51 protein-coding genes, 7 tRNA genes and 1 other RNA gene (2 of these 59 cut by a window edge) are annotated in these 55,835 nt (G+C 71.1%); 32 read left to right on the forward strand and 27 right to left on the reverse strand.

Annotated elements, in window-relative coordinates; all coding sequences use genetic code 11:
- The 3 genes in view from purL to purS are tightly spaced (each overlapping or abutting the next) and all read right to left on the reverse strand, a layout consistent with a single transcriptional unit that may run on beyond the window.
- Positions 1–582, reverse strand: partial view of a phosphoribosylformylglycinamidine synthase subunit PurL gene (gene purL / locus ACZ4EG_RS17245; RefSeq protein ID WP_453556676.1) — the beginning only. It extends 1,677 nt beyond the left edge of the window; 582 of the gene's 2,259 nt are visible here — the first part of the coding sequence; its start codon is at positions 580–582; its stop codon lies beyond the left edge, outside the window.
- Complete coding sequence (gene purQ / locus ACZ4EG_RS17250) at positions 579–1,259, reverse strand: phosphoribosylformylglycinamidine synthase subunit PurQ (protein WP_390712307.1); 681 nt, start codon at positions 1,257–1,259, stop codon at positions 579–581. Before purQ ends, purL begins: the two co-directional genes overlap by 4 nt.
- Complete coding sequence (purS, locus tag ACZ4EG_RS17255; protein WP_363299597.1) at positions 1,256–1,519, reverse strand: phosphoribosylformylglycinamidine synthase subunit PurS; 264 nt, start codon at positions 1,517–1,519, stop codon at positions 1,256–1,258. The genes purQ and purS overlap by 4 nt, the downstream gene beginning before the upstream one ends.
- Positions 1,520–1,861: 342 nt before the next feature.
- Between purS and ACZ4EG_RS17260 the strand changes: the two genes are divergently transcribed.
- The 8 genes from ACZ4EG_RS17260 (at position 1,862) to ACZ4EG_RS17295 (ending at position 6,522) form a co-directional block, all read left to right on the forward strand.
- Entirely contained in the window at positions 1,862–2,179 is a 318-nt protein-coding gene (locus ACZ4EG_RS17260) for a histone-like nucleoid-structuring protein Lsr2 (protein WP_263210394.1), read from the forward strand.
- A gap of 137 nt (positions 2,180–2,316) precedes the next feature.
- A tRNA-Gly gene (locus ACZ4EG_RS17265) sits at positions 2,317–2,388 on the forward strand.
- Between the two features lie 84 nt (positions 2,389–2,472).
- A tRNA-Gly gene (locus tag ACZ4EG_RS17270) sits at positions 2,473–2,548 on the forward strand.
- A gap of 119 nt (positions 2,549–2,667) precedes the next feature.
- Positions 2,668–3,780, forward strand: coding sequence for an ABC transporter ATP-binding protein (locus ACZ4EG_RS17275; RefSeq protein WP_467791154.1), 1,113 nt, complete (start codon positions 2,668–2,670; stop codon positions 3,778–3,780).
- Positions 3,777–4,556, forward strand: a complete 780-nt coding sequence (locus tag ACZ4EG_RS17280) for an ABC transporter permease (protein ID WP_467791155.1) — start codon at positions 3,777–3,779, stop codon at positions 4,554–4,556. Before ACZ4EG_RS17275 ends, ACZ4EG_RS17280 begins: the two co-directional genes overlap by 4 nt.
- A gap of 14 nt (positions 4,557–4,570) precedes the next feature.
- Positions 4,571–5,812 (forward strand): sensor histidine kinase, encoded by a 1,242-nt coding sequence (locus tag ACZ4EG_RS17285; protein WP_467791156.1) that lies wholly within the window; start codon positions 4,571–4,573, stop codon positions 5,810–5,812.
- Positions 5,809–6,423: a response regulator gene (locus tag ACZ4EG_RS17290; protein WP_453556667.1), complete on the forward strand. Its 615-nt coding sequence runs from the start codon at positions 5,809–5,811 to the stop codon at positions 6,421–6,423. The genes ACZ4EG_RS17285 and ACZ4EG_RS17290 overlap by 4 nt, the downstream gene beginning before the upstream one ends.
- Before the next feature lie 23 nt (positions 6,424–6,446).
- Positions 6,447–6,522 (forward strand) — tRNA-Gly (locus ACZ4EG_RS17295).
- Between the two features lie 47 nt (positions 6,523–6,569).
- Here the strand turns inward: ACZ4EG_RS17295 and ACZ4EG_RS17300 are convergent.
- The 6 genes from ACZ4EG_RS17300 to ffs all read right to left on the reverse strand — a co-directional run bounded on the left by ACZ4EG_RS17300 (position 6,570) and on the right by ffs (position 15,203).
- The gene (locus tag ACZ4EG_RS17300) at positions 6,570–7,469 is read right to left on the reverse strand and encodes a phosphoribosylaminoimidazolesuccinocarboxamide synthase (protein WP_453556665.1); all 900 of its coding nucleotides are present in this window, start codon (positions 7,467–7,469) and stop codon (positions 6,570–6,572) included.
- Between the two features lie 70 nt (positions 7,470–7,539).
- On the reverse strand, positions 7,540–9,042 hold the full coding sequence (locus ACZ4EG_RS17305) for a N,N-dimethylformamidase beta subunit family domain-containing protein (protein WP_467791157.1): 1,503 nt from the start codon (positions 9,040–9,042) through the stop codon (positions 7,540–7,542).
- Positions 9,043–9,225: 183 nt separating this feature from the next.
- Positions 9,226–11,088 (reverse strand): hypothetical protein, encoded by a 1,863-nt coding sequence (locus ACZ4EG_RS17310; protein WP_467791369.1) that lies wholly within the window; start codon positions 11,086–11,088, stop codon positions 9,226–9,228.
- 326 nt (positions 11,089–11,414) lie between these two features.
- Positions 11,415–12,668 (reverse strand): phosphoribosylamine--glycine ligase, encoded by a 1,254-nt coding sequence (purD, locus tag ACZ4EG_RS17315; protein ID WP_467791158.1) that lies wholly within the window; start codon positions 12,666–12,668, stop codon positions 11,415–11,417.
- Positions 12,669–12,822: 154 nt separating this feature from the next.
- Positions 12,823–15,060 (reverse strand): DNA polymerase III subunit gamma and tau, encoded by a 2,238-nt coding sequence (locus ACZ4EG_RS17320; protein WP_467791159.1) that lies wholly within the window; start codon positions 15,058–15,060, stop codon positions 12,823–12,825.
- 48 nt (positions 15,061–15,108) lie between these two features.
- Positions 15,109–15,203: signal recognition particle sRNA small type (gene ffs / locus ACZ4EG_RS17325), an RNA gene on the reverse strand.
- Positions 15,204–15,276: 73 nt separating this feature from the next.
- Here ffs and ACZ4EG_RS17330 point away from each other — a divergent pair.
- A tRNA-Ser gene (locus tag ACZ4EG_RS17330) sits at positions 15,277–15,361 on the forward strand.
- A gap of 484 nt (positions 15,362–15,845) precedes the next feature.
- Here ACZ4EG_RS17330 and ACZ4EG_RS17335 read toward each other — a convergent pair.
- From ACZ4EG_RS17335 to ACZ4EG_RS17345, 3 genes are all read right to left on the reverse strand, one after another.
- The gene (locus ACZ4EG_RS17335) at positions 15,846–17,609 is read right to left on the reverse strand and encodes a copper resistance CopC/CopD family protein (RefSeq protein ID WP_467791370.1); all 1,764 of its coding nucleotides are present in this window, start codon (positions 17,607–17,609) and stop codon (positions 15,846–15,848) included.
- A gap of 180 nt (positions 17,610–17,789) precedes the next feature.
- Positions 17,790–18,410 (reverse strand): GNAT family N-acetyltransferase, encoded by a 621-nt coding sequence (locus ACZ4EG_RS17340; RefSeq protein WP_467791160.1) that lies wholly within the window; start codon positions 18,408–18,410, stop codon positions 17,790–17,792.
- The gene (locus tag ACZ4EG_RS17345; protein WP_467791161.1) at positions 18,403–20,511 is read right to left on the reverse strand and encodes a penicillin acylase family protein; all 2,109 of its coding nucleotides are present in this window, start codon (positions 20,509–20,511) and stop codon (positions 18,403–18,405) included. The genes ACZ4EG_RS17340 and ACZ4EG_RS17345 overlap by 8 nt, the downstream gene beginning before the upstream one ends.
- A gap of 96 nt (positions 20,512–20,607) precedes the next feature.
- On the opposite strand from ACZ4EG_RS17345, the gene ACZ4EG_RS17350 reads away from it, so the two are divergent.
- From ACZ4EG_RS17350 to ACZ4EG_RS17365, 4 genes are all read left to right on the forward strand, one after another.
- Positions 20,608–21,219 (forward strand): HhH-GPD-type base excision DNA repair protein, encoded by a 612-nt coding sequence (locus ACZ4EG_RS17350; RefSeq protein WP_453556641.1) that lies wholly within the window; start codon positions 20,608–20,610, stop codon positions 21,217–21,219.
- 76 nt (positions 21,220–21,295) lie between these two features.
- Positions 21,296–21,976 carry an HdeD family acid-resistance protein gene (locus ACZ4EG_RS17355; protein ID WP_467791162.1) on the forward strand — a complete coding sequence of 227 codons (681 nt, stop codon included), beginning with the start codon at positions 21,296–21,298 and terminating at the stop codon, positions 21,974–21,976.
- A gap of 79 nt (positions 21,977–22,055) precedes the next feature.
- Positions 22,056–22,364, forward strand: a complete 309-nt coding sequence (locus tag ACZ4EG_RS17360; protein WP_467791163.1) for a hypothetical protein — start codon at positions 22,056–22,058, stop codon at positions 22,362–22,364.
- Between the two features lie 51 nt (positions 22,365–22,415).
- Positions 22,416–22,538, forward strand: a complete 123-nt coding sequence (locus tag ACZ4EG_RS17365) for a hypothetical protein (protein WP_263210422.1) — start codon at positions 22,416–22,418, stop codon at positions 22,536–22,538.
- A 19-nt stretch (positions 22,539–22,557) separates the two neighbouring features.
- On the opposite strand, the gene ACZ4EG_RS17370 is transcribed toward ACZ4EG_RS17365, so the two are convergent.
- Entirely contained in the window at positions 22,558–24,228 is a 1,671-nt protein-coding gene (locus ACZ4EG_RS17370; RefSeq protein ID WP_467791164.1) for a helicase HerA-like domain-containing protein, read from the reverse strand.
- A gap of 105 nt (positions 24,229–24,333) precedes the next feature.
- On the opposite strand from ACZ4EG_RS17370, the gene ACZ4EG_RS17375 reads away from it, so the two are divergent.
- Positions 24,334–24,630 carry a type II toxin-antitoxin system VapB family antitoxin gene (locus ACZ4EG_RS17375; protein WP_003999914.1) on the forward strand — a complete coding sequence of 99 codons (297 nt, stop codon included), beginning with the start codon at positions 24,334–24,336 and terminating at the stop codon, positions 24,628–24,630.
- Between the two features lie 147 nt (positions 24,631–24,777).
- Complete coding sequence (locus tag ACZ4EG_RS17380) at positions 24,778–25,419, forward strand: LytR C-terminal domain-containing protein (protein WP_467791165.1); 642 nt, start codon at positions 24,778–24,780, stop codon at positions 25,417–25,419.
- A 141-nt stretch (positions 25,420–25,560) separates the two neighbouring features.
- On the opposite strand, the gene upp is transcribed toward ACZ4EG_RS17380, so the two are convergent.
- Complete coding sequence (gene upp / locus ACZ4EG_RS17385; RefSeq protein ID WP_316756794.1) at positions 25,561–26,196, reverse strand: uracil phosphoribosyltransferase; 636 nt, start codon at positions 26,194–26,196, stop codon at positions 25,561–25,563.
- Between the two features lie 95 nt (positions 26,197–26,291).
- On the opposite strand from upp, the gene ACZ4EG_RS17390 reads away from it, so the two are divergent.
- The 9 genes from ACZ4EG_RS17390 (at position 26,292) to ACZ4EG_RS17430 (ending at position 31,726) form a co-directional block, all read left to right on the forward strand.
- Entirely contained in the window at positions 26,292–26,504 is a 213-nt protein-coding gene (locus ACZ4EG_RS17390) for a hypothetical protein (RefSeq protein WP_453556630.1), read from the forward strand.
- A 313-nt stretch (positions 26,505–26,817) separates the two neighbouring features.
- A complete protein-coding gene (locus tag ACZ4EG_RS17395; RefSeq protein ID WP_363299697.1) occupies positions 26,818–27,348 on the forward strand; it encodes a tRNA adenosine deaminase-associated protein in 531 nt (176 codons plus the stop codon).
- Between the two features lie 56 nt (positions 27,349–27,404).
- Positions 27,405–27,836 carry a tRNA adenosine(34) deaminase TadA gene (tadA, locus tag ACZ4EG_RS17400; RefSeq protein ID WP_390712324.1) on the forward strand — a complete coding sequence of 144 codons (432 nt, stop codon included), beginning with the start codon at positions 27,405–27,407 and terminating at the stop codon, positions 27,834–27,836.
- A 67-nt stretch (positions 27,837–27,903) separates the two neighbouring features.
- Positions 27,904–27,988 (forward strand) — tRNA-Ser (locus tag ACZ4EG_RS17405).
- 130 nt (positions 27,989–28,118) lie between these two features.
- The gene (locus tag ACZ4EG_RS17410; protein ID WP_263210427.1) at positions 28,119–28,298 is read left to right on the forward strand and encodes a hypothetical protein; all 180 of its coding nucleotides are present in this window, start codon (positions 28,119–28,121) and stop codon (positions 28,296–28,298) included.
- Between the two features lie 36 nt (positions 28,299–28,334).
- Positions 28,335–28,628 (forward strand): Dabb family protein, encoded by a 294-nt coding sequence (locus ACZ4EG_RS17415; protein ID WP_390712325.1) that lies wholly within the window; start codon positions 28,335–28,337, stop codon positions 28,626–28,628.
- Between the two features lie 170 nt (positions 28,629–28,798).
- Positions 28,799–29,695 (forward strand): RNA polymerase sigma factor SigF, encoded by an 897-nt coding sequence (locus ACZ4EG_RS17420; protein WP_453556626.1) that lies wholly within the window; start codon positions 28,799–28,801, stop codon positions 29,693–29,695.
- A gap of 266 nt (positions 29,696–29,961) precedes the next feature.
- Positions 29,962–30,900 carry an RNA polymerase sigma factor SigF gene (locus ACZ4EG_RS17425; RefSeq protein WP_467791166.1) on the forward strand — a complete coding sequence of 313 codons (939 nt, stop codon included), beginning with the start codon at positions 29,962–29,964 and terminating at the stop codon, positions 30,898–30,900.
- A gap of 583 nt (positions 30,901–31,483) precedes the next feature.
- Positions 31,484–31,726, forward strand: a complete 243-nt coding sequence (locus tag ACZ4EG_RS17430) for a hypothetical protein (protein ID WP_453556622.1) — start codon at positions 31,484–31,486, stop codon at positions 31,724–31,726.
- A 3-nt stretch (positions 31,727–31,729) separates the two neighbouring features.
- Here the strand turns inward: ACZ4EG_RS17430 and ACZ4EG_RS17435 are convergent, their stop codons facing one another.
- Positions 31,730–31,927, reverse strand: a complete 198-nt coding sequence (locus tag ACZ4EG_RS17435; RefSeq protein WP_363299561.1) for a hypothetical protein — start codon at positions 31,925–31,927, stop codon at positions 31,730–31,732.
- Between the two features lie 205 nt (positions 31,928–32,132).
- Here ACZ4EG_RS17435 and ACZ4EG_RS17440 point away from each other — a divergent pair, with 205 nt between their 5' ends.
- From ACZ4EG_RS17440 to ACZ4EG_RS17455, 4 genes are all read left to right on the forward strand, one after another.
- Positions 32,133–32,627, forward strand: a complete 495-nt coding sequence (locus ACZ4EG_RS17440) for a MarR family winged helix-turn-helix transcriptional regulator (RefSeq protein ID WP_467791167.1) — start codon at positions 32,133–32,135, stop codon at positions 32,625–32,627.
- 96 nt (positions 32,628–32,723) lie between these two features.
- Positions 32,724–35,186 carry an MFS transporter gene (locus tag ACZ4EG_RS17445; protein WP_467791371.1) on the forward strand — a complete coding sequence of 821 codons (2,463 nt, stop codon included), beginning with the start codon at positions 32,724–32,726 and terminating at the stop codon, positions 35,184–35,186.
- 100 nt (positions 35,187–35,286) lie between these two features.
- A complete protein-coding gene (locus ACZ4EG_RS17450) occupies positions 35,287–36,108 on the forward strand; it encodes a YceI family protein (protein ID WP_467791168.1) in 822 nt (273 codons plus the stop codon).
- A gap of 49 nt (positions 36,109–36,157) precedes the next feature.
- Positions 36,158–36,628 carry a PPOX class F420-dependent oxidoreductase gene (locus ACZ4EG_RS17455; protein WP_467791169.1) on the forward strand — a complete coding sequence of 157 codons (471 nt, stop codon included), beginning with the start codon at positions 36,158–36,160 and terminating at the stop codon, positions 36,626–36,628.
- Between the two features lie 592 nt (positions 36,629–37,220).
- Here the strand turns inward: ACZ4EG_RS17455 and ACZ4EG_RS17460 are convergent.
- From ACZ4EG_RS17460 to ACZ4EG_RS17495, 8 genes are all read right to left on the reverse strand, one after another.
- A complete protein-coding gene (locus ACZ4EG_RS17460) occupies positions 37,221–37,979 on the reverse strand; it encodes a TetR/AcrR family transcriptional regulator (protein ID WP_467791170.1) in 759 nt (252 codons plus the stop codon).
- 177 nt (positions 37,980–38,156) lie between these two features.
- Entirely contained in the window at positions 38,157–40,406 is a 2,250-nt protein-coding gene (locus ACZ4EG_RS17465; RefSeq protein WP_467791171.1) for an ArnT family glycosyltransferase, read from the reverse strand.
- Positions 40,403–41,878 (reverse strand): bifunctional glycosyltransferase family 2/GtrA family protein, encoded by a 1,476-nt coding sequence (locus tag ACZ4EG_RS17470; RefSeq protein ID WP_467791172.1) that lies wholly within the window; start codon positions 41,876–41,878, stop codon positions 40,403–40,405. Before ACZ4EG_RS17470 ends, ACZ4EG_RS17465 begins: the two co-directional genes overlap by 4 nt.
- Positions 41,879–41,892: 14 nt before the next feature.
- Complete coding sequence (locus ACZ4EG_RS17475; protein ID WP_467791173.1) at positions 41,893–43,581, reverse strand: sensor histidine kinase; 1,689 nt, start codon at positions 43,579–43,581, stop codon at positions 41,893–41,895.
- Positions 43,578–44,318: a response regulator transcription factor gene (locus ACZ4EG_RS17480; RefSeq protein ID WP_467791174.1), complete on the reverse strand. Its 741-nt coding sequence runs from the start codon at positions 44,316–44,318 to the stop codon at positions 43,578–43,580. The genes ACZ4EG_RS17475 and ACZ4EG_RS17480 overlap by 4 nt, the downstream gene beginning before the upstream one ends.
- 128 nt (positions 44,319–44,446) lie before the next feature.
- A complete protein-coding gene (locus tag ACZ4EG_RS17485; RefSeq protein ID WP_467791175.1) occupies positions 44,447–45,328 on the reverse strand; it encodes a DUF2797 domain-containing protein in 882 nt (293 codons plus the stop codon).
- Positions 45,329–45,447: 119 nt separating this feature from the next.
- Positions 45,448–46,461 carry a BRO-N domain-containing protein gene (locus tag ACZ4EG_RS17490; RefSeq protein ID WP_467791176.1) on the reverse strand — a complete coding sequence of 338 codons (1,014 nt, stop codon included), beginning with the start codon at positions 46,459–46,461 and terminating at the stop codon, positions 45,448–45,450.
- Positions 46,462–46,593: 132 nt separating this feature from the next.
- Positions 46,594–46,968, reverse strand: a complete 375-nt coding sequence (locus tag ACZ4EG_RS17495) for an HGxxPAAW family protein (RefSeq protein WP_467791177.1) — start codon at positions 46,966–46,968, stop codon at positions 46,594–46,596.
- A gap of 98 nt (positions 46,969–47,066) precedes the next feature.
- Between ACZ4EG_RS17495 and ACZ4EG_RS17500 the strand changes: the two genes are divergently transcribed.
- Complete coding sequence (locus ACZ4EG_RS17500; RefSeq protein WP_453556598.1) at positions 47,067–47,558, forward strand: MarR family transcriptional regulator; 492 nt, start codon at positions 47,067–47,069, stop codon at positions 47,556–47,558.
- Here the strand turns inward: ACZ4EG_RS17500 and ACZ4EG_RS17505 are convergent.
- Both ACZ4EG_RS17505 and ACZ4EG_RS17510 read right to left on the reverse strand, forming a co-directional pair.
- The gene (locus ACZ4EG_RS17505; protein ID WP_467791178.1) at positions 47,543–50,191 is read right to left on the reverse strand and encodes an amino acid permease; all 2,649 of its coding nucleotides are present in this window, start codon (positions 50,189–50,191) and stop codon (positions 47,543–47,545) included. The two genes, ACZ4EG_RS17500 and ACZ4EG_RS17505, sit on opposite strands and share 16 nt — an antisense overlap.
- Positions 50,192–50,527: 336 nt before the next feature.
- Positions 50,528–50,749 carry a hypothetical protein gene (locus ACZ4EG_RS17510; protein ID WP_467791179.1) on the reverse strand — a complete coding sequence of 74 codons (222 nt, stop codon included), beginning with the start codon at positions 50,747–50,749 and terminating at the stop codon, positions 50,528–50,530.
- 217 nt (positions 50,750–50,966) lie between these two features.
- On the opposite strand from ACZ4EG_RS17510, the gene ACZ4EG_RS17515 reads away from it, so the two are divergent.
- Positions 50,967–51,983, forward strand: a complete 1,017-nt coding sequence (locus tag ACZ4EG_RS17515) for a DNA-directed RNA polymerase subunit alpha (protein ID WP_390712341.1) — start codon at positions 50,967–50,969, stop codon at positions 51,981–51,983.
- A 166-nt stretch (positions 51,984–52,149) separates the two neighbouring features.
- Here ACZ4EG_RS17515 and ACZ4EG_RS17520 read toward each other — a convergent pair.
- Together ACZ4EG_RS17520 and ACZ4EG_RS17525 are read right to left on the reverse strand one after the other, a co-directional pair.
- A tRNA-Arg gene (locus tag ACZ4EG_RS17520) sits at positions 52,150–52,222 on the reverse strand.
- 218 nt (positions 52,223–52,440) lie between these two features.
- Positions 52,441–52,531, reverse strand: a tRNA-Ser gene (locus ACZ4EG_RS17525).
- Positions 52,532–52,747: 216 nt separating this feature from the next.
- Here ACZ4EG_RS17525 and ACZ4EG_RS17530 point away from each other — a divergent pair.
- Together ACZ4EG_RS17530 and ACZ4EG_RS17535 are read left to right on the forward strand one after the other, a co-directional pair.
- Entirely contained in the window at positions 52,748–53,176 is a 429-nt protein-coding gene (locus tag ACZ4EG_RS17530) for an SSI family serine proteinase inhibitor (protein WP_453556592.1), read from the forward strand.
- A gap of 252 nt (positions 53,177–53,428) precedes the next feature.
- Positions 53,429–55,835 carry the 5' portion of a hybrid sensor histidine kinase/response regulator gene (locus tag ACZ4EG_RS17535; protein ID WP_467791180.1) on the forward strand. Its footprint extends 1,634 nt past the window's final position, so the window shows 2,407 of its 4,041 coding nt (coding positions 1–2,407); its start codon is at positions 53,429–53,431; the stop codon falls past the right edge of the window.

Here is a 55,835-nt window from a genome sequence, read left to right on the forward strand (position 1 = left end):
GTTGACCAACGGGTTGCCCTGGTAGCAGGCGTCGAAGACGACCTCGCCGCCGATGTTGGGCAGGCCCAGGCAGTTGCCGTAGCCGCCGATGCCGGCGACCACGCCCGGCAGGACGCGCTTGGTGTCGGGGTGGTCGGCCGCGCCGAAGCGCAGCGGGTCGACCACCGCGACCGGGCGGGCGCCCATGGCGATGATGTCGCGGACGATACCGCCGACACCGGTGGCCGCGCCCTGGTAGGGCTCGACGTACGACGGGTGGTTGTGCGACTCGACCTTGAAGGTGACCGCGTAGCCCTGGCCGACGTCGACGACCCCCGCGTTCTCACCGATGCCCACCAGCATCGCGTCGCTCTGCGGGGCCTTCTCGCCGAACTGGCGCAGATGGACCTTGGAGGACTTGTACGAGCAGTGCTCGGACCACATGACCGAGTACATGGCGAGCTCGGCGCCGGTCGGGCGGCGGCCCAGGATCTCGACGACCCGCTCGTACTCGTCCTTCTTCAGACCGAGTTCGGCCCAGGGCAGCTCGACGTCGGGGGTCGCGGCCGCGTGCTCGACCGTGTCCAGAGGCGTCCGGCTCATGCGCCCACCAGCTTCTTGAGGATCGAGGTGAAGAACGGGAGGCCGTCGGTACGGCCCGTACCGATCAGCGGCTCGACGGCGTGCTCGGGGTGCGGCATCAGGCCGACGACGTTGCCGGCCTCGTTGGTGATGCCGGCGATGTCCCGCAGCGAGCCGTTGGGGTTGAAGTCCAGGTAGCGGAAGGCGACCCGGCCCTCGGCCTCCAGCTTGTCGAGCGTGTACTCGTCGGCGACGTACCGGCCGTCCATGTTCTTCAGCGGGATGTGGATCTCCTGGCCGGCGCTGTAGTCGCTCGTCCAGGCGGTCTCCGCGTTCTCCACCCGCAGCTTCTGGTCGCGGCAGATGAAGTGGAGGTGGTTGTTGCCGAGCATCCCGCCCGGGAGAAGGTGGGCTTCCGTGAGGATCTGGAAGCCGTTGCAGATACCGAGGACGGGAAGTCCCGCCTTCGCCTGCTCGATGACGGACTCCATCACCGGCGAGAAGCGGGAGATGGCTCCGGCCCGCAGATAGTCGCCGTAGGAGAAACCGCCGGGCAGCACCACGGCATCGACCTGCTTGAGGTCCTTGTCCTTGTGCCAGAGGGCGACCGGTTCGGCACCCGCGTGGCGGATCGCGCGCCGGGTGTCGCGGTCGTCGAGACTTCCCGGGAAAGTGACGACGCCAATACGAGCGGTCACTTCGCGGCCTCCGCGACTTCCTCCACCTTGACGGTGAAGTCCTCGATCACGGTGTTGGCGAGGAAGGATTCCGCAAGATCGTGGATGCGGGCGAGCGCGGCCTCGTCGACCGGGCCGTCAACTTGAAGTTCGAATCGCTTTCCCTGACGTACGTCGGAGATGCCTTCGAAACCCAGCCGCGGCAGTGCGCGCTGCACCGCCTGGCCCTGGGGGTCGAGGATCTCCGGCTTGAGCATGACGTCGACTACGACGCGTGCCACTGGCACTCCCGGTGTGTGGTGCTGAGCAGGTTCCTTCAGACTACCCGCACAAAATTTCTACGCGAGTAGAGTTGTAGGAAACTACGTGACGGGCATCACGATCAGGTGTCGAACGGGTGCCCTCACCAAAAAATCTGGGAAAGTTCGGCGGTCCACCCGTGGCAGCTATTGCGCTCGGACACGCGGGCGGATTTAGTCGGGCTTCACTTTGCATTGCCGGGCACTGTACAAATGAATTGGCAATAGCCGATACTTTCCCCGTCAACAGGCGGACAGTCGACATCTCCCGGGCGTCTTGGCACGTCACCGCAGAGGGGGTGTCGCACGAAGGGACCGATATTCGTGGCGCAGAAGGTCGTGGTCACTCTCTTTGACGACATCGACGGCTCGGAAGCGGCGGAAACGATCGCCTTCGGACTCGACGGCAAGTCGTACGAGATCGACCTCAATCAAGCCAATGCCAAGAAACTGCGTAAGGCTCTTGAGCCGTACGTGGCGGCCGGCCGCAAGAGGGCGAAGTCGGGCAAGACCTACCGGCAGACCGAGGTCGCTCCCGATCCCGCGGCCGTCCGCGCCTGGGCCCAGGCGAACAAGATGGACGTGCCCGCGCGCGGCCGGATCCCCAAGAAGGTCTACGAGGCGTTCAGCGCCGCCCAGTGACGCCCGCGAGGGGTGAGTCCTCAGGGTCCGTCACCGGGCCCTGAGGACAGCCGACTTGCGCTACCCCCCTGCTGATCAGCTAATGTCTGGAGCACGCCGAGGGGCGAGGCCGAAAGGCCGGATCCCACGGACTACATGCGGGTGTAGTTCAGTAGTAGAACATCCCCCTTCCAGGGGGAAGGCGCAGTGTGCGATTCCTGTCACCCGCTCTGGCACCACCACCGTCACAAGCATGCTTGTGGATCGGGTAGGCTGGTGCTCGCACCGATCGGTGGGAGCCGGTCGGGAGCAGTGCGGACGTAGCTCAGTTGGTAGAGCGCAACCTTGCCAAGGTTGAGGTCGCGAGTTCGAGCCTCGTCGTCCGCTCCAGAGAAGCCCCGGTCTTCATGACCGGGGTTTTTTTTATGTGCCGTCCGTCTGACATTTGTCATGCCGAGTGATGACACCGCGCACTGCTGCCCGGCCCCGCCCGCCGGGACGCTGAGGTCATGGACATCAACGAGCACGAGCACGTGATCGAGGTCACCGACCTCCGGCGTGTCTACGGGGGCGGTTTCGAGGCGGTGCGCGGAATCGATTTCTCCGTGAACCGCGGCGAGATCTTCGCGCTGCTGGGAACCAACGGCGCGGGCAAGACATCGACGGTCGAGCTGCTGGAGGGCCTCACGGCACCAGCGGGCGGGCAGGTGCGGGTCCTCGGCCACGACCCCTACCTGGAGCGGGCCGCCGTACGGTCGCGCACCGGTGTGATGCTCCAGGAGGGCGGCTTCCCGTCCGAGCTGACCGTCGCCGAGACCGCGCGGATGTGGGCCGGCTGCACCAGCGGGGCCCGGCCGCTCGCGAGTGAGCCGAAGGGGCGCGCCGGTGTCGAGGGTGCATGGGGGTCCCCCCTGTTCGAGCGAAGCCGAGAGCTTGGGGGAGCGCGGAGGCCCGAAGGGATGCGCACGGTCGCGGCCTCGACACCGGCTGAAGCGCCCCGGAGGCGAACGAGCCATGAGGGGGCCGAGGCACTGGCGCTGGTCGGGCTGGCCGGGAAGGCCGGTGTGCGGGTGAAGCAGCTGTCGGGAGGTGAGCGGCGCCGCCTGGATCTGGCGCTCGCGCTGCTCGGCGAGCCCGAGGTGCTGTTCCTCGACGAGCCGACGGCCGGCCTCGACGTCGAAGGGCGCCGGGACACCTGGGAGTTGGTGCGGGCGCTGCGCGACACCGGCACCACCGTGCTGCTCACCACGCACTACCTGGAGGAGGCGGAGGGTCTCGCCGACCGGCTCGCGATCCTGCACGAGGGCCGCATCGCCGCCTCCGGCACGCCCGCCGAGGTGACCGCGGGCCGGCCCTCCCGCATCTCCTTCGAACTGCCCCAGGGGTACTTCCTCGGCGACCTGCCGCCGCTCGCCGAGCTGGCGGTGTGCGGGCACGAGGTGGCGGGCAGGACCGTACGGCTGCGGACCCGGGAACTCCAGCGGACGGCCACCGGGCTGCTGGTGTGGGCCGAGCGGGCCGGGGTCGAACTGCGCGGCCTCGACATGCGGTCGGCGTCGCTGGAGGAGGCGTTCCTCGGGATCGCGCGGGAGCAGGAGCCCACGGCAGGAGCAGCGGCATGAGCACCCTCGCACACGCACCGGTGGCCCGGCGGCTGCGCGCCCTGGCCCGCGCCGAACTCACCCTGCTCGGCCGCAACCGCAGTGCCGTCCTCACGGCGCTGCTCGTACCGCTCGCGCTGCCGTTCACCGTGCGGCCCGCGGTCGAGCAGATCGACCTCAAGGCCGAGGGACTGACCGTCGGCACGGTGATGCTGACGGCCTCGATCGGCTTCTCCTTCCTCTTCTGCGTGTACACCGCGCTGGTGGGCTCCTTCGTCACCCGCCGCGAGGAACTCGTCCTCAAGCGGCTGCGCACCGGCGAACTCCGGGACATGGAGATCCTCGTCGGCACGGCCCTGCCCGCGGTCTGTGTCGGACTCGCCCAGGCGCTGGTGCTGTCCGTGGGCTGCGCGGTGCTCCTCGACGCGGGGGCGCCCAGGGCACCGCAGCTGGCCGTCCTCGGCGTCCTGTCGGGCCTGGTGCTGAGCGCCGCGTTCGCCGCCCTCACCTCGGCCTTCACCAGGACCACCGAGAGCGCCCAGGTCACCGCACTGCCCCTGGTGCTCGTGTCGATGATCGGCTCGGGCATCGCGATCCCCACCGAGGTGCTGCCCGACCGGCTCGCCTCCGTCTGCGACCTCCTCCCGCTCTCCCCCGCCGTCCGGCTGGTCCGCGCGGGCTGGACCGGCCATCTCGGCGCGTACGAGGTGCTGGGCTCCGTACTGACCACGCTGGCCTGGACCGTTCTGGCGGTGTTTGCTGTACGGCGGTGGTTCCGGTGGGAGCCGCGGCGCTGAGTACCGGGGAGCACATGGTGGGGCGGATACGGCGGTTGCATCAGCGTCACTGGCGGGAGCGCAGCAAGGCGGAGCGCGTCGAGCTGCAGAGCGTGGTCACCTGGCACGCCACCATCTGGGTGCTTCCGCTCAGCTGGCTGATGCTGCCGCTGGTGGGCGGGCTCGACCGGCGGCCCGTGCCGATGGTGCTCGGCGGGCTGCTGGTCGCCGTCGACCTGCTGCAGTGCGCGGCCGCGAGCCGGCTCGTCCGGCCCGCGCTCGACCACTACCTGGGGCGCGCCGAACTGCCGCCCCGCTCCCAGCGCGCCGCCGCCGTCCTGCTCGGCCTGGCGCTCGCCCTGATCATGGCGCTCGCCGCGGTCGACGGGACCGATCCGCTCACGGCCCGGCTGACGATCGCGGCGGTGCTCGTGCCGTTCGGGCTGCCCTACGCGCTCACCGTGTCCGTCCCGGTGTTCCTGCGCCGATCCGCGGTCCTCACGGCGCTGATCGTGGGCGCCCTCTCGATCGTGCGCCTGGACGGTCTCGGTGTCCTCGCCACGACGGTGGTGTGCGGCTTCGCCACCGGCTTCGCCCTGACGGCCGCGCGCTGCGGCGCCTGGACCCTGTCCGTGCTCTGGGAGGCGGAACGCGCCCGCGAGATCGAGGCCCGGCTCGCCGTCGCCGAGGAGCGGCTGCGGTTCGGACGGGATCTGCACGACGTCCTGGGGCGGAACCTGTCCGTGATCGCCCTCAAGAGCGAGCTGGCCGTGCAACTGGCCCGGCGGGAGCGGCCGGAGGCCGTGGAGCAGATGATCGAGGTACAGCGCATCGCACAGGAGTCGCAGCGGGAGGTGCGCGATGTCGTACGGGGCTATCGGGAGGCCGACCTCGATGTCGAACTCGTCGGCGCGCAGGGCGTGTTGACGGCGGCCGGGGTCGAATGCGACATCACCGGTGCCGCCGACGGGCTGCCCGCCGACGTGCAGTCCGCGCTCGGCTGGGTCGTGCGGGAGGCCACCACCAACGTGCTGCGGCACGGGGACGCCATGCGATGTGCCGTGAGTCTGCGGGTGCTGGAGGGGCGTGTGGTGCTGACGGTGGAGAACGACGGAGCGTCCGCGGCCCCCGACGGGGGAGGGGGTTCCGGGCTCGCGGGGCTGCGGGAGCGGCTGGCCGTGGTGGACGGGACCCTGACGGCGGGCGCCGTCGGGGAGGACGGGTTCAGGCTGGTGGCCGAGGTGCCCGTGGCGAGTGTGAGTGGAGTTGCGTCATGAGTTCCCCGGTACGGCTGTTGCTCGCCGACGACGAGCATCTGATCCGCGGGGCGCTGGCCGCGCTGCTCTCCCTGGAGGACGACCTCGTCGTGGTCGCCGAGGCGGCGACCGGACCCGAGGCACTCGCCATGGCGCGGGCCCATGAACCGGACGTGGCGGTCCTGGATCTTCAGATGCCGGGCGCCGACGGTGTGAAGGTCGCCACATCCCTGCGGGCCGAACTGCCCGGCTGCCAGGTGCTGATCGTCACCGGTCACGGGCGGCCCGGCCATCTGAAACGGGCCCTTGCGGCAGGTGTGCGCGGGTTCGTCCCGAAGACCGTCAGCGCCCAGCGGCTCGCGGAGATCATCCGTACCGTGCACGCCGGAAACCGCTACGTCGACCCGGAGTTGGCCGCCGACGCGATCTCCGCCGGGGACTCGCCGCTGACCGCGCGCGAGGCCGAGGTCCTGGAGCTGGCCGCCGACGGGGCACCGGTCGCGGAGATCGCCGAGCGGGCCGTGCTGTCGCCGGGGACCGTGCGGAACTACCTCTCCTCGGCCGTGACGAAACTCGGGGCCGAGAACCGCCATGCGGCGGTCCGTCTCGCACGGGAGCGAGGTTGGGTATAGTTGCTCTCGCGCAGCAGCGCAATGCGGACGTAGCTCAGTTGGTAGAGCGCAACCTTGCCAAGGTTGAGGTCGCGAGTTCGAGCCTCGTCGTCCGCTCCAGCAAGGCCCCCGGTTTCCCGGGGGCCTTTTGCGTTACGCCCATTGCGTTACGCCCAGCTCAGGCCCGTCAGGCGCTCGTACGCCTCGACGTACTTCGCCCGGGTGGCGTCCACGACCTGCTGGGGCAGCGGCGGCGGGGGCTGCTCGCTCTTGCGGTCCCAGCCGGACTCGGCGGAGGTCAGCCAGTCGCGCACGAACTGCTTGTCGTACGACGGCTGCGCGCGGCCCGGCTGCCACTGGTCGGCCGGCCAGAAGCGGGAGGAGTCCGGGGTGAGGACCTCGTCGGCGAGGACGAGGGTGTCTGACTCGAAGCCGAACTCGAACTTGGTGTCCGCGAGGATGATCCCGCGGTCACGGGCGATGTCCCGGGCCCGGTTGTAGACGGCGAGGGTGGTCTGGCGCAGCTGGGCGGCGGTGTCCGCGCCGACCTGCCGGGCGACCTCCTCGTACGACACGTTCTCGTCGTGCTCGCCGACCTCGGCCTTGGTGGCCGGGGTGAAGATCGGGGCGGGCAGCTCGGAGCCGTCGACGAGGCCCTCGGGCAGGGCGAGGCCGCAGACCGTACGGGACTCCTGGTACTCGGCGAGGCCCGAGCCGGTGAGATAGCCACGGGCCACGGCCTCGACCGGGATCATCCGCAGGGACTTGCAGACCAGGGTGCGGCCCGCCCAGTCGGCGGGTGCGCCCGCGGGCAGCTCGGTGCTCAGGACGTGGTTGGGGACCAGGTCGGCGAGCTGGTCGAACCACCACAGGGAGAGCTGGGTGAGGACGCGGCCCTTGTCGGGGATCTCGGTCGGCAGCACCCAGTCGTAGGCGGACATGCGGTCGCTGGCGACCATCACGAGGTCGCCCGCCTCGTTCTGGTACAGCTCGCGCACCTTGCCGGTGTGCAGATGCACCAGACCCGAAACCTGGATCGGCTCGGGCTTTTCGACGAATCCGGACACGGTTCCTCCCCGTGGTTCTGTCCAAGTGGCTCGATTGTCCCGTATGGGGTGGCCGGTCATGGACAGCGGGTCAGTCGCGCTTGCAGATTCGGTCCAACAGGTTGGCGGTGGCCCGCTGGATACGGGGGTCCACGTGTCCCGGCCGGTCCAGGGCCGGTGACCAGGCGAAGGTCCCCGACGCGAAGACCAGGGCGCCGGAGGGCGCGCGGTACAGGGAGGTCTCCTGGTGGCGCTGGACGCCGTCGTTGTCGGTGTAGGGGGAGTGGGCGAGGAGGATGCGCTCCTCGTGGTCGGGGAGCGGGGTGCGCGGGAAGTAGCGGTCGGCCTCGCCGGCCACCAGGCCCGCCAGCTCGTCGCCCTCGGCGGCGCCGGTCGCCTCCCACAGCCAGTGGCCGGCGTTGCGGACGACCAGCGGATGGGGCTCGGGGACCCGGCCCGCGTACTGGATGCCAACCAGCTGTTGTTCGGGTCGGTCGATCTCGCGCCAGAGCACCGGCCGACCCGGCCCCTTGCGCTTGCGGCAGGTGAGCAGGCGGTCCGGCACGCCGGAGGGGGCGGGGCCCAGCTCCACCTGCCAGTACATGGTGTTGGCGGAGAGGAAGACGAGCGAGGTGCCGCTCTCGCGGGCGATCTCCACCGTGCGGCGCATCTGGGTCGACCAGTACTCGTCGTGGCCGGGGAAGACCAGGCCCCGGTAACGGGTGGGGTCGACGCGTCCGGCGTGCAGATCGCGGGCGTCGGCGTAGGCGAGGTCGTAGCCGTACCGTTCCGCCCAGCGGATGAAGTCGTAGGCGTGGCCGACGTGCAGGGGCAGGCCCGCGCCCGCGTACGGGCGGTCGAAGGAGACCGTGGTCGCGGCGTCGGCCTCGCCGAGCAGCCGGCCCTTCTCGTCCCAGGCGTGGTAGAGGCTGGCGCCGGTGTGGCCGTCCTCCGGGTAGAGGTTGTAGGCCTGCCAGGTGATGTCGGGGAGCAGCAGGAGCAGATCCGCGGGGTGGTTGTCGCGGACCGTGAACGGCACGTGGGAGCGGTAGCCGTCGGCGGTGGTGAGGACGGCCACGTAGGCGCCGTTGCTCCAGTACGACGGGATCTGCAGCCGCCAGGACAGCCACCAGTGGTGGCAGGAGACCGTGCGGTCGGCGGTCAGCGGCGGGGGCTGGACGATGCCGGAGAGCCGGGGGCTGGTGGTGATCTTGGCGGCGCCGTCGCCGCCATAGTGGCCGATGCGGTAGATGTCGACGCCGAACTGCTGGGGCGGGTCGACGGTGATGTGGAAGTCGACCGCCTCGCCGGGCGCGACCGCGCCGGTGGAGGTGAAGCCCTTGATCTGGCGGTGGACGTCGTCCGCCGAGCGGGGGCCGCCGGAGGGGCGCGGAGCCGGCACTCGCGGCCTGCCGGTGCCCGTCGGGGGCGCGTGCTGCTGGGTCGCGTCCACGTACCAGGGGACGACATGGCCGGTGTCGTCGAAGTAGGTCTCGCTTCCGCGCAGCCAGGGAACCGGTCCCAGGCCGAAGGGGTCCGTGACGGCGTGTGCGAGTGCCCCCGACTCCCAGCGGCGGATCTGCTCGGATCCCATGATCGCTCCCCTCCCTCGGGCCCCCGTGCTGTGCGTGCGATGCGGCTGTCGTATGTCGTAAGCCCTTGCCATGTGCGCGATCGGTCCCAGCACATCACATAACGCACGCGCGCGGTCACTATTCGTTGCGAATTGACCTGAAATGGAAGAAGGCACTCCGCTACGACGGACCATCGTCCGAGGTCAGACGAGCCGTACCGGCTTCTCCGGGCGTATCCCCGACTCGATCAGCCAGGCTCGAAGCGGGTCCGGATCGCCTTCCTCGGTCAGGCTGAGCACCCGGGAGGCCAGATCCGCGGCCCGCTCGCCGTTGATGAGGAGGGACGGGCCGTCGAGCCAGTCCAGGCCCGGGACCGCGCCCGCCGTGTCCATCGCGGCGCAGCACACCATCGCCGTGACGTGGTCGGCGAGGAGCTCGCGGGCGGTGCGCGGGGGCTGGAGGGGGAACAGGGGCAGGGCGCCGTCTTCCCACAGGCCGGTGTCGGGGCCCTGGCCGGGGCGGGCCGAGCCGGTCGGCGGTGCGGAGGCGCAGGCGGAGGCCTCCTCACGGGCCAGCTCCGCGCTGAGCCGCGCGGCGAGGGCGGCACCGCGCTGGTTCTCGGAGTCGCCGTCGGGCTCGTCGTCGTATGCGGCGGTGTCGGGGAAGGGCCGGTCGTAGCCGCCGTCTTCGCCGCCTACGCCCTCGGGCGCCTTGTCCTCGTCCTCCGCGGCCATCGCGTCTCCCTCGCCGCACGCACCGGCCGGAGAGGGGCCGTCGTCGGCCTCGTCCGGGGGATCCGACAGGTGGTCGAGGACGCGGGAGAGGGTCGGGCCGCCGGGGGCCGGGGCGGTGGGGTCGGGGGTGGCGCGGACACCGAGGGAGTCCAGGACGCGGTGGAGACGGGCCGCGTCGGTGCGCCACTTCCGGTCCACGACCTCGTCCGGGTACTCCTGCCAGTCCACCGGGGACCAGTCCGGGCCCTGCTCCGCGGGGCCGCCGTGGAAGAGGCGGGCGGCGAGCAGGGAGGCGGCCTCGTCCACAAGGCCGGGCTCTTCCAGCAGATCACAGGCGGGACGCTCGCCGAGCCGGGAGGCGAAGCCCTCGGCCAGGCGATCCCGCCGGGACAGCTCGGTGAGCGCCGCCACCACGCCCGCGTCCAGCCGGGAGGGCCAGCGGCCCATCCGCCAGGCCGGCAGCGCGACCCGGGTCAGCAGCCGGTCCCAGCCCGCGTACGCCAGCCCCACCTGTTCCTGGGCGACGATCCGCAGGCCGTAATCCACAGCCTGTGCACGCTCGGCGGCCGCGGCGGCCACGCCCCTCTCCATCTCGGCCGCGTGCTCCCGGCAGCCGCGCAGCATCAGTCGCGCCACCCAGCCGACGCCCGCGAGCACGGAGCGGGCGAGCGGGCCGCGCCCGGGTGCGGAGGTCACGGCGACCGCCGCGTCCAGCCCCCGGACGAAACGGCGGGCGGCCGCTATGTCCGGGTGCGCCGAGGGGCCCGTACCGGCAACGACCGGAGCGAGCACCGCGCGCAGCTCGCCGACCCGCATCCACCACAGGAACGGGGAGCCGATGACGAGGACGGGCGCGGCCGCCGTACGGCGCTGGGCGCGCCGGCCAGGGTCCGCCAGCTCGTCGTGGTGCTCGGGCGGAGGCGGGCCGTGCGCGGGGTGGGTGCGGTCCTCCAGCCAGCTGTCGCAGTCCGGGGTGAGCGCTATGGCGGAGGGCGCGGGCACGTCGAGCCGGTCGGCGAGGTCACGCACCATCCGGTACAGGTCGGGGGCGGACTCCTCCAGGATCGCGACCGTCGGGCTCACGGCCGGGCGGGAGCGGGCCACGATCAGCGCGATGCCCGCGGCGGCCAGCAGCACCAGCAGGGCGACCCCGCTCATGGTCCAGCGGGCGAGGTCCCAGCCGCTGCCGGGCAGATGGCCCGTGGAACCGCCGGCCAGCAGGATCACGGCGACGGCCGCGGGCAGCAGGGCCACGGCCAGCGCCCGGCCGCGGATCCGCAGCACGGCGAGGGCCCGGGACCGCGCCGCCTGCGCGCCCGCCTCCACACCCATTCCGGTCACGACCGGAGGTCACCCCCTCGCTGATGCCACTGATGCCCTGGTGCTGTCCTGGCGTTGCTCACTCCCCCACTGTGGCACCCGCCGGAGACATCGCAATGCCGGTGGGCCAAGTGCCGGAACGCTTGCGCCGCACCCTAGTTGGGGCCTCGGCCCCCGTCAGCCGGATGGGGCATTGCTCACTCGATGGAATGGCTTTGGGCAGAGGTGTACGACAGACAGCAATGATCAGGCCCCGGATTTCTCCGGGGCCCGAGGCATGGCACGAGGACGGTGGTCGTCCAGCGTTTGTACGGCAGTGTTCGGCGTTTGTACGGGGGTTACGCGCCCGCCGCCGCCTTCGCGGCGATGTCCGTACGGTGCTGCGAACCGTCGAGGCTGATGCGCTCCACGGCCGCGTACGCCCGCTCGCGGGCCTTGGTGAGGTCCTTGCCGGTCGCCGTGACGGACAGGACGCGGCCACCGGCGCTGACGACCGCGTCGCCCTCGCGCCGGGTGCCCGCGTGCAGCACGTACGCGTGCGGGGCGTCCTCGGCGGCCACCCGGTCGAGGCCGGTGATCGGGTCGCCGGTGCGCGGGGTGCCGGGGTAGTTGTGCGAGGCGACGACGACGGTGACCGCCGCGTCCTCGCTCCAGCGCAGCGGGGCCAGGTCGTCGAGGGCGCCGTTCGCGGCGGCGAGCAGAACACCGGCCAGTGGGGTCTTCAGACGGGCCAGGACCACCTGGGTCTCCGGGTCGCCGAAGCGGGCGTTGAACTCGATGACCCGCACACCGCGCGAGGTGATCGCGAGACCGGCGTAGAGCAGCCCGGAGAACGGGGTGCCGCGCCGGCGCATCTCGTCGACCGTGGGCTGCAGAACCGTCTGCAGGACCTCTTCCACCAGCTTGGGCTCGGCCCAGGGAAGCGGGGAGTACGCGCCCATGCCGCCGGTGTTCGGGCCCTCGTCGTTGTCGAGGGCCCGCTTGAAGTCCTGCGCCGGCTGGAGCGGGACGACGGTCTCGCCGTCGGTGATCGCGAAGAGGGAGACCTCGGGGCCGTCGAGGAACTCCTCGATGACGACGCGCTCGCATTCCGCCGCGTGCGCCTTGGCGGCCTCGATGTCATGGGTGACGACCACGCCCTTGCCCGCGGCCAGCCCGTCGTCCTTGACGACGTAGGGGGCGCCGAAGGCGTCGAGGGCCGCGGCCACCTCCTCCGCGGTCGTGCAGACGTAGGACCGGGCGGTGGGTACGCCGGCGGCCGCCATCACGTCCTTGGCGAAGGCCTTGGACCCCTCGAGCTGCGCGGCCTCCTTGGAGGGGCCGAACACCGGGATGCCCGCCTCACGCACGGCGTCGGCGACCCCGGCGACCAGGGGGGCCTCCGGGCCGACGACCACGAGGTCGGCCTCGACCTCTGTGGCCAGCGTGGACACGGCCTTGCCGTCCAGGGCGTCCACCTGGTGCAGCTCGGCGACCTCGGCGATGCCGGCGTTGCCGGGGGCGCAGTGCAGCGCGGTGACGTCGGGGTCGAGGGACAGGGAGCGGCACAGGGCGTGTTCGCGGGCGCCGCTGCCGATGACGAGGACCTTCACGGGGTCAGCCTATCCGGCGCGGGCCGGGGTGTTTGTACGGGCTTCCGAAGGCCGGGAGCGGAGACCGCTGTACGTTCCTCCAAACGACGGGCTCCGCGCAGCCGGGCGCACCCCGCTCCTCCTATTCGTTCTATCCGCTCTACCCGTTTTCGTTCTATTCGTTCGAGAACTCCTCGACCACCGTCGCTCCCAGCTCCCGCATGATGAGGTCATGGCCGGAGAGGGCCGACTCGTCGAGGTCCGGGTCGTCGTCCTCCGGGATGTCGTCCTCGGGGGCCACCGGGGGCGGCTCTGGGGCGGCCGTCGGCCGGGGTGCCGGGGCCGGGGTGGGAGCAGCCTGGGCCGCGGGCTGAGCCTGGGGGGCCGGGGACGACTGGGGCGGGGCGGGGCGTTGCGCGGGGCCGCCCTGGTTGCCGTAGCCACCGGCGCCGCCTCCGCCTCCACCTCCGCCGTACCCCGGGGAGCCGCCGGACGGCGGGGGCGCCGAACCGCCCGACGGGTCGACGATCGCCTCGACCTTCCACTGCACGTTGAACTGCTCGGCCAGCGCCTGTCGCAGCACGTCCTCGCTGCCGCTGCTCGCGAAGTTGTCGCGGGCGCCGGCGTTGACGAAGCCGAGCTGGAGGGTGGTGCCGTCGAACCCGGCCACCTGGGCGTTCTGGCTGAGCAGGATCCAGGTGAAGCGACGACGGTTCTTGACCGCCTCCAGGATGTTCGGCCAGAGCATGCGGGGGTCGAGGCCGCCGGGGACGGGGGCCACGGGGGTGACGGGTGCCACGGGAGCGGCGGGCGCCGCCGGGGGCGCGGAGGCCGCGGGGCCGGGGGCGGCCGCAGTCTGGGACGACGGCCGGCCGCTGCCCGTCGGGGCAGCCGTGGGCCAGCCGCCGGGACGTCGGCCGGCGCCGGTGGGTGCGGCGGTGGGCCAGGCACCGGCAGCCGGGGCCTGGGCGGCGGGGACAGGGGCGGGAGCAGATGGTTGCGGAGCGGATGGCTGCGAGGCGGATGGCTGTGAGGCGGCTGCCGCCGGGGGAGCCTGCGCCGGAGCCGGGTGCGGGACGCCCAGTTCACCACCAGAGTCCGAATCGCCGCCGGTGGCTCGCACGGCCGCCTTGGCCGCCGCCATGCCACCCCCCGGCGGAACGGGCATCGCACCGGCGGCCGGTCCCGCACCCATGTGCGCCTCGGGACCGGGAACGTACCCCGCCGCGGGCGCGCCACCGCCGCCGGAGAAGTTGACGCCCCGCTCGATGCGGTCGAGGCGGGCCATCACCGAGCGCTCGTCGCCGTAGGCGGCGGGCAGCAGCACGCGCGCGCAGATGAGTTCGAGCTGGAGGCGGGGCGAGGTGGCGCCGCGCATCTCGGTGAGGCCCTCGTTGACGAGGTCGGCGGCGCGGCTGAGCTCGGCGGCGCCGAAGATGCCGGCCTGGGCCTGCATGCGCTCGATGACATCGGCCGGGGCGTTCATGAGCCCCTTCTCCACGGCGTCCGGAACGGCGGCGAGGATCACCAGGTCCCGGAGGCGCTCCAGCAGGTCGGCGACGAACCGTCGGGGATCGTTGCCGCCCTCGATGACACGGTCCACGACCTCGAACGCCGCGGCCCCGTCCCCGGTGGCGAACGCCTCGACGACGGAGTCCAGCAGCGACCCGTCGGTGTAGCCGAGGAGGGAGATCGCCATGGCATACGTCACACCGTCCGCGCCCGCACCGGCGAGCAGCTGGTCCATGACGGACATGGAGTCACGCACGGACCCCGCGCCCGCACGCACCACCAACGGGAGCACACCGTCCTCGACGGGGATGTTCTCCTTCTGGCACACCTCGCCGAGGTAGTCCCGCAGGGTGCCCGGCGGGACGAGCCGGAACGGATAGTGATGGGTGCGCGAGCGGATGGTCCCGATGACCTTCTCGGGCTCGGTGGTCGCGAAGATGAACTTGAGATGCTCGGGCGGCTCCTCGACGACCTTGAGCAGCGCGTTGAAGCCGGCCGACGTGACCATGTGGGCCTCGTCGATGATGTAGATCTTGTACCGGCTGCTCGCGGGGCCGAAGAAGGCCTTTTCGCGCAGCTCACGGGCATCGTCCACGCCACCGTGCGAAGCGGCGTCGATCTCGATCACGTCGATCGATCCCGGCCCGTTCCTGGCCAGGTCCTGGCAGGACTGGCACTCACCGCACGGCGTCGGCGTGGGCCCCTGCTCGCAGTTCAGGCACCTGGCGAGGATCCGCGCGCTGGTCGTCTTGCCACACCCGCGCGGCCCGCTGAACAGGTACGCGTGATTGACCCGGTTGTTCCGCAGCGCCTGCTGCAACGGGGCGGTGACATGCTCCTGCCCGATGACCTCGGCGAAGGACTCCGGGCGATAGCGGCGGTACAGCGCGAGAGACGACACGCATACGAGGTTATAGGCGCCCACTGACAACCAGCCCCGCCCGCAAACGCAGACGCCCCCCACGCACCCGCCAGAGCCGACCTACCCTTGCTGCCTTCCGGCCCTGGGGGAGTTCAGTCAGATAGCGCCGCGTGAGGGGCTGCGCAAAGAGTACCCGATCCCGGCCAGCAGGAACGAGTTCGCGAGCACTCCCCTCGGTCATGTAATGTTTCCGGCGGAGGATTCGCCTAGAGGCCTAGGGCGCACGCTTGGAAAGCGTGTTGGGGGCAACCCCTCACGAGTTCGAATCTCGTATCCTCCGCAGCCGCCCTAACAGGCGAAACGAGAACCCCGGACCGCTTCGGCGGCCGGGGTTCTTGGTGTGCCTTGGTCTCCATTGCGGTCTCAATCACATCCGGCATCCGCGTCCGCCAGTGCATGCGCCGGCAGGAGTGAACGGCACGGGATGACCGAGTGACGCGGCATGACCTCGCGACCATGTGTGGGAAGGGCTCATGTTCGTGGGCGCCGACGGCGTGCTCAGCGGGGCCGCAAGCGCGGGTTCGGCGAAACCGAGCACCACGACGGCCAACGACGCCGCGGCACCGCCGACGCGCCATCTGCCCTGCCTGGGCGGCCCCATGTCGGCCCGGGGCGGTTCTCAGCACTCATGCTCGATTACCTCAGAGAAGCGCGCGAATGGACGGGGAAGTCCCGCCTTCGAGCACCCTCTGGCACCTTTTCGCCGCCCTGGGCGGCCTGGCGGCGGACGCGCCGAACGATCAAACGATCGGTCTGGCGGAGCGCTAACGCACGATCCGTACCGGCTTCGACACCGTCACCTGGTCCAGGTCCGACGCCCGCACGGTGACCTTCATCGTCCAGGTGCCGGGGATCGGCAGATTGAGGGAGTCGGTGGCCCAGTAGCCACCCCTGTCGGCGACCTTGGCGTCGAGCGGGCCGATCTTCTGGGTGGCCAGGGTGAAGGAGAGACGGAGTTCGGGGACGGTGGCCAGGCCGCCGTCGGGACCGAAGACCACGGCCTCCACGGAGTTCCGGCCCACCCGGCCGGGGTCCAGGGTGATCTGCACCTTGCCGCCGTGGTTGCCGACCCGGAACGGCACCATCGTGACGGAGGCGGTCGGAATGCCGGTCGCCGCCGTGCCCGGGTCCGCCGCCTCGGCCACCGCCCGGCCCGGCAGGGTGCCCGTCAGGAAGGTCGTGATGACCAGCACCGCGACGCCGACCGTCACCTCCGCGAGCACGGAGCGGCGCAGGCCCCGGTGGGTGGGGTCCGAATCGTCGGGGTCCGGATCCTCGGAGGACGTTGCGTCGGCCCGTTCCGGCTGTGCCGGCGGTGTCCCGGGCGGGCCTCCGACCAGCTCCGGTACGCGTTTCCGTACGGCCCCCGTCACCCGCGCGGCCACCAGCCGCGCCGTCCACCGTCGCGACCAACCCGCCGCCGCCAGCAGCAGCGTCACCGCGCCCAGCTTGGCGATCAGGAGGCGGCCGTACGACGTGTCCGTGAGCGCGTTCCAGGAGCCCAGGCCTCGCCAGGACTGGTAGACGCCGGTGACGACCAGGACGGTCACGGAGGTGAAGGCCAGGCGGGAGAAGCGGGTGACCACGGCGGGCGGAACCGGTTCGGCGGCGCGGTGCAGCGTCGTGAGCAGGGCCGTGAGGCCGCCCAGCCAGACCGCCATCGCCAGCAGGTGCAGAACGGACGACGTCATCGCCACCGGCACCTGGATGCCCGCCGAGGCGTGTTCGGCGGCCGCCCAGGTCAGGGCCAGGCCGACGGAGAGGGCGCCCGCCGCGGTGAGGGCCGGGCGGGACCAGCGCCGCACGCGCAGCAGCAGGGCGGCCGCGACGAGCAGCAGCGCCAGGCGGGCCAGCAGGGCCAGTCCCGGGCGGCCGGTCACCGTACGGGCGAGGGCGGTGAGGTCGAAGGCCGTCGCCGGGCCCGTGCCCTCCTCGTACGGAGCGCGGAGCACCAGTAGGAGCACGGTGGCCCCGAACAAGGTCCACCAGCCCGTCACGACCGGCCTGCGCAGCGGGCCGGGGTCCGGCGGACGGCACAGGGCCAGGAACACGAGCGTGCCGATGAGCAGGGCGACCGCGCCGTACGCGACGTAGCGCACGATGTTGTAGAGGCCGACGGTCGTGGGGTCCTCGGTGGCGCCGTCGGTCACGGCCGCCGTCGTCGGGGAGGGCTTGCCCACGGAGAAGGTGAAGGCGCCGGAGACCGGGTGACTGTCCGCCGAGACGACTCGCCAGGCCACGGTGAACGTGCCGGTGCCGAGCTTGCCGGGCAGGCTGACCCGGGCGGTGTCGGAGCTGCCGGGAGCGTGCCGTGCCCCGCCCGTGCGGACCCGGTGGTTGGCGGGGTCGTACACCCGGAAGGAGTCGTCGAGCAGGGCGACGGACTCGGTGAAGGTCAGGGTGACGTACTCGGGTGCGGACTTGAGGACGCTTCCGTCCGCAGGGTCGGCGGACCGGAGGCCGGCGTGTGCCGAGGCGGTACCGGCTCCGCCGAGGAGGAGCAGGACCAGCATGGTGCCCAGCAGCACCAGCCCTTGAAGTCGCCGGTTTCCGCTGAAGACACCGCTACGCCAGAAGGCACCGCTACGCCCTTCGCCCACGTCCACCGCTCCGTCTTCGGACTCATGCTCTCGGATACGTACGGACGAACCACCCGCCGCGCTCACCAGGCGGGCCGCACCGACACCCCGCAGCCCACCACCAGGTCGTCAGGAGTCACCGGGGAAGGCTACCTCCCGGGTGAGGAAGGCCAGTTGGGCGTGCTTTTCCGGCAGATACACGTCCGGAATGTCGATTTCCGGCAGGATGACCGCCGGGCCTTTCTCGAAGCCCTGCCGCACGAAACGAGCGATGGCCTTCTCGTTGCGCACGTCCGGGTCGACCACGATCCGGCGCCGGTCCAGGCCGAGCAGGCAGTACGCGGCGAAGGCGGTCACCAGCGCCGAGGTCCAGCCGGGCCGCGGGCCGTTCTGCCCGGCGGGTGCGACGAGCAGATGCAGGCCGATGTCGCCGGGCCGGACCTCGTAGCACTCGCCGACCCGGTCGGCCTCCGGGTCGTAGGTCTGCAGCAGCGCGGCCGGTGTGCCGTCCACGACCGCCAGGAAGGCGTGGTGCGTGGCGAGCGTGTCCATGTGGCCGTAGATCTCCCGGATCTGCGCACGGCTCAGGCCGTTCATGCCCCAGAAGACGGCCCGCTCCTCGCTGACCCAGGCGTGCAGGACGTCGGCGTCGGCCTGCGGGTCGAGGGGCAGGATGCGGACGGTCCCGAAGCCGTCGACCGGCCGCTCGTGCACGGCCTCGCGGGCGGGGGCGGCGTACGGGTCAGACATCGGTGTCCCTTTCGAGGCGGTCCCAGTCGGTGACGACCGGGGCGAGTTCTCCCCCGAGCCACAGGGGGAGTTGGTCACGGTGGTGCGGTGAGCCGGGGACCCCGCAGGCGCCGAAGGGCACCACCCAGCGGCTGTCCTCGCGGCGGGCCAGGTCCCAGACGTAGCGGGCGGCCGGGCCGCGGGCGGCGAGGTCGGTGAGTCCGGGCACGGCGGAGGTGCACAGCACACAGTCGTGGTCGCCGGACAGACCGGGTTCGCGGGACGGGGAGTCCGGGGCGTACGGCTCCTCGGGCAACGCCCGCCAGGGGGCGAGGCGGTGGGTGTCGGCCCAGGTGCCCGTCGGCCGGCCGGCGGCGACCTCTTCGAGGGCGGCGCGGACCGTGGCGGGGCGGTCGATGCCGTACAGCTCCTCGGCGCTCAGCAGGTGTTCGAGAGCGAAGCCGACGCGGGGGACGAGGGCCAGCCAGGGGAGCAGGACCTCCGGGTACGCGGGTACCTCGGTCAGCGGGGCGAACGCCGGGTGGGCGGCGAGCCGGCGTACGACCGCGCCGCGCACCGCCGCGAACACCGCCGCGTCGGCGCTGTCCCCGTCCATCCGGCGGTTCCAGGCCAGGAGGCGGTCCCGGAGCCGTGCGGCCTCGGGGGTGACGTCCTCAAGGGCGGCCAGGTGGTCCAGCAGGGGCACGGCGGAGCCGAGATGGGTGTCCATGTGGATCGCGGGCATGTCGACGGCGGACCAGGTGCGGCGCTCGTCGAGGAGGGCGCGGATGCGGTCGGCGCGGTGGGGCGAGGCGAACTCGGTGCCCAGGGGGGTGGCCGGGCCGCGCTGGTTCGCCATCACCGCGATGCCGTCGGTCAGCCCGGCGCGGGGCGTCTCGTGCCAGCCGGTCCACTCGTGGCCGGGCACCCAGGCGGGCACCAGCCGCGTCCGGTTGGGCACCGCCCGCACCGGCACCCGCCCGGCGACACGGTGCAGCAGACCGCCCTCGGTGTCGGCGGCCTGCACGACGTTGACCGGCTCCGCCCAGCCGTCGAGGGCCCGGTCGACGTCGGCGACGACACGGGCACGCAGGAGGGGGAGGAGGGCACTGAAGCCGAGGTCCTCGGTGACCCGGGGCGGATAGCGGAGGGCGAGGGCGGTGGGGACGGCATCGCTGTACGGGTCGGCGCCGTCCAGGCCCTCCGGTCCCCCGGCGATCACCGGGCCCCGCTCCGTCTCGATCACCTCGATCTCCACCGGTGTCTCCCCGGCGACCTCCACGGTCTCCGTGTGCCGGACCGCGCGCCCCCAAGTGCCGTCGGGGCCGAGGGCCTCGACCCCGGCGCCGGTGCGGCGCAGGCGCTCCCGGTAGAGGTCCTGGTAGTCGGCCATGGCGTTGGTGATGGCCCAGGCGACCGTGCCGGTGTGGCCGAAGTGGGCGATGCCGGGGACGCCGGGGACGGCGAGGCCGACGACGTCGAACTCGGGGCAGGCGAGGCGGATCTGCTGATAGACACCGGGGTCCTCGATGAAGCGGTGCGGGTCGCCCGCGATGACGGCCTGCCCGGTGACCGTGCGCTCGCCGCTCACCACCCAGCCGTTGCTGCCGGAGCTGCCGGGACCGTCGGCGGCGAACAGGGCGACCGCGTCCGGTCCGAGGTGCCGTGCGACCTGCTCCCGCCACAGCTTGGCCGGGAAGCCCGCGAACAGGATGTGGGTGCCGAGCCAGACGCCGAGCGGGGTCCAGGGGTGCCAGCGGCCGGGGGCGAGGCCGGTACCGGCGAACTCGGGGCTGCGGCGGGCGCCCTCGGCCAGGCCGTCGTTGACGCCGTCGACGTACGCCCGTACCCAGTCCGCCGCCTCCGGGTCCCGTCGCTCCAGGACCGCGAAGCAGCGCCGGGCGGTGTCGTCCAGGCGGGCGCGGCGGGCGAACACGTCCCAGGCCAGGGCCGAGGTGCCGAGGAAGGACGCCGAGGTGCCCTGGGACCGGTGCCGCTCGACCTCCAGCTGCCAGGCGCGGTCGAGGGCGGTGACCCGGCCCTGGGCGCGGGCGAGTTCGCGGGCACTGCCGGCGCGCACGTGCGGGATGCCCCGGGCGTCGCGGTAGATCTCGGTCGTCACCCCTGTGACACCCCTTTACTTTAGGTTAGCCTTGCCTAACTTACCCGGCGGCGGCACTGGCGCGCGACCCGGGCCCGCACGGGGGATCATCGACCCATGGACGTCACCCTGCACCTCGCCCAGGACCCCGAGGCCGACCGGCTCCTCGGCCGTAGTCCGCTCGCCGCGCTGACCGGCATGCTGCTGGACCAGCAGGTCCCGATGGAGTGGGCGTTCAAGGGCCCGGCGACCATCGCGGGGCGGCTCGGCGCCGACGACCTGGACGCGCACGAGATCGCGGCGCAGGACCCGGAGGCGTTCGCCGCGCTGCTCTCGCAGAAGCCTGCCGTGCACCGCTACCCGGGGTCGATGGCCCAGCGCATCCAGCAGCTGTGCCAGTACCTCGTCGAGCGCTACGACGGGGACACCGAGGCCGTCTGGCGGGGCGTCGACAGCGGTCAGGAACTGCTGAAACGGCTTCAGGACCTGCCGGGCTTCGGCAAGCAGAAGGCACAGATCTTCCTGGCGCTGCTCGGCAAGCAACTGGGAGTCCGGCCCGAGGGGTGGCGGGAGGCCGCGGGGGCGTACGGCGAGCCGGAATCCTTCCGGTCCGTCGCCGACATCACGGGACCCGAGTCGCTGGCCAAGGTGCGGGCGCACAAGCAGGAGATGAAGGCGGCGGCCAAGGCGGACAAGACGGCGAAGACGGCCAAGTCCGCGGGCAAGTGACCTCGCGGGCGCGGCGCGTCAGCCGGGTGGACTGTCCAAAGTGGCGCGGACTCCGGGCCCGTTCACAGCATGGAGCATGACCGAGCCACCAAGCAGCGCTTCCCCCGAGGGCCGGGAGTACGACGACCGCAAGGTCCACTCCACCCAGCACGCCCAGCACACCCCGCGCGGCCACCGCGAGCCCGAGCCGCCCTTCGAAGGGCCGCTGCACGCCCTGTCCCAGGCCGCCTGGCAGATCGTCCTGCTCACCGGCGTCGCGTCCCTCGTCCTGGGCGTCCTGGTACTGATCTGGCCGGGGCCCTCCCTGCTCGCGGCCGGCATCCTCTTCGGCGTCTACCTCCTCGTCAGCGGCGTGTTCCAGCTGGTCTCCGCCTTCGGGACGCACAAGACGACCTCGCTGCGGGTCCTGGCGTTCATCAGCGGCGCGCTGTCGATCCTGCTGGGCCTGTTCTGCTTCCGCGGCCCCATGCAGTCGATCCTGCTGCTCGCCCTGTGGATCGGCATCAGCTGGCTGATCCGCGGCATCACACAGACGCTTGCCGCGGCCTCCGACAGCGGCGTCCCGGCCCGGGGCTGGCAGATCTTCCTCGGGATCGTGACCTTCGTCGCCGGAATCGTGTTGATCGTCTCGCCGTTCCAGTCCATCGCCGTGCTCACCCTGATCGGCGGCATCTGGCTGATCGCGGTCGGCATCGTCGAGATCATCACGTCGATCCGGATCCGCAGTCACGCCGAGCAGGTTCCGCTCGCACTGTGACCCGGCTCCGTACGCCGTGCGGGCGGAACTCGGCGCCGCCGCGATGAACGCCCTACGTCCTGCGGGGAGATGACCTTCCATGAGCACCGCGCGAAGCCTCCCGCTCGGCCGTGTCTGGCCGCGGGCGCTCGTGCTGCTGCTCGTCCTGCTGGTGCCGGGCGCCCGCGCCGAGATGCACACGGCGCCGGTCGTGGCCGTCGACTTCGCGGACCACGACGTGCTGGACACTGCCCTGCGGCCACCGTCCCGCACCGCTCCCCGTCCCGTCGAACCGGCGCGTACCGCGCCCGACGCGGCGCCCGGCGTCCCGGAGGGCGGCTCTTCGCCGGCCGCGCCGTGGCCGCCCGCCGCCCTGCCCGCCCTGTGCTCGGTGGTCCTGCGCTGCTGACAGACCCCTTCCCCCAGCAAGGTCAGTCAGTACGACGCAAGGAGCACAGCCATGCCCTCAGATCCGTATGCGGTCCTGCGTGCCCTGCTGCGCGCGGAGGCCGTGCGCAGCACGCCCAAACCGGAGGCGAAGAAGACGCAGGCGCAGCAGCCCCGGAAGGACGGGGACCGCTGACCGGCCGGCGGAGGCGGGCCTACCGCCTCCGCCGGGCCGTACCGAAGAGCGAACGGGTGACCTCACGGCCGAGCTGGGTGCCGATCGACCGCGCCAGGGACTGGAACATCCCGCTCCCGATGACCTGTTCGACGACCGACGGCTTCTCCTCGCCACCGGCTCCGGCCCCGGCCCCGGCTCCGGTCCCGGTCCCGGCACTCTTCCCGGTCCTCGCTCCGGCCGTCATCTCGTCGGGGCCCTTGGCGCCACGCCCGGCCTGCGTCAGCTCGTCCGGCCCCTTGGCCCCGCCCCCGCCCTCCGTCAGCTTCTCGTACGCCGACTCGCGGTCCACAGCCTGTGCATAACGCTCGTGGAGCGGGGACTGCCGTACCGCCGCGTCCAGGACGGCCGCGTCGACGGGGCCCATCAGGGACTCCGGTGCGCGCAGCCGGGTCGCGGCGACCGGGGTGGGGGCGCCCTTCTCGCTCAGGACCGTCACGACCGCCTCGCCGGTGCCGAGCCCGGTGAGCAGTTCCTCCAGGTCGTACGCCGAGTTGGGGAAAGTCTTCACCGTGGCCCGCAGGGCCTTCTGGTCGTCGGGGGTGAAGGCGCGCAGGGCGTGCTGGACGCGGTTGCCGAGCTGGGCGAGGACGTCCGACGGCACGTCCTTCGGGGTCTGTGTGACGAAGAAGACGCCGACCCCTTTCGAGCGAATGAGGCGCACGGTCTGGGCGATCGAGTCGAGGAACTCCTTGGAGGCGCCGTCGAACAGCAGATGCGCCTCGTCGAAGAAGAAGACCAGCTTCGGCCTGTCGGCGTCACCGACCTCCGGAAGGTCGTGGAAGAGGTCGGCCAGCAGCCACATCAGGAACGTCGAGAACAGCTGCGGCCTGTCCTGTACGGCGGGGAGTTCGAGGACGGAGACGATGCCCCGCCCGTCCGGTGCCGTACGCAGGAACTCGCCCGTGTCGAACTCCGGCTCCCCGAAGAAGTCCGCCATGCCCTGCGCCTCGAAGGCGGTCAGGGAGCGCAGGATCACCCCGGCCGTGGCGCTGGACAGACCGCCGATGTTCTTCAGCTCGGCCCGGCCCTCGTCGGAGGTGAGGAAGGCGACGACGGCCCTGAGGTCCTTGAGGTCGATCAGCTCCAGGCCCTTGGTGTCCGCGTAGTGGAAGATCAGCCCGAGGGACTGCTCCTGGGTCTGGTTGAGCCGGAGCACCTTGGACAGCAGCAGCGGGCCGAAGCTGGTGATCGTGGCCCGCAGCGGGGTGCCCCGGCCGATGCCGCCCAGGGCGAAGAACTCGGCGGGGAAACCGGCCGGAGCCCACTCCTGGTGGACGTCCGCCGCACGGCCCCGCACCCGCTCGTTCGGCTGCCCGGGTGCCGAGATCCCGGACAGGTCGCCCTTCATGTCCGCGAGGAAGACCGGCACGCCCTGCGCCGAGAGCTGCTCGGCGATCAGCTGAAGCGTCTTGGTCTTGCCGGTGCCGGTGGCGCCCGCGACCAGGCCGTGGCGGTTCAGCATGGCGAGGGGGATGCGGATCTGTGCGTCGGGCAGGCACACGCCGTCCCAGACCAGGGCGCCCAGATCCAGCGCAGGACCGGTGAAGGCATAGCCGGACGCGATCTTCAGGGCCTCCTGCGGGAGGGCGGGAGCGCTGCCCGGTGCCTGGGGAACGGTGGCGGGAGGCACGGTCTCGCTGTCACTCATCTCGGACCCCTGTTCCCGGTTTGCCCTGCTTCGTTGCGTCTTTTCCAGCGTCGCACTCGCTCGCCATGGCTGCGCCCGGAAGGTCTTGACCGGTAGGCTTTCCGTGTGATCTTCAAGCGCATCGGAAACGGCCGGCCGTACCCCGACCACGGCCGGGAGAGCACCCGGCAGTGGGCGGACGTCGCACCGCGCCCGGTCCGCCTCGATCAGCTCGTGACGACCAAGGGGCAGCTCGACCTGGAAACCCTCCTCGCCGAGGACTCGACGTTCTACGGCGACCTCTTCGCGCATGTCGTGAAGTGGCAGGGCGACCTGTATCTGGAGGACGGCCTCCACCGCGCGGTCCGCGCGGCCCTGCAGCAGCGCCAGGTGCTGCACGCGCGCGTGCTCGAACTGGACTGACACCCCTCGGGCAGGTCCCCCGGACGGTCCCCTCAGGACACCCGTACGGACACGCCCCGGTAACAGGTTGGCCCTTTCGGGTTCTCCGTTACGGCGTCGAATGATCATCTAGTAGGAATCGCCGCCGGTCCGCACTACGCTGCGCCCATGAGCATGCTGACTCCCCCCGGCATGGGTGGCCAGTACCGGATCACGGGGGACAAGTACCCGCGGATGCGCCCTCCCCGGCGCCGCGGCAGGCTTGTGTTCGGACTGGTGTCCTCCGTCGCTGTGCTCGGCCTGGTCGGCTGGGGAACCCTGCAGCTCATCGATGTCTTCACGGGCGGCGGCAAGAAGGCCGCGGCGGCCGGTTCCAAGGCGGACTGCGCGACCAAGGCGAGCCCCTCGGCCACGCCCGCGGTCGCCCTGCCCGAGCCGGGCGGGATCACCGTCAACGTCTACAACGCGACGAAGCGCTCCGGGCTCGCCAAGGCGACCGCCGACGAGCTCAAGAAGCGCGGCTTCCGCATCGGCGAGGTGGGCAACGCCTCGGCGCAGCTCGACGGGAAGATCAAGGGCACCGGGCTGCTGATCGGCCCCGCGGCCGCCGTGAACAGCTCACTGCCCGTGCTCGCCACCCAGCTCGCCTCGGCGGAGCGACGCACGGACGCCGGCCGCAAGGGCACGGACCTCGACTTCGTCATCGGCACTGACTTCAAGAGCCTCACGAAGCAGGCGGACGCCGACAAGGCCCTGACCAAACTGGCCACGCCCCGCACGACGTCCGCCGCATCGAAGAAGAACTGCTAGAGAAACCACCGGAAGTCCACACCGCCCGGAAACGCCGACGACCGGGCCGCACGGTCTGTCAGGAGACCCGGCGGAAGGTCGCCGGACGCGCTGCCGAGCGGGTCGTACGGCCTGTTCGGCCGCCCCGTACAAGCGGTAGGCCTACTCGGCCGCCCCGTACAGCCGGTCGCCCGCGTCTCCCAGGCCGGGGACGATGTAGCCGTGCTCGTTGAGGTGGTCGTCGACGGCCGCCGTCACGACCGTGACCGGCGTGCCCGCGAGCTCGCGCTCCATGAGTTCGACGCCCTCGGGGGCGGCGAGCAGCACGACCGCGGTCACGTCGTCGGCGCCGCGCTTGATCAGCTCCTGGATCGCCGCGACCAGCGTGCCGCCGGTGGCCAGCATGGGGTCAAGGACGTACACCTGGCGGCCGGAGAGGTCCTCGGGCATGCGCGAGGCGTACGTGGAGGCCTGCAGCGTCTCCTCGTTGCGGATCATGCCCAGGAAGCCCACCTCGGCGGTCGGCAGCAGCCGGACCATGCCGTCCAGCATGCCGAGCCCGGCGCGCAGGATCGGCACCACCAGCGGGCGCGGGTAGGAGAGCTTGACGCCGGTGGTGGGGGAGACCGGAGTGCGGATGTCGACGGCCTCGGTACGTACGTCCCGCGTGGCCTCGTAGGCGAGCAGGGTGACCAGTTCGTCGGCGAGCCGCCGGAAGGTCGCGGAGTCGGTGCGCTGGTCGCGCAGGGTGGTGAGCTTGTGGGCGACCAGGGGGTGGTCGACGACGTGGAGACGCATGCCCATAACAGTAACCGCGCCACACCACACCTGGCTCTGGCATCAAACCGCCCGACCGGGGGAAAGTGGGAGGGACCGACTGGGGTGGTGAGCCGATGCCTGACCTGCCTGACCGCGACTCCGAGGCCTCCGGCGAGACCGGTGCGGGTGTGTCGCCGCCGGAGACGGATGCCGAACGCCGACGGCGCCGGGCGCGGTTCCTGCACGAGCTCACCGAAGCCCGGCAGCTCCGTGACCGCGTCCAGCCACGCCGCGCCAAAGCCGCCCGGCTCCGGCACGCGATGCGCATGCGGACGTTCCGCTGGTAGGAATCCGGTAGGGAAGATCGGGTGTTGGCGAGACGTTCCCGGTAAGGCCGTGCGTGAGCGACACCCAAAGCCGCGTACGATCCGCAGGTGGCGGCAACAAGTGCGCCGGTGATACCTGCACGGACGCACGGGTTGGTCCTTTTGCGTCGTGCGATCAAAACTGCCGGACACAGGGAGCCGAAGACGTCCCCTGAACGCCTTGTTTCTGCCACGATTCCGAGTGGGTGGGGCTCGGAGCACAGCTCTCCCCGCCCAAGAACCTCCGCCGGGGGGACCCCCAACCGGCACGCCTATGACCAGTGGGAGAGTCACGGTGTACTTCGCCGCACTGCTCGCGCGCACCGAAGACGGGTGGGAAGCGAGCGACACAGAGCTCGACGATGTGGAAACCCTGTCGGATCTGGCCGACCTGGCCCGGGAAGCCAATCCCGATGAGGACACGGTGCTCGTCCTGATCGAGCAGGAGGACGCCTGGTTCGGTGTCGTCCGCGTGGACGGCGAGGACGACCCTCGCATCTACGTCTCGGACGCCGCCGCCGCTGCCCGCAGCGCGTACGGCGAACTGCTGCTCACGGACGAACTGCTGGGCCGCGAGCCCGGCTCCGACGGCCCCGACCTGGACGCCCTGGACCTCGACGGCACCGAGGACGGTGAGTCCGAGGACGGGGACGACGAGGACGGCACCTCCGCCGACGCGGTGCCGCACAGCCCGGTGGGCGACAGCGAGATCCTCGACGACCTGGGCGTGAGCGAGAAGGAGCTGCGCGCCCTGGACGCGGAGGACGCGCTGGGAGCGATCGCCGAGGCCCTGGGCGCCTCGGAGGTGCTGGAGACCGTCCGCTGACCGCCCCGGAGCCGGGCGGGGTCCCGGACCCGGTACGCGACCGCTGGCGGGCCGCGATGCGGCTCGCCCTGGACGAGGCCGGGCAGGCCGTCCGCGGCGGGGACGTCCCCGTCGGCGCCGTCGTGCTGTCCCCGGACGGTACGACGGTGCTCGCGACCGGCCACAACGAGCGCGAGGCCACCGGTGACCCCACGGCCCACGCGGAGATCCTCGCGATCCGGCGGGCCGCCGCACGGCTGGGAGAGTGGCGGCTGACCGGGTGCACCCTCGTGGTCACCCTGGAGCCCTGCACGATGTGCGCGGGAGCGCTGGTCCAGTCCCGGGTGGACCGCGTCGTCTACGGCGCCCGCGACGAGAAGGCGGGCGCGGCCGGCTCCCTGTGGGACGTCGTACGCGACCGCCGGCTCAACCATCGTCCCGAGGTGATCGAGGGCGTGCTGGCGGCGGACTCGGCCCGGCTGCTCACGGAGTTTTTCCGGGATCGGTGAAGCCCGCTTCCGGGGAGCCGGGAAACGGATTTCGGACCATGGCCCACCGTGCTGTAAGGTCTCCCTCGGTAGCGTGTCCGAGCGGCCGAAGGAGCTCGCCTCGAAAGCGAGTGTGGCGCAAGTCACCGAGGGTTCAAATCCCTCCGCTACCGCTGAAGATGGGCCCCGTCGGAAGACGGGGCCCATCGTGCATTCGGCAGAAAAACAAAGAACGTTACACTCGCCGCCGGCAACAAGGGGCCCGAAGGCCCCGTGCGAGCAGCAGAGACAGGGGAGGCCGCGGTGGCGGTGAACGGCAAGAAGATCGCCGTGTACGTGCTCGTGGTCTTCGTGCTCTATGTGATCATCACAGACCCGGCCAAGGCCGCGGACTACGTCCAGATAGGCTTCGAGGGCATTTCGGACGCCGCCAAGGCCATCGGCGACTTCTTCACATGGATCGTCGACGGAGCGAAGAGCTAAAGAGCTGAAGAGCTGAAAGAGCTGAGGGAATAGCCCATGATCCGGCACTTGGTGCTGTTCAAGCTGAACGAGGGCGTCGAGCGCGACGACCCGAGGGTCGTGGCGGGCGTCGAGGCCTTCCGGGCGCTCGGCGGGCAGATCGAGGAGCTGCGCTTCTGGGAGTGCGCCTGGAACATCAGCGACCGGCCCATCGCGTACGACTTCGCGATCAACTCGGCGGTCGAGGACCGGGACGCCCTCAAGCGCTACCTGGAGCACCCGGCCCACCAGGCGGGCGTCGCGCTGTGGCGGGAGTTCGCCACGTGGGTGATCGCCGACTACGAATTCTGAGCCGTACACCCCAGTGGCCCTCCGCCGGAACGGCGGGGGGCCTCTATGCCTCTTTAGCCCCAACTTGCCCTCAACACGGCGTTATGCGGTGCTTGCACACAGTGCACATGTCTTGTGATGCTATGACCGCTTTTGACGGATGATTGACCGATGAAGAGGTGGCGTTGACCGTGTCGGCCAGTACTGCGCCGCCCCAGGAAGAGGCGCCCGCCCCCGCATCCACGCCCACCTCCACGCCCACGCCCCTGTCCACCACGTCCACCTCGGCCACCACACCCGCGCCCGCACCCGCCCCCGAGAAGCGCCGCGGCGCCGACACCCGCGCCCTCACCCAGGTGCTCTTCGCACAGCTCAAGGACCTCCAGCCGGGCACGCCGGAGCACAACCGGGTGCGAGGGGCGCTCATCGAGGCCAATCTGCCGCTCGTGCGCTACGCGGCCGCCCGGTTCCGCTCCCGCAACGAGCCCATGGAGGACGTGGTCCAGGTCGGCACGATCGGCCTCATCAACGCCATCGACCGCTTCGACCCGGACCGGGGCGTGCAGTTCCCGACCTTCGCCATGCCGACGGTGGTGGGCGAGATCAAGCGGTACTTCCGGGACAACGTCCGCACGGTCCACGTACCGCGCCGGCTGCACGAGCTGTGGGTCCAGGTCAACAGCGCGACGGAGGACCTGACGACCGCCTTCGGACGCTCCCCCACGACCGCCGAGATCGCCGAGCGGCTGCGCATCGGCGAGGACGAGGTGCTGTCCTGCATCGAGGCCGGACGCTCGTACCACGCGACGTCCCTGGAGGCCGCCCAGGAGGGCGACGGGCTGCCGGGCCTGCTGGACCGCATCGGCTACGAGGACCCGGCCCTGGACGGCGTGGAGCACCGCGATCTGGTCCGCCACCTCCTGGTCCAACTCCCCGAACGCGAGCAGAGAATCCTTCTCCTGCGCTACTACAGCAATCTCACCCAGTCTCAGATCAGCGCGGAACTCGGCGTGTCGCAGATGCACGTCTCACGGCTACTCGCGCGTAGCTTCCAGCGGCTGCGGTCGGCGAACCGGATCGACGCGTAACCGCAAACACGATCGAGCCATCACCGGCGTGAGCGATTCGCTCACCAGGGCCGTTCCCGACAGTTGTGCGTCGAAAAACCGTCAGACCCCCTTTTTCCAGGGCTGATTCGTAACTCACATGTCGACATGTCTCTACAGCGTGTTGCCGACATGTGACATTCTGCGGGAAGCGCGTTTGCCGTGGCTCCGGCTCCGGTATTCAGGTGAAGGCTGCGTTCCTCGAAAGGATCGCCGCCGCGACCGTCCCGCGACCCAAAGGGGGTGGCATGTCCGCAGACCAGGGCAGCTCGAAGGTGCTCACGCCCACGAAGAGCGAGGCAGCGCCCAAGGAGCTCGGCGCTATCGACGTGCTCGACGACGTCACGGCCCTCCAGGCCCCTCCGGCCCCGGAGCTCCCGGCCGCCGCAGATGTCGCAGACGCCCAGGCCCTGCCGGCCTCGGCGGACATCGACACCCGCACCCTGTCCCGCTCCCTGTTCCTGCGGCTCGCCGCACTCGACGAACACAGCCCCGAGCGTGTCTACGTCCGGGACACGCTGATCGAGCTCAACCTCCCGCTCGTGCGCTACGCGGCGGCCCGCTTCCGCAGCCGCAACGAGCCGATGGAGGACATCGTCCAGGTCGGCACCATCGGCCTCATCAAGGCGATCGACCGCTTCGACTGCGAACGCGGCGTGGAGTTCCCGACGTTCGCGATGCCGACGGTCGTGGGCGAGATCAAGCGCTTCTTCCGCGACACGTCCTGGTCGGTCCGCGTCCCGCGTCGGCTCCAGGAGCTGCGGCTGGCCCTCACCAAGGCCAGCGACGAGCTCTCCCAGAAGCTGGACCGCTCCCCCACCGTCGCCGAACTGGCCGCCGTACTGGGCGTGTCCGAGGAGGACGTGGTCGACGGCCTGGCGGTCGGCAACGCCTACACGGCCTCCTCACTGGACTCCCCGGCCCCCGAGGACGACGGCGGTGAGGGCTCGCTCGCGGACCGCCTCGGCTACGAGGACACCGCCCTGGAGGGCGTGGAGTACCGCGAGTCGCTGAAGCCGCTGCTGGCCAAACTCCCGCCCCGCGAACGGCGGATCATCATGCTCCGCTTCTTCGCCAACATGACCCAGTCCCAGATCGGCGAGGAGGTCGGCATCTCCCAGATGCACGTCTCGCGTCTTCTGACCCGCACCCTGGCCCAGCTGCGCGAGGGCCTCATCTCCGACTGATCCGATCGACGATCGATCCGACCGATCCGCGCGGAAGCCCCGCACGGAGCTTCCTATTTGACGGAGTGTCAGCCACCATGGCGCGATGCTCCGGACGACATGGGTTCCATGGACGAGTGGCCGCCGAGGCGCCGTTACGGCAGCGTCGGCGGCCGTCGTCTGTCTGGGCGGACTGCTCGCGTCCTGCGCGGGCGGCAGCGGCGCCGGCGGCTACACGGCGGTGGGCCCGGCAGGCACGTCACCCCGGACGGCGGCGAGTCCGACCGGAAGGGTGACACTGACGCCGCTCGACGGAGTGACCGACGGCGGACACAACGCGCCGTCCACGCCCGGGACTTCCGAAGCGGCCCCGTCAGTAGCCCCGTCCCCCGCGCCCACCCTCGGCGACGCCCCCGAGGGCGACATCCCCGGCTCCCCGGGCACAGCTGGGACGCACCCCGGCCGCGGGACGGGTCGGCAGACATCGCCTCCCCCGTCGACGCCCGCTCCAGCTCCTGATCCGACCGAGGCACCCCCGTCCCCGGCAGCCCTCACCTGGGACCCGCCGTCCCGCGAGGACACGGACCGGCGCTGGTGCGAGAAGGTGACGGTCACCTTTCACAACTCGGGCGGAACCGCGGTCCGTTCGGGCGAGGTGACCTTCGGCACCCACATCATCGGCGCCCTCGGCATCGACTGGGCCACGATCGAGTCGACGGAGGACCTCCCGGCCCCGATCGAGGCGGCCGCACAGAAGAAACACACGTGGACGGTGTGCGTCGACGCCTGGCGCGTACCGCTGGGGATGCACATCGAGACGCGGGACGTGGCCGTCGACTGGAAGTAGCCGCTACTTCAGCGCCAGCCAGGCAACCGCCGCCACGACCGCCACCGCGACGATGACGCCGATGATCAGTCCGATGCGCGGGCCCGCCGGGGCGGAAGCCTGCTGCCTGCCCCCCTGAGGGGACTCGTCGACGAACGCGCGGAACATCTGAGTGCTGCCTGCGGGGTCGTAGTTGCCCTGGGGGCCCTGGGTGTTAGCCATGGCCCGAGACACTAGCGAATCCGGGGATGCGGCCCAAGTGGGGGGCCACCCGCATATACGGGCCATCCGCACCCACCCCCACCAGCGCATTTACGTTCGCAATACTTGCCTTTGCCAAGTTTTTGTCCCCGGCCACCCCAATTTGTTTGCCTGCAGCAACCAAACATCCCTACAGTTGCCTCAAGCAACGAATCTGGGAGGTGTGATGGCGGAGCAGGCGCAGTTCGAGGAGCTGGCGCGTCAGCTCAGCGCCGTCGGAGCGGTCAAACGGGACCTGGGGCGGATCCTTCCGCACGACTGCCCGGCCGGATCCGCGGCCGTGCTGACGCTGCTCGGCGGTCACGGGGACATGCGCATGAGCAATCTCGCCGAGCTGCTGGCCGTGGACATGTCCGTGACCAGCCGGCATGTCGCGCATGTCGCCGAGCGGGGCTGGATCGAGCGGTCCCCCGACCCCGCCGACAAGCGCTCACGCATCCTGCGCCTCACCCCCGCGGGCAGGGCCACCCTCGTCGAACTGTCCCGGCGCACCGCCGAACTGCTGGCAGAGCGCCTGAGCGACTGGACCGACGAGGAGGTCGCCCAGCTGATCCGGCTGATGACCCGGCTGCGGGCGAGCTTCGGCGACTGCCGGTCCGCCCATCCCCGCCCGACCGCCCTCGCACCCGTACTCGACACCACCACCCGTACACCCGCATAACCACGTAAGAGAAGGAAACCCATGGCAACGACCACACCGGCCGGTGTGCGGGCCCACGCCAAGCACGGGGGAGGCCACGGCCACGGCCACGCCCCCATGTCGCACCGGCAGATCATGGAGGCGCTCTCCGGGCTGCTGCTCGGCATGTTCGCCGCGATCCTGTCATCCACGATCGTCTCCAACGCCCTGCCCGAGATCATCAAGGACCTCGGCGGCGGCCAGAGCGCCTACACCTGGGTCGTCACGGCCGCGCTGCTGGCGATGACCGCCTCCACCCCGCTCTGGGGCAAGCTCGCCGACCTGGTCAGCAAGAAGGCACTCGTCCAGATAGCCCTGGTCATCTATATCGCGGGCTCGGTCGTCGCCGGACTCGCGCAGAACCCGGGCATGCTCATCGGCGCCCGTGTCATCCAGGGTCTGGGCGCCGGCGGTCTGACCGCGCTGGCCCAGATCATCATGGCCGCGATGATCTCGCCGCGGGAGCGGGGCCGCTACAGCGGTTACCTGGGTGCCACGTTCGCCGTCGCCACCGTCGGCGGCCCGCTCGTCGGCGGCGTCATCACCGACACCGACTGGCTCGGCTGGCGCTGGTGCCTCTACGTCGGAGTGCCCTTCGCGCTGATCGCGCTGGTCGTGCTGCAGAAGACGCTGCACCTGCCCGAGCACAAGCGTGAGGTCAAGGTCGACTGGGCCGGTGCCTTCTTCATCACCGCCGCCGTCAGCCTGCTGCTGATCTGGGTCACCTTCGCCGACGACAAGTACGACTGGCTGTCCTGGCAGACCTACACGATGGTCGGCGCCGCGCTCGTCCTGGCGCTGATCTTCCTCCTCATCGAGACGAAGGCCAGCGAGCCGATCATCCCGCTGCGCCTGTTCCGGAACCGCACGATCACGCTTGCCTCGCTCGCCTCCCTGTTCGTCGGCATCGCGATGTTCGCCGGCACCGTCTTCTTCAGCCAGTACTTCCAGCTGGCGCGCGACAAGTCCCCGACGATGTCGGGCGTCATGACGATCCCGATGATCACCGGCCTGTTCGTCTCCTCCACCGTCTCCGGCCAGATCATCACCAAGACCGGCAAGTGGAAGGCGTGGCTGGTCACGGGCGGTGTGCTGCTGACGGCCGGCCTGGGCCTGCTGAGCAGCATGCGCTACGACACCGACTACTGGAAGATCGCGATCTTCATGGCGGTCATGGGCCTGGGCCTCGGCATGATGATGCAGAACCTGGTCCTGTCCACCCAGAACCAGGTCGCCCCGCACGAACTCGGCGCCGCCAGCTCGGTCGTCACCTTCTTCCGGTCCCTCGGCGGTGCGATGGGCGTCTCGGCGCTCGGCTCCGTGATGGCCACCCGCATCACCCACTACGCCACGGACACGATCGGCCGGCTGAAGCCCAAGGAGCAGCTGGCTGCCGCCAAGGCCACGGGCACGGGTCAGCTGCCGGACATGGACCTGCTGCCCCCGCACATCCGCACCTGGCTGGAGAGCGCGTACGGGCACGGCATCGCCGACATCTTCCTGTACGTCACGCCGATCGCCCTCCTCGCCTTCCTGGTCACCCTGTTCATCAAGGAGGTCCCGCTGCGGACCGCGGGCGCCCTGGCCCAGGCCGCCGAGGCCAAGGCCGAGGCCCCGGCCGCCGTCGCCGCCGAGGCCCCCGCCGAGGAGGCTCCCGCCGAGGCGAAGGTGCCCAGCTGGGCCACCCCGGTCGTGGACCCGGAGGCCGGCACCGAGGCGGCCGGCACCCGGCAGCTCACCGCCGTCGCCACCGTGCCCGTCCCCCGGCAGCCCGAGCAGGGCGGTGCCCCGGTCCACGGCTTCGTGCGCGGTGCCGAGAGCGCCCCGGTCGCGCAGGCCGCGGTCACCCTGATCTCCCTCTCCGGCCGCCAGCTGGGCCGAGCGGTCGCCCAGGCCGACGGCTCCTACGGGGTGGAAGCGCCGGGCGCGGGCTCGTACGTCCTGATCGCCTCCGCGGACGGCTACCAGCCGCAGGCGTCCACGGTCGTCGTGGGTGACGACCCGGTGGCGTACGACATCCTGCTCAGCGGCACCAGCGGCCTGAGCGGCACCGTCCGGGCCGCCGGTAGCGCGCTGCCGGTCAAGGACGCGATGGTGATCGTCACCGATGTGCGCGGGGACCTGCTGGCCACCGGGATCACCGGTGAGCAGGGCGAGTTCGGCTTCGCCGAGCTGGTGCCGGGTGCGGTGACCGTCGCGGTGAACGCGGCCGGGTTCCGGCCCCGCGCGCTGCCGGTCGAGATCGGCGCCACCGGTGTCACCCGGATCGCAGTCGACCTGGACGCCGGCGCCCAGCTCCAGGGAGTCGTACGGGCCCCGCACGGCCCGCTGGCCGACGCCCGGGTGACCCTCGTGGACGCGGCGGGCAACGTGGTCGGCTCGGCCACGACCGGGACGGACGGGGCGTATGCCTTCGCCGACCTGAACAGCGGCGAGTACACCGTCATCGCGACGGGCTACCCGCCGGTGGCCACGGCCCTCACGGTGAACGGCACCGGAGTCGACGGCCACGACATCGAACTCGCCCACCCCGGCGAGTAGTTCGGCCCCGGCCCGTGCCGGGCGCGCTCCGAGCGGAGGCGCGTCCGGCACGGGCCGGTCGCGTAATGACCAATTTTTTATGTTTTGGGGAGAAAACGGGATGGCACTGACCGCGAGGATCCGTACCCGGGACGGATGGGCCGTGTCGCACGCGGTCGTCACGGTGGCCGACGGCACGGGCAGGCAGGTGCTGCGCGCCGAGGCCGACCCGGAGGGGGCCGTACGGGACACGACCGAGCTCGCGCCGGGGGCGTACACGGTGATCGTCACAGCCGTCGGGTACGCGCCCGCCGCCGCCGGCGCGATCGTCACCGCGAGCGGGCGGGCCGAGGTCGGCACGGTGACACTGGCCCGGCAGGGCGGCACCGAGCTGCCCCCGCCCGGCCGGTGGACCGTCGACCCGGCCCACTCCAGCGTGGGCGCCGTCGCCCAGCACCTCGGGATCTCCAGCGTGCGCGGCCGGTTCACAGAGTTCGCGGGCACGGTCGAGATCGCGCCCGACGACCTCACCGAGTCCCGGGTCCGGGCCGTCATCCGGGCGGCCTCCATCGACACCGGCAACGACATGCGCGACACGCATCTGCGCTCCGCGGACTTCCTGGACGTCGAGCGCCACCCCGAGATCACCTACCGCTCGACGGGCCTCGCCGCGGCCGGCGCCGACCGCTGGACGGTCCACGGCGAACTGGCGATGCACGGTGTCGTACGACCCGTCGACCTGGATCTCGCCTACCTCGGCACCGGCTCCGACCCCTGGGGCGGCACCCGCGCGGCCTTCCGGGCGACGGCGCAGCTGCACCGCGAGGACTTCGCGATGAACTACAACCAGGTCGTCCAGGCGGGCATCGCCGCCATCGGTACGACGCTGAAGGTGGAGCTGGACATCCAGGCGGTGCAGGGCGGGTCACTGCCACAGGCGTAGGCACAGCAGGTTCAGCCGGATCCGGGTCCGCTGCCTCTAGGCTGCCCCCATGGCACCGAACATCGCGACCAACACGTCCGTCTCCCTGGACGAGTTGCTGGACTTCGTACGGCCCCGTCACCGCGCCATCCTGCTGACCCGGCGGACCGACGGCGGGCCCCAGGGCTCGCCGCTGACCTGCGGGGTCGACGACTCGGGGCGGATCGTGGTCTCCACCTACCCGGAGCGCGCCAAGACCCGCAACGCCAAGCGGGACCCACGGGTCAGCCTGATCGTACTGAGCGACGACTGGAACGGCCCGTGGGTCCAGATCGACGGAACGGCGGAGGTCATCGACACCCCCGACTCGGTGGAACCGCTGGTGGAGTACTACCGCAACATCGCCGGCGAACACCCGGACTGGGCCGAGTACCGCGAGGCGATGCGCAAACAGGGCAAGTCAATCATCCGCGTCACTCCGACCCACTGGGGCCCGGTGGCCACGGGCGGCTTCCCGGCCCGGCTGGTGGCCGGGGACTGATCGCCAAGGCGCGGCTAGTCGGTTGCCCGGGTCGCCCCGGAGCGGTGGGGACCTGTGGCCACGGGCGGCTTCCCGGCCGGGCCTGGTGGCCGAAGACTGACCACCAGGCCCGGCAAGTCGATTGCCCGGGCCATCCCGGAGCACCGGGGCCCGCGGCCACCGGCGGCTCCCCGCACCGCTGGTGGCCGAAGGCCGACCAGCACGGCCCACCACCACTCGGCGGGCGGAGTCCGGCACAGCGCTCCGGAGCCTGCGGAGCAGCGCGAGGAGCGCAGGCGAACGGCCCGCGAGGCGAGGGTCGAGCAGGGCAAGTCGATCACCGGTCACCCGCCGTGATGGGGACCGGCGTCCACCGGCACTTCCCGCACGGCTGGTGGCCGAAGGCTGACCACCACGGCCCACCACCACTCGGCGGGCGGAGGTCGGCGCGGCGTTCCGGAGCCTGCGGAGCAGCGCGAGGAACGCAGGCGAACGGCCCGCGAGGCGAGGGTCGAACAGGGCAAGTCGATCACCGGTCACCCGCCGTGATGGGGACCGGCGTCCACCGGCACTTCCCGCACGGCTCGTGAGCGGGGGCTGGGCCCCCTCCCGGTCAGCCGCGGGTGACCATCGCCTCGATTCCGGAGACCAGCAGGTCCAGGGCGAAAGTGAAGTCGCGGTCCAGCATCTCCTCGACCGTGTCGCCGCCGCGGGCCGCCATGATGTCCTTGGACTCCTTGATCACGCCGGCGGTCTGCGGGGCCTCGGACACCGCGCTCATGGCGGTGCGGAAGTACTCGTCGGGGGTCAGGCCTGCGGCCTCGACCCGCGCGGCGAAGTGGCCCTCGACCGTGCCGAAGCCGTAGACGAACTGGAAGACGGCGGAGATGGCGCCCGTGACGCCGTGCGCGGGCAGTCCGGTCCGGCGGACGACCTGCTGCACCGCCCGGGAGAACGCGAGCGAGTTCGGGCCGATGTTGAGATACCGCCCGGCGAGCGGCGACAGCCAGGGGTGCCGGACGAGAAGCGCACGGTATTCCGTGGCCAGCGTGCGCAGCTGGTCGCGCCAGTCCTCGTCCCTGGCCTCCGGATCGGGCAGCCGCAGCTCGCCGTAGACCGCGTCCAGGGCGAGTTCCAGCAGGTCGTCCTTGGTGTCGACGTACCAGTACACGGACATCGCGGTGACGTGCAGCCCGGCCGCGAGCCTCCGCATCGAGAACTTGGCCAGACCCTCGGCATCCAGCAGCCGCACGGTCACCTCGGTGATCCGCTCACGATCGAGACCGGAGGGCTGCCCCGCGCGCCCGCCCCGGCGGGCCTTGCCCTCCAGCCAGACGCTCGACCGCACCGACCGCTCGGCTGCCTTGACCATCGGCGCACCTTCCTCATGAACTCCGGCCACTCATCGAAATGCTAGAACCGCAACACCCCCATAAGGGGCGCGGGACTGCGCCGATATATCGCTCCGCCATGCGGGCCCGAGCGGAACCCGAAGGGCGGGCGGCCGCAGCCACCCGCCCTTCTCCTGCCCGGCCCTGCCCGGCGATCGTCAGCTGCCGGTCTTCTGCGTGAGGTCGTAGAAGGTGGCCGAACCGACCGTCACCTTCTTGAAGTTGCTCTGCACCCACGAGGTGATCTGCGAGGACGTACCGCTGGAGCTGCCGCCCATGCCGCCGCCCATGCCACCGCCGGAGATGAAGTAGTGGATCTTGCCGTCCGCCACGTACATCTTGAACTGGGCCGGCGTCGGGGACGGGTCGGTGCCGTTGAAGCCGCCGATCGCCATCACCGGCTCGTCGGTGGCCAGCTGGTAGCTCGCGGCGTTCTGGGAGCCGATGGACGCGGCGACCCAGGTGTATTTCCCGGCGTCCGTCTCCAGCAGCTTCTTGGCCTCGGAGGAGACGCTCGCACCGTTGAGCAGGCCGACGCCACCACCGCCGCCCATGCCGCCGCCTTCACCCGGCTGACCGCCACCGGGGAAGCCCTGGCCCTGCTGACCCTGGGTAGTCCCGTTGCCATTCTGCTGGCCCTGTTGACCCTGCTGACCTTGCTGGTTCTGCCCGGGCATGCCGCCGCCGGGGAAGCCGTTCCCGTTCTGCTGACCCTGCCGGCCCTGCTGGTTCTGGCCCGGCATGCCGCCACCGAAGCCGCCGTTGCCGCCGCCCATCCCGCCGCCGGGACCGCCGCGGCCGCCGCCCATCGTGCTCGCGCCGGCCGGGCCGGCCGTGACGATGGAGCCGCTGTGGCCCTCCTGCAGCGTGCTGAGGGTGTACGCCGTAGGACCGGCCAGCGCGGCGACGAGACCGAGCGCGGCCGCACCGAGCGCCAGCCGACGGGACACGCGGCCCGCGAAGACGAGGCCCAGGGCTGCGGTCAGGCCGCCGATCAGGACCAGCCACTTCAGCCAGGGCAGATAGTCGGGGGTGCGGTTGAGCAGGACGTAGGCCCAGGCCGCGGCCGCGACGACCGACGCGGCGAGGGTGATCGACGCCCACATCTCGGCGCGCTTCTCCCACAGCAGCCCGGCGCCCATGCCGATGACGGCCGCCAGGTAGGGGGCGAGGGCCACCGTGTAGTACTGGTGGAAGATGCCCGCCATGTAGCTGAAGACGACCATGGTCATCAGCAGCGAACCGCCCCAGACCAGGAACGAACCGCGGGTGACGGAGGTCCGCCGCAGCCTGCGCGTCGCCACCAGGCCCGCGACCAGCAGGATCAGCGCGGCCGGCAGCAGCCAGGAGATCTGGCCGCCGATCTCGGAGTTGAACATCCGGTCCCAGCCGGTCTCGCCCCACATGCTCGTGCCGTTGCCGCCACCGCCGCCGCCCACGCTGCCGGTCTCGTCGCCGTTGAGACGGCCGAGGCCGTTGTAGCCGAAGGTCAGCTCCAGGAAGGAGTTGTTCTGCGAGCCGCCGATGTAGGGGCGGGAGGACGCCGGCCACAGTTCGACGATCGCGACCCACCAGCCGCCGGAGACGACCAGCGCGAGCGTGGCCAGGGCCAGCTGTCCGAAGCGCTTCTTCAGCGGCACCGGCGCGCACACCGCGTACACGATCGCCAGCGGCGGCAGGATCAGGAAGGCCTGCAGGGTCTTGGCGAGGAAGGCGAAGCCGATCGCGACACCCGCCCAGACCAGCCACTTCGTACGGCCGTCCGCAAGGGCGCGGACGACCATGTAGCAGGCGACGGCCATCAGCAGCGCCAGCATCGCGTCCGGGTTGTTGAACCGGAACATCAGCGCCGCGACGGGGGTGAGCGCGAGCACGGCGCCCGCGATCAGGCCGGACGCCGGGCTGAACCGGCGGCGTACGGCCGCGTACACCACGGCGACCGTGAGGACGCCCATGATGACCTCGGGGACCAGGATCGCCCACGAGTTGAGGCCGAAGATCCGCACCGACAGGGCCATCGGCCACAGCGAGGCCGGGGGCTTGTCGACGGTGATGGCGTTGCCCGCGTCCAGTGAGCCGAAGAAGAGCGCCTTCCAGGACTTGCTGCCCGCCTGGACGGCCGCCGAGTAGAAGGAGTTGGCGTAGCCGGAGGCGCTCAGGTTGTACAGGTAGAGCAGGAAGGTGGCGGCCAGCAGGCCGAGGAAGGCCGGGCGCACCCAGCGCGGGTCCTCGGGCCGGCCGCGCCACAGTCTCCGTACGAAGGGCTGCTGGGGCTCGCCCGACTCGGGCGTGGGAGCCGTGGGCGGCGCCGGGTCCGTGGCGGGGGTCCGTGGGGAAGCGGAGGTCGGCGGCGGGCCCCAGGAGGCGGGACCCCCGGGGTGGGCCGTCCGGTCGTGGTGCGTGGTCATCGGGCATCCCCCGGGTGGGTGTCGTGAGGGCGCACCGGCTGCAACCGCATGGTGGCGTCCCTCCAGTTGCCGTCCGCGGCTTCACCGGCGCGGAACTGGGTGGTCTGGTACGGCGTGTGCTGCGGCGGGCGCTGCGGGAGCGGCGTGCCGCCCGGCCGGTACGGGACCGTCGTCGCGTAGGTCGGCGAGGACGGGTTGTGCGCGGCCACGACCGTCGACACCTGGTCGGTGTCGCCGCGGTCCGGGAAGACCCACGCGCGGAAGAGCAGGAAGCGCAGCACCGTCGCCGCGAGGTTGGCGGCGATCAGCACGGCCAGTTCGGTGGAGTGCGCGGGGCTGCCGGTGGCCGCGTTCAGGGCGGCCAGCGAGCCGCTGGTGAGGGCGAGGCCGATGCCGAAGACGACCAGGCCCTGCGCCTGGTGCCGGACGGCTCCGCCGCGGCCGCGCACCCCGAAGGTCAGGCGCCGGTTGGCCGCGGTGTTCGCGACGGCCGAGACCAGCAGGGCGAGCGCGTTGGCGACCTGCGAGCCGGAGAACTGCCTGAAGCCGCTGTAGAGCAGGAGGTAGAAGAGCGTCGAGAGACCGCCGACGACACAGAATCCGACGAGCTGGCGGGCCAGCCCCTTGGGCACGTCCTTGATCTCGCGGTCGCGCGGGTCGTCGCCGAACGGGCGGGTGATCCGGTCCAGCGGCAGCGACCCCGTGGCCAGGGCCTTGCCCACCCGCCACACCCCCTTGAGGTCGTCGGTCGCCGTCTTCACGATATGCACGGTCGAGTCCGGGTCGTCGACCCAGTCGACGGGCACCTCGTGGATACGGAGCCCGGCCCGTTCGGCGAGGACCAGCATCTCGGTGTCGAAGAACCAGCCGGTGTCCTCGACGAGCGGCAGCAGCACCTGGGCGACATCGCGCCGGATCGCCTTGAAGCCGCACTGCGCGTCCGAGAAGCGGGCCTGCAGCGAGCCGCGCAGGATCAGGTTGTACGAGCGGCTGATGAACTCCCGCTTGGCCCCGCGCACCACGCGCGAGCTGCGGGCCAGCCGGGAGCCGATCGCCAGGTCGGAGTGACCCGAGATCAGCGGCGCCACCAGCGGCAGCAGGGCGTTGAGGTCGGTGGACAGATCGACGTCCATGTAGGCGAGGACCGGGGCGTCCGAGGCGGACCAGACGGTCCGCAGCGCACGCCCGCGGCCCTTCTGCTCCAGCCGGTAGGACCTCACCTCGGCGATCTCCGCCGCCAGCCGCGCCGCCACCCGCGGGGTGGTGTCCGTGGACGCGTTGTCCGCGACGGTGATGCGGAACGCGTACGGGAAGGTGCGCTTGAGGTGCTCGTGCAGTCTGAGCACGCAGGGCCGGAGGTCCTTCTCCTCGTTGTAGACGGGGATCACTACGTCCAGGACAGGCGTACCGGCGTCGCCGGCCGGGAGGTGCTCCCGCGCCGGCAGGGTGCCGGGAGAAGAGTCGGTTCGCATGGGAACGACTCTGGTCAAGTGCCCTGTTGCACCCATGTGGTGGCGCTGTGCTGTGCCTGTGAGTGCGACTGCCAGTTCGTTTCCGGGTCGGGCTGCGGCGGCACGGGGCCGAACGCGGGCAGATGCACCGTGAACACGGTCCGCCCCGGGATGCTGTCGACGGTGACGGCACCGCCGTGCGCGGTCGCGACGGCCTGCACGATGGCGAGTCCCAGACCGGTGGACCCGGTGGACCGGGACCGCGCGGAGTCGCCCCTGGCAAACCGCTCGAAGACGTGCGGCAGCAGCTCGGGCGGGATGCCCTGGCCGTTGTCCTCCACGTCGACGCACATCCACGGCCCGCGCCGCTGGACGCGTGCGGTGACCGTCGTACCGGGTGGGGTGTGCTTGCGGGCGTTGCCCAGCAGATTGACCAGCACCTGCTGGATGCGTGCCGCGTCCGCCGACACCAGCGCCGGTTCGTCGGGCAGGTCGAGCCGCCAGTTGTGGTCCATGCCGGCCGCGCGCGAGTCGCTGATGGTGTCCACGACCAGCGGAACGAGGTCGGTGTGCTCGAACTGGAGCGGCCGCCCGGCGTCCAGGCGCGCGAGCAGCAGCAGGTCCTCGACGAGCAGTGTCATCCGGCCCGCCTCGGACTCGATACGGCCCAGGGCGTGCCGGGTGTCGGGCCCGACCTGCTCGCGTCCGCGCCGGGTGAGCTCGGCGTACCCGCGGATGGAGGCGAGGGGAGTTCTGAGTTCATGGCTCGCGTCGGCGACGAACTGCCGCACCCGCATCTCGCTCTGCTGGCGGGCGTGCAGGGCGCCGTGCACATGGTCGAGCATCCGATTGAGCGCGGCACCCACCTGCCCGACCTCGGTGTGCGGATCGGTCTCGGACTCCGGCACCCGCTCGCTGAGGTTCACCTCGCCGGTGTGCAGGGGGAGTTCGGAGACCCGGGTGGCGGTGGTGGCGACGCGGCGCAGGGGGCGGGTGGCCAGGCCGACGAGCACGTAACCGGCGATGACGGCGGCGCCCAGGCCTGCGGCGGTGACGCTGACCTCGACGAGGATCAGGGTGTTGATGGTGTTGTTGACCTCGGTGGTCGGGAGTGCGACGTAGTACGAGTCGCTGCCGTCCCGGCTCGTGAGGTACAGGACGCGGTACTCCCCGAGGCCCGGGACGTCCACGGAGTGCGCCTGGTTGTCCCTCGCCACGGAGGCGATGGCCGCCTTCTGCGCCGTGTTGAGGTTTCTGGCGCCCATGCTCTTGAAGACACCGTTGCTGTCGCTCTGCTGCTCGGAGACGGCAGCACTGGCGATCTTGCCGTCTTCCAGGTAGGCGGCGATGGTCTTGGGCTGCGTCGGGGGCTGCTTGACGAACTTCGCGGCCCTGGCGCTCGCCGGGGTCTCGTCGTTCGCGCCGGGAAGTGCGTCCGGGGTCGTCCTCTGGTCGCCGGGCGGCTGCTTGCCGACCATGCGGCCGCCGACCGCACGCATGGCGACGTCATGCACCTTGTCGTCCAGCTGACCGTACAGGTGGTCGTGCAGAGCGAGCGTGGTCACGGTGCCGATCACCGCACACACCACCGCGATCAGCACCACCGACGCGACGACGAGCCGCGTCCGCAGGGTCCGCGGCTGTCCCTCCCCCACTCTCAGCTTCGTTCGAGCGGCGGGACCCCCATGTCTCTTCTGCGCACGCGGCCGTCGTCGACCGCTCATACCGCTGCGGGCTTGATCAGATAGCCGGCCCCACGCCGGGTGTGGATCATCGGCTCCCGGCCTGCGTCGATCTTCCTGCGCAGATACGAGATGTAGAGCTCGACCACATTGGCCTGGCCGCCGAAGTCGTACGACCACACACGGTCGAGGATCTGCGCCTTGCTGAGCACGCGCCGCGGGTTGCGCATCAGGAAACGCAGGAGTTCGAACTCGGTGGCGGTCAGGTGGATGTTCTCCCCGGCCCGCGACACCTCGTGGCTGTCCTCGTCCAGGGTGAGGTCACCGACGACGAGCACGGATTCGGACCGCCGGTCGGCGGCACCGGAGCGGCGGATGAGCCCGCGCAGCCGGGCCACGACTTCCTCCAGGCTGAACGGCTTGGTGACGTAGTCGTCGCCGCCGGCGGTGAGCCCGGCGATACGGTCCTCCACCGCGTCCTTCGCGGTCAGGAAGAGGACGGGTACGTCGGGCAGCTCGCGCCGCAGGCGCCCCAGGACCGCGAGGCCGTCCATGTCGGGCAGCATCATGTCGAGGACGACGGCGTCGGGCCGGAACTCCCGGGCGGTCTGGACGGCACCGTGTCCGTCACCGGCGCTCCTGATCTGCCAGCCCTCGTAACGGAGGGCCATGGAAAGGAGTTCGGTGATCGACAGCTCGTCGTCCACCACAAGCACTCGGACGGGGCTCCCGTCCGGCCTCAGCAGTTCGGTGCGCCTCTGGGGCGAGGTCGTGGTCATGGGGACACCTTGTCCGGGCCCTCTGAGAACACGCTTTCACCCATCTGTGTTTTCCCTGAGAAACACACAGGCGTTTCTCAGGCAACGCCTGGGAAACGCTTGCCGGGAGATCAGGAACGGTCGCGCCTTCAGAACAGCCCGTCCTGGACTCCCGCCTCCTCCTTGAACTCCCTCAGGGGAACGGTGAATCCGTCGCCCGCGCCAGGGCCGGGGCACAGCTCCCAGCCGTTCATCAGCCGCGTGTCGAGGACGACGACCCCGCGCGCCCCGGCCGCGATGTGCAGGTCGGGCCCGGCGGCCGCGACCAGTTCACCGCTCACGGTGCCGCCCGGGACCAGTTCGACGACCTCGCCGAAGGCGGTGGGCAGCTGCTGGAGCCCGAACACGCCCACGTGGTCGACCGGTTGGCACGGCTCGCGGGAGAGCGACTCCGGCCAGCCGTCGAGTGCGACGGCACGCTCGTACAACTCCTCGATCTCAGCGGTCCGTTCGGCCCCCGTCGCGGGCAGCGCGGACCGTACGGCTCGCTTCTCGGCGTAGGGGATCCGATCGGGCACGCCGAGCGCGGCGCGCAGCAGTTCCTCCGTCCGGCGCGCGGCCATGAGCGGCCCGGCGCCGAGCCAGCTGAAACAGACGGCTCCCTGTTCGAGCAGGCGCGCGGACCCCCGCTCGACGGCGGTGATCCCGACCTTGACCATGCCGGGCCCGAACCAGGCCAGATACACGTGGTACGGCCGCGGGTCGTCCGCGATGGTGTCGGCGGCCACGGAGTGCGCCCGGTCCAGCCGCGCGCACTGCTCACAGCGCGCGCCGGTGCTCCGCCCCGACACCACCGCCCGCACGGGGCAGGGGTGCCCCCGAGCACCCACACACGTCCGCACGCCCCCGTCCGCGACCCCGAAGGCGACCCGCTTCCCCCGAGGCAGCGCGCTGTGCCGCCCCCCGTCCCACACCAGCACGGGACCGTCCCCCGACCACCGCAGTCCCGAGCATTTCCACACCTGTGCCATCACTCTTGAGGGTAAGCCTGGGCACTGACAACGGGGTCGGGCAGTGGGAACGCGATACGGTACGCGAAGGCCCGAAGCCGCAACCTAGTTTTGCGACTTCGGGCCTGTCTCGTCACCGGCTACGGCAGCACGTAGACCGGCGCACCGTCCCCGGCGCACCCGCTCTGCCGCATGCAACCCCGCTTGAGCAGCATGCGCACGCAGTCGTGGACACGGTCGATCGTCAGCCCCGTACGGCCGGCGACCTCCTCCAGCCGACAACGGACCGGACCCCGCACCAGCGAGGGAGCGAGATAGGCCGCCACCGCGTGCACATCGTCCGTGACGACCAGGTTCTTCGCCCGCCAGATGCCCAGCAGCTGCTGGGGCGACATGGCCGGGGCCTCCTCCGCCGCGGAGCCGGGCTGGAAGCGATCGGCGATGCGGTCCAGGGTGTCGGCGATGCGGTGGAGGGCGCCGGCCATGGAGTCGTGAGCCCTGGCCATGGAGTCCTGCGCCCTGGCCATCGTGTCCTGGGCTTTGGCCATGGAGTCCTGGGCCCTGGCCATGAAGTCCTGGTGGCGGCACAACTCCGTCTGCCGGGCGAGCAACGCCTCGTCCGCCCGGATGTTCCGCTCTTCCAGACGGACGATCGCGTCGGCCACCTGCTCGGGCATGAGGTAGGCGGTGCCGCCGCTGGGCGCGGGCTGCACCGGGGCCGGTTCGAGGCTGTAGGAGCCGTCGCGCTGGATGGTTGCGATGACCTCGGAGACCCAAGCCTTGAAGGGTTCGCACTCGGGCTTGGTGCAGCCGTTGACAAGCTGGATCAGCCCCTTGAGGTTGACCAGTTTCATCGACTTCTGCAGCCTGTGAGCTGCAAGTTTGCTCAAGGTGTCTGCTGTACAGACGCCTTGTGCAATCTCACGGAGAGTCCTCTGCCAGTTTGCAGAGACGTGCGCGTTCAACGCCTGACGGGTGTTTGCGTACCCCAGTTTTCCGGCCACGTCCGTCGCCGGAAACCAGTGCTCCCCGTCCGGCAGCGTCAGCCTCCGCACCCGCGCCCCCGTGGCAGCGAACACGAAGTCGTTGACGTCGATCGCGTCCTGCTTCCATTCCGCCGACTGTTCCGGCGGCGTGTCGTTGTGCTCGTACATCGAGCATCACCTCCACCACGGAAGCTAGGGATCTCCTTACACAACTCCCCTGCATAGAAGGCATGTTCACCCAAAAGGTGACAGAGGGATCGATTCTCCCCGGCTTGCCGCGCGTGTGCACGCCCCGTCGAATCAGCCCCCGGCCTCGGCCGAAACCGGCTCCGGTTCGCCGCCGGTGGGCGCGGGGCGGACGGCAGCGGCCGTCCGTCGCCCCCGACCCGCCAGTCGGCAGCCGACGCAGCCGGGATGGCCCTCCCGTGCGCTCGTGTCCCGTATCCGCATTCCCCACTCCGCCCTCGGGCGGCGTCCCGGCGGCTTGCCCCAGCCGGTGAGGTGGAGGTACCAGGTGACGAGGACGCCGGCGGCGACGGTCGCCAGGCCCCCGGCGATCAAGGGGACCGACACCACGACCACCCCGGCTCCCGCCCCCGCCGACCCGATCGTCGCGATGAAGAAACCGGTCCAGCCCGCAACCGTGTGACCCTCGTCATACAGATGACCGCTCATGACTCGCCTCCCTCTCGTAGGGCTGAGGGCGCCTAGACTCCCTCACCACGAGAGGAATTTACTATTAAATCTCTCACGAGCTAAGGGAATAGAGAAACATGCACGGCAAGCCGCGACCGGCCGCCACCCCGGCGCAGGCGCTCTCGGCGATGGACCACCTCATCGCCGCCCACCTGATCGGACAGCAGGAACTGGCCAGGCGGCTGGGTCTGAACGTCACCGACCTCACCTGTTTCGCCTACGTCCTGGAGGCCGGCGAGGACCTGCTCACCGCCGGTGACCTGGCGGCCCGCGCCCATGTCACCACCGGCGCGGTCACCGGCATCCTCAACCGCCTCGAACGCGCCGGCTACGTCACCCGCCGCCCCGACCCGGCCGACCGCCGCCGTGTCCGCGTGGCCGCCGTACCGGCCGCGGTCACCCGCGTCGAGGCCGTCTACGCGGGCCACTACGAACGCCTCACGGCCCTGTTCGCCGACTACTCCGCCGAGGAGCTCGCCGTCCTCACCGACTGGTTCACCCGCGCGACCGAACTGGCTCACGAGTACCTGGAGAAGCTCAACCGGAACGACCCTCAGGAGGAGTGCTGACCGTCCGCGGACGGCAGCAGCTGCTCGGTCCAGATGATCTTTCCGGTGGCCGTGTAGCGCGTGCCCCACAGGTGGGTCAGCTGGGCGATGATGAACAGTCCCCGGCCGCCTTCGTCGTCGCTCGCGGCGTGCCGCAGGTTGGGGGTGGTGTGCCCGGTGTCCGAGACCTCGCAGATCAGGGTCCGGTCACGGATCAGGCGCACCTGGATCGGTCCGCCGACATAGCGGATCGCGTTCGTGGCCAGCTCGCTGACGACGAGCTCGGTGGTGAACGACAGCTCGTGCAGCCCCCAGTCGTCGAGCTGCTTGCTGACGGTGGTGCGCAGCGAGCCGACCGCGGCCGGGTCCGGGGCCACCTCCCACTGGGCGAACTGGTTCCGGTCGAGCATCCGGGTGCGGGCCAGGAGCAGCGTCGCGCCCTCGTCGACCGCTCCGGGCAGCAGGGTGGCCACCGCCTGGTCGCACAGTTCGTCCAGCGGCCGCCGATGCTCGGCGAGGACATGGGCGAGCTGTCGCAGCCCGGCGGCGGAGCTGTCGGCCGACTGCAGGAGGCCGTCCGTGAGGAGGGCGACGACGCTGCCCGGCGCGAGCCGCAGTTCGGTGCTCTCGTAGGGCGGGCCGACGACTCCCAGTGGCGGCCCGGGCGGCAGTTCCGGGGTGCCGGTGGCGCCCGTGCGCGCATCGACGACCACCAGCGGCAACGGGCCCGCCCGCGCCAGGCTGCACTGTCCCGAGACCGGGTCGTACACCGCGTACAGACAGGTCACCCCCCGGGCCTCGTCGGCATGCGACCGTGCGTGGAGGCGTTCGGGCCCGCGCTCGGGTCCGCGTTCATGCGCGGTCTGCTCGACCAGGTCGTGCAGGCGGGTCAGGACCTCGTCCGGGGCCAGGTCCAGCCGGGCCAGCACCCGTACTCCCGTACGCAGCCGCCCCATGGCCGCGGCCGCGTGCAGCCCGTGGCCGAGGACGTCCCCTACGACCAGACCGACCCGGGTGCCCGACAGCGGGATGACGTCGAACCAGTCGCCGCCCACGCCGGACCCGCTGTCGGCGGGCAGATAGCGTCCGGCCGACTCAAGGGCCGTCTGCGGCGGCAGACTGCGCGGAAGCAGGCTCCGCTGGAGTTTGAGGGCCGCGCTGTGCCCGCGGGTGACCAGGGGCATCAGGACGAAGCCGATCAGCAGCGCGCCGAGCCCCACGACCACGACCCCGCCCGTCGGTCCGATCAGCGGCAGGTCGACGGTGGTCGCGCCGTACCCGGGCGCCGCGTAGACGAAGACGGCGTAGACGAAGAGGAGGAGCATCATCAGCCCGCCCAGCCCCGGCAACACGCCCTTGAAGACCAGGTCCTTGGCGCTGCGGCCGAGGATGTTGCGGTAGTACCAGAGACAGGCGAAGCCGGTCAGCCCGTACTGGAAGGTGATCGCGAGGCCGACCGAGTCGATCGAGTCCACCAGGACGTCCTCGCTGAACGATGTCAGCAGGACCAGAAAGCCGATCGAGGCCGCGCCCATCCCTATGGTCGACCAGGTCGGGGTGAGGAATCTGCGGTGGACCCGGGCGAGGTGGGAGGGGAGGGCCTTGTGGACCGCCATGGAGAAGACGGTCCTGGCCAGGGGCAGGATGGTGGTCTGGGCAGAGGCCAGCGCCGAGGTCAGCACCATCAGGATCAGCAGTCTCAGCAGGACGAGCCCCGCGCCCTGGCTCCCGAACACGGCCTCGCCCAGTCCGGCGAGCACGTCGTCCCAGTTGCCGGGGTTGGCCAGCCCGATGCCCGAGGTACCGACCCCCGCGAACGCCTGCGCCGACGTGGACACCAGCGCGTACATGGCCAGGAGGATCACGGTGGACATGACCGCGGCACGCCCGGGGATGCGCGTGCTGTCCATGGTTTCCTCGTTGACCGAGACGGCGCTGTCCCAGCCCCAGTAGATGAAGACGCCCGCGAGGATGCCCGAGGTCAGGGCCTTTGCCGAGGGGACCTCGAAGGGGTTGAACCAGGAGGCGGACACATGGATCGCGGTCGCGGGAGGGTCGGTGTAGACCCTGACCAGCGCGGCGATGGCGAACAGGATCAGCATCACCACTTCCAGGCACAGCAGCACGCGCTGGATCGCGGCCGAGAACTGGATGCCGACATAACAGACCGCGGTCATCACGGCGATCCAGGCGATGCCCGCCACGGTGGTCCACAGCCGGCTCTCCGCCAGGCCGTCCAGGCCCACCAGCCGGAAGCCGTAGGCACCGGCGAGCACGGCGAGGTTCGCCATGACGATGATGTTGGCGACGATGAGGCCCCAGCCGCCCATCCAGCCAGTGCGCGGACCGAAGGCGCGCGTGGCCCAGGTGAAGGTGGTGCCGCAGTCGGCGTTGCCCGCGTTGAGCTCCCGGAAGGCATACGCCATCAGCAGCATCGGGACGAAGGCCAGCATGGTGACGATCGGGGCCTGCGGTCCGACCGCGGCCACGATGATGCCGAGCGTGGCGGCGATGCTGTACGCCGGGGCGGTGGAGGCCAGGCCGATGACGACCGAGGAGAACATGCCCAGCGCGTCGTTCTTGAGCCCTTTCCGGCCGGACCCCGTGCCTGGGGCGGGGCGGCCTGCGGACGCGGCGTCGCCGAAGAGCCTCACACTCGATTCCAACCCCGTGCCTGACCCGCCCGCAACAGCAGCGGACAGCGGCACCCTTCGCCGCGTCACACCCCCGTGGCGCGGGAGCTAGGCCGCCTTGGGTTGCGCGGCAGCCATCCCCGGGGCGGGCTCTTGCTCCTCCTCAAGCAGGAGGGTCATGTCTTCCCCGAAGTCCGGGGCCTGGAAGGGGTTTGTCGCCGGAGGCGGCGACGCTGCGGTGGCACAGCGGGGTTGCCCTTCCAGGGCGGAGAACAGCGACGTCGGATCGATGAGAGGTCTCGCTTTCGTTACAGGCCCCTGAAGGGGCCTGGCGTGCCGTGATCGGGCACAGAGGTCCTACAGCTTGGTCATCTTGGCGTACGGGCTCAAGATCCGCATTTGCGACGAGCCGAAATCCACGAGGGCCGCGATTCCGTTCTCGATGCCGATCACCCGGCCGAGGCCGTACATGTCGTGTGTGACCTGGTCGCCCACGGCGAAGTGCTTGGGAGCCGGGGTGACCGGGGCCTTGAAGGGGCTGGTGGGCAAGGGACGCTTCGGTGCAGCAGGCTTTGTCATTGCCCCCAGTATGCGCCTAGGAACCGCACTGGTGGCTGACTCCCGGGGCAGGAGTGGTTGATCGTTGGACTTAGCTCCATCAAGCCATTGCCCCTCCGACCGGCCGGCAGACGGGCGAGGTCGGGCGGTTCGCCCTCGTAGGCGGCCGAACCGCCCGTACCCTTCTTGGTGTCTACGGCGTCACATAGCGGGCGCCAAACACTGGAGGCAATACCTCGTGCTGATTGCTCAGCGTCCCTCGTTGACCGAAGAGGTCGTCGATGAGTTCCGCTCCCGGTTCGTGATCGAGCCGCTGGAGCCGGGCTTCGGCTACACCCTCGGCAACTCCCTTCGCCGCACCCTTCTGTCGTCCATCCCCGGTGCGGCTGTCACCAGCATCCGCATCGACGGTGTCCTGCACGAATTCACCACCGTGCCGGGCGTCAAGGAGGACGTCACCGACCTGATCCTCAACATCAAGCAGCTGGTCGTCTCCTCGGAGCACGACGAGCCGGTCGTGATGTACCTGCGCAAGCAGGGTCCGGGTCTGGTCACCGCCGCCGACATCGCGCCCCCGGCCGGTGTCGAGGTGCACAACCCCGACCTGGTCCTCGCCACGCTCAACGGCAAGGGCAAGCTGGAGATGGAGCTGACCGTCGAGCGCGGCCGCGGTTATGTCTCCGCCGTGCAGAACAAACAGCTGGGCCAGGAGATCGGCCGTGTCCCGGTCGACTCGATCTACTCGCCTGTGCTGAAGGTCACGTACAAGGTCGAAGCGACCCGTGTCGAGCAGCGCACCGACTTCGACAAGCTGATCGTCGACGTCGAGACCAAGCAGGCGATGCGTCCCCGTGACGCCATGGCCTCCGCCGGCAAGACCCTGGTCGAGCTGTTCGGTCTCGCCCGCGAGCTGAACATCGACGCCGAGGGCATCGACATGGGCCCGTCCCCGACGGACGCCGCCCTGGCCGCCGACATGGCGCTGCCGATCGAGGAACTGGAGCTCACGGTCCGCTCCTACAACTGCCTCAAGCGTGAGGGCGTCCACTCGGTGGGTGAGCTGCTGGCGCGTTCCGAGGCCGACCTCCTCGACATTCGCAACTTCGGTGCGAAGTCGATCGACGAGGTCAAGGCGAAGCTGGCGGGTATGGGCCTGGCCCTGAAGGACAGCCCGCCCGGATTCGACCCCACCGCCGCCGCCTTCGACGCGGACGACAACGGGGGCACGGGTTTCATGGAGACCGAGCAGTACTGAACGCTGCGCCGGGTCGCGGGCGCGGCGGGACGAGATGGTCACCCAGCTCGTCCGGCTCGCCCGCTCGACAAACTGACCGTCCGGGACGTGCGCTTGCCGTACTTCGCTGCTGTACGCCCCCCGAAACGCGAGAGGCCCCGGATCTCTCCGGGGCCTCTTGCCTGTGCGCACTCGGCAGGATTCGAACCTGCAACCTTCTGATCCGTAGTCAGATGCTCTATCCGTTAAGCTACGAGTGCCTGTTTTTTGTTTTCCTGTCCTTCGCTCCCGGCCCTTCCGGCCCGCTCGCGGCGACAGGAAGAACATTACATGACTGCCGCCGTCATGTGAAATCCATTAGCCGCACCCCTTGTGACCTGCGGAAACTCCAGAAACGCCAGGGTCGGCCGGGGACGCTCGGAACGCCGGGAACGCCGAAGCCCCGGTCCACAAAGACCGGGGCTTCGGTGATCGAGCGCGGAGGCGGAGGGATTTGAACCCTCGATGGGCTTTAAGGCCCAAACCGCATTAGCAGTGCGGCGCCATAGACCGGACTAGGCGACGCCTCCAGCACAACCTCCCACGCGAGCGCGTGAGTGGCGCGTGCAGATGATGACACAGTCGAGCGTGCTGTCACCAATCGCCCCCCACGGTACTAGGCACTCGGGCCACAGGGCAAAGCCCTTCTCCCCGGCGGGGCGGGGGCGCAACGTCCGGGGGCCACGGGCGTTGATCAGGGCATGTTTCCGTTCTTCTCCCGAGCCGCCCTGGCGTCCATGGCGTCCATGGCCTCAGTCGCCGTCGTCACCGCCCCCGCCGCGGCCCTGCCCGCCCCATCTGCCTCCGCGCCCCCGCCCATCCGGGCCGAGGACCGGCCGGCCGTACCCGGCGACCGGCTGACCGTCACCGTCCGGCACGCGGGCGCCGGGCGGAACGGGACATACGTGCTGTCGTGTCATCCCGCCGTCGGCAGTCACCCGGACGTGGGCGGCGCGTGCCGGGCCGTGGACCGGAACACCCGGTGGGGCCGCGAGGCCTTCGCGCCGGTGGCGCCGGGCAGCGTCTGCACGATGGTCTACGGCGGCCCGGCCACCGCCCATGTCACCGGGACCTGGGCCGGGCGCCCGGTCGACGCGACGTACGACCGCAGCAACGGCTGCGAGATCGCGCGGTGGAACCGGATGGTGCCGCTCCTGCCGGACATCCGTTCGTAGGAGTCCCCCGGGGTTCACGGTCGACAGTCATTTCATGGCGGAATCCCAGGTCCCGTAAAAGTCCCGCGAAGGTCTTACGCAGCCGGAGCACGTGGTCACACGTTCCCCCTCACTTCCTCGTGCGACCTCCCTCTCATCCGGCGCCGATAGCGCAATCGCTGCCCTTAGACTCCCTCGCGTGACACGTTGCGGGCCGGTTGGCAAGATGGCCCGAGCGGTCGGCAAGGTGCGGTAACAGGGAGGAAGCGTCTCGTGAGCAGCAGGCCATCCCGAGGCGCTGCTCGCCTCGCAGCCATACTCGACGCGCTTCCCGACGCGTTGGTACTGGTCAACGCCAATGGGACGGTCGTCAACGCGAACACGATCGCGCTGGAGGCGTTCGAGACTCCGGGTACGGCTCTGGTCGGGCGCGGGCTGCTGGATCTGCTGCCCCAGTTCGACTCCAAGCTGATCCCGGGCTCGATGAGGCGGCCCGACCACATGGACCCGCGCGGGCGGACCAAGCCGACGCGGATGATCGCCCGCCGGACCGACGGCACCGAGTTCCCGGTCGAGGTCACCAGCGCGAACCTGGAGAACGGGCAGCAGGCGTACGACGGTTACGGCTACACCGGCGACGAGCTGCTGATGCTCGTCGTACGCGATCTGTCCGGGACCGTCGACACCGAGGCCGAGCTCGCCCGTTCGCAGCGGCAGACCGAGATGATCCTGCGGGCCGCGTCCGAGGGCGTCGTCGGCACGGACACCGACGGGCGGATCGTCCTCGTCAACCCGGCCGCCGCCCAGATACTGGGTTACCGGGCCGGTGAACTCGGCGGCAAGGAACTGCACACCCTCGTCCTGCACTCCCGCGCCGACGGCTCGCCCTTCCCGTACGAGGAGTCCCCGCTCGCCGACACCCTGCGCTCCGGACGCAAGCACCGGGTGCGCGGCCAGATGCTGTACGCGAAGAGCGGCGACAAGGTGTCGGTCGACCTGACGACCGCGCCCGTGCGCGACGGCGACCAGCTCGTCGGCGCCGTGATGACCTTCACCGACCGGCGGCCCTACGACGCCCTGGCCGACGAGAAGGCGGCGCAGGAGAAGACGTACGCCGAGGAGCTGGAGCGGCTCTCCGAGGAGCACGCCTCCGACCTCACCGCGCTGCGCCAGAAGCATGTGACCGAGCTCGACGGGCTGCGCGAGCAGCACGCGGAGGAGCTCGCGGCCGGCGAGGAGCGGTACGCCGCGCTCGGCGAGCGGGAGAAGGACCGGTACGAGGCCCTGGCCGGGCGGCACGAGCAGTTGCTCACGCTGCTCGCGGGCTCACTGCGCGGACCGCTGGACGAGCTGCGCCGCGAGCTGGCCGCCCTCGCCGCGGACGACGCGGGACAGCTGTGGCCCGAGGCCAACCAGGTGCTCCACCACCTCTCCGCCGGCTATTCGCGCATCACCCAGCTCATCGACAACGTCCTCGGCTACCAGCGGCTGGACGCGGGCACGGAGGACATCACCCGTACGAAGGTGATGCTCGACGCCGTCGTCGCCGCCGGAGTCGAGGGGGCCGTCGAACTGATCGGGCCGGGGCGGGTGCAGTTCGCGGTGCACGCGCCGCCCATCGAGGCGGAGGTGGACCCGCAGCGGCTCGCCACGGCGCTCGCGCATCTCGTCGCGGACGTGGCCGGTGTCGACGCGACCGGCAACGCGCCCGTGTCGGCGGGCGGTTACATGGACAACACGGTCGTCGTGGCGGCCGCGCAGCGCGGCGAGGTCGTACGCATCGAGGTACGCGGGCCGTACGCCGGGGGAGACCCGGTGCACGAGCCGATCGTGCGCGGGATCGTGCGGGCGCACGGTGGTGTGCTGCAGACGCACGAGGTGCCGGGCATGAGCGGCAGCGCGTATGTCCTTGAGGTGCCGCTCGGGGGCGGCGCCGGGGCCGTCGCGGCTCCGGCTCCCGCCGTGGCAGCTGCCGAGGAAGATGGCTCCGAGGCGGGCGCCCCGGCCGGGCAGACCTCCGGCGGAGGCCGGCGGCGGGCCCGGCGGAACTCCGTGGACGCCTTCCTGGAGAGCGAGGTTCCCGGCCGGTCCGACGCCACCGAGGCGGATGCGCACGCACCGACCGGGCGACGCAGGAGGCGTGCGGCCGACGAGCCGGAGCTGGTCGCGGCCGAGGCCACGGAGGCCTCCGGCGGCACCGGGCGACGGCGCGGCAGGCCCGCCGAGGACGCCGCCGGTGGCCAGGGCGAGGACGTGGCCGAGGGTGCCGTCGTGATGGCGGCCGAGCACGCGGCGGGAACGGCCGCCGTGGGCAGCGGGCTGGGCGGGACGGTACCGCCGCAGGGCGTGCCCGTGCCCAGCGGACGGCGTGCCCGGCGCGACGCCGGGGAGGCGCAGGCCGCCCTGCCGCCCGCACTGCCCGCGCCCACCGCCGCCCCGGAGACCGGAGCTGATCCTGTCCCGGCCGACGGTGCCCAGCCCAGCGGGCGCCGCCGTCGTGCGCTGGCCGCCGCGGCGGAGCGTGCCGCCGCGCAGGAGGCGGGGGCCCGTACGGTCTTCGCGCTGCCGCCGGCCGAGGCCGACCGCTCGCCCGGGTCCGAGCCCACGCCCGTGCCCGTCGCCGAAGGCGCGGACGGGCAGGTGCCCGCCCCGGTTCCGGCTCCGATCCCGGTCCCGGCCC

Source organism: Streptomyces sp. NPDC025638, assembly GCF_055558775.1.

Bases quoted from the DNA above. Each gene is read 5' to 3' on its own strand.
- ACZ4EG_RS17275 (WP_467791154.1), top strand. From the start codon at position 2,668: ATGGACATCAACGAGCACGAGCACGTGATCGAGGTCACCGACCTCCGG.
- ACZ4EG_RS17280 (WP_467791155.1), top strand. From the start codon at position 3,777: ATGAGCACCCTCGCACACGCACCGGTGGCCCGGCGGCTGCGCGCCCTG.
- ACZ4EG_RS17285 (WP_467791156.1), top strand. From the start codon at position 4,571: ATGGTGGGGCGGATACGGCGGTTGCATCAGCGTCACTGGCGGGAGCGC.
- ACZ4EG_RS17290 (WP_453556667.1), top strand. From the start codon at position 5,809: ATGAGTTCCCCGGTACGGCTGTTGCTCGCCGACGACGAGCATCTGATC.
- ACZ4EG_RS17305 (WP_467791157.1), bottom strand. From the start codon at position 9,042: ATGGGATCCGAGCAGATCCGCCGCTGGGAGTCGGGGGCACTCGCACAC.
- ACZ4EG_RS17310 (WP_467791369.1), bottom strand. From the start codon at position 11,088: ATGGGTGTGGAGGCGGGCGCGCAGGCGGCGCGGTCCCGGGCCCTCGCC.
- ACZ4EG_RS17340 (WP_467791160.1), bottom strand. From the start codon at position 18,410: ATGTCTGACCCGTACGCCGCCCCCGCCCGCGAGGCCGTGCACGAGCGG.
- ACZ4EG_RS17350 (WP_453556641.1), top strand. From the start codon at position 20,608: ATGGACGTCACCCTGCACCTCGCCCAGGACCCCGAGGCCGACCGGCTC.
- ACZ4EG_RS17355 (WP_467791162.1), top strand. From the start codon at position 21,296: ATGACCGAGCCACCAAGCAGCGCTTCCCCCGAGGGCCGGGAGTACGAC.
- ACZ4EG_RS17360 (WP_467791163.1), top strand. From the start codon at position 22,056: ATGAGCACCGCGCGAAGCCTCCCGCTCGGCCGTGTCTGGCCGCGGGCG.
- ACZ4EG_RS17365 (WP_263210422.1), top strand. From the start codon at position 22,416: ATGCCCTCAGATCCGTATGCGGTCCTGCGTGCCCTGCTGCGCGCGGAG.
- ACZ4EG_RS17370 (WP_467791164.1), bottom strand. From the start codon at position 24,228: ATGAGTGACAGCGAGACCGTGCCTCCCGCCACCGTTCCCCAGGCACCG.
- ACZ4EG_RS17380 (WP_467791165.1), top strand. From the start codon at position 24,778: ATGAGCATGCTGACTCCCCCCGGCATGGGTGGCCAGTACCGGATCACG.
- upp (WP_316756794.1), bottom strand. From the start codon at position 26,196: ATGCGTCTCCACGTCGTCGACCACCCCCTGGTCGCCCACAAGCTCACC.
- ACZ4EG_RS17390 (WP_453556630.1), top strand. From the start codon at position 26,292: ATGCCTGACCTGCCTGACCGCGACTCCGAGGCCTCCGGCGAGACCGGT.
- tadA (WP_390712324.1), top strand. From the start codon at position 27,405: ATGCGGCTCGCCCTGGACGAGGCCGGGCAGGCCGTCCGCGGCGGGGAC.
- ACZ4EG_RS17415 (WP_390712325.1), top strand. From the start codon at position 28,335: ATGATCCGGCACTTGGTGCTGTTCAAGCTGAACGAGGGCGTCGAGCGC.
- ACZ4EG_RS17425 (WP_467791166.1), top strand. From the start codon at position 29,962: ATGTCCGCAGACCAGGGCAGCTCGAAGGTGCTCACGCCCACGAAGAGC.
- ACZ4EG_RS17435 (WP_363299561.1), bottom strand. From the start codon at position 31,927: ATGGCTAACACCCAGGGCCCCCAGGGCAACTACGACCCCGCAGGCAGC.
- ACZ4EG_RS17440 (WP_467791167.1), top strand. From the start codon at position 32,133: ATGGCGGAGCAGGCGCAGTTCGAGGAGCTGGCGCGTCAGCTCAGCGCC.
- ACZ4EG_RS17445 (WP_467791371.1), top strand. From the start codon at position 32,724: ATGTCGCACCGGCAGATCATGGAGGCGCTCTCCGGGCTGCTGCTCGGC.
- ACZ4EG_RS17450 (WP_467791168.1), top strand. From the start codon at position 35,287: ATGGCACTGACCGCGAGGATCCGTACCCGGGACGGATGGGCCGTGTCG.
- ACZ4EG_RS17455 (WP_467791169.1), top strand. From the start codon at position 36,158: ATGGCACCGAACATCGCGACCAACACGTCCGTCTCCCTGGACGAGTTG.
- ACZ4EG_RS17460 (WP_467791170.1), bottom strand. From the start codon at position 37,979: ATGGTCAAGGCAGCCGAGCGGTCGGTGCGGTCGAGCGTCTGGCTGGAG.
- ACZ4EG_RS17465 (WP_467791171.1), bottom strand. From the start codon at position 40,406: ATGACCACGCACCACGACCGGACGGCCCACCCCGGGGGTCCCGCCTCC.
- ACZ4EG_RS17470 (WP_467791172.1), bottom strand. From the start codon at position 41,878: ATGCGAACCGACTCTTCTCCCGGCACCCTGCCGGCGCGGGAGCACCTC.
- ACZ4EG_RS17475 (WP_467791173.1), bottom strand. From the start codon at position 43,581: ATGAGCGGTCGACGACGGCCGCGTGCGCAGAAGAGACATGGGGGTCCC.
- ACZ4EG_RS17480 (WP_467791174.1), bottom strand. From the start codon at position 44,318: ATGACCACGACCTCGCCCCAGAGGCGCACCGAACTGCTGAGGCCGGAC.
- ACZ4EG_RS17485 (WP_467791175.1), bottom strand. From the start codon at position 45,328: ATGGCACAGGTGTGGAAATGCTCGGGACTGCGGTGGTCGGGGGACGGT.
- ACZ4EG_RS17490 (WP_467791176.1), bottom strand. From the start codon at position 46,461: ATGTACGAGCACAACGACACGCCGCCGGAACAGTCGGCGGAATGGAAG.
- ACZ4EG_RS17495 (WP_467791177.1), bottom strand. From the start codon at position 46,968: ATGAGCGGTCATCTGTATGACGAGGGTCACACGGTTGCGGGCTGGACC.
- ACZ4EG_RS17500 (WP_453556598.1), top strand. From the start codon at position 47,067: ATGCACGGCAAGCCGCGACCGGCCGCCACCCCGGCGCAGGCGCTCTCG.
- ACZ4EG_RS17510 (WP_467791179.1), bottom strand. From the start codon at position 50,749: ATGACAAAGCCTGCTGCACCGAAGCGTCCCTTGCCCACCAGCCCCTTC.
- ACZ4EG_RS17530 (WP_453556592.1), top strand. From the start codon at position 52,748: ATGGCCTCAGTCGCCGTCGTCACCGCCCCCGCCGCGGCCCTGCCCGCC.